Here is a 57,671-nt window from a genome sequence, read left to right on the forward strand (position 1 = left end):
TCGAATGGGAGGACGCCGGCATGGACCGCCTCACCGGCGCCCCCGAGGCCCTGACGGCCCTGAAGAAGTTCGACTTCGCCCCCTCCACCGCCTCCTTCGACGCCGCCTTCAGCAACCAGACCTGACGTCAGCCGCGGCGCGCGGAAGGCGGGCACGTCTGGACTCTACCGAAGCACGATGGCGAGGCCGTCGGGGTCGGTGACCCGCGCGCCGTCGTGCGTCCGCTCTGGGGCCAACCCCCGCTCGGCAAGGGTCGCGACGGCGGCGTCGAGGTCGGCGACCCGCAGCGCGAGGCGCGGGAACCGCGGGCCGGTGGCGGCCGGCGTCGTGAGCTGGAGGACGTCGTGGCCCAAGCGGAAGCGGCCCTCCCCCGCGGGCTGCATGCCTACGGTATCGGCGAAGAGACGTGCGGCGGCGTCGGGACCGCTGGCGGCGTAGGCGACGTGGTCGAGGGACTCCGCGAGGGCGCCGGGCGCCTCGGGGATGCGGAGGTCGAGGTCCCGCTGGAGGTGCTCGATGCGGGCGCCGTCGGGCATGAGGACGAAGGCAAGGCGGCCGAAGCCGGTGCCGGCGGGCTTGGGCGGGGTGGCGTCGAGGCAGCCGGCGGCGAGGAGGCGGGCGTAGTCGGCGTCGAGGTCGTCGCTGAGGAATGCGAGGTGGTCCGGGCCGAACGGGAGCGGCGTGAGCGCCTCGGGGTCGTGGATGAACTCGACCAGGCCGCCGGCAAGCTGGACGTAGGCGATCTGGACGGGCGTGCCGACGACTGTCTCGTGGAAGACGACGCGGGCGTCGAGCGCGGCGTAGAAGTCCAGGGAAGCGCGGATGTCGCGCACGAGGACGCCGAGGTGGTTGAGCTCGTGGATCACGCGGGCGCCTTCCGTCGGTGGGGCTGTTCGTCGGAGAGCCTACTGGCGATCCTGCTCGCGTAGTACCGAGTAGGCCCCGCGGGCCAAGCACGGATACCTCGCCCTCCGCGTAATAGGCTTCCCCCAGTGGGGAGCGCGGTGCCCACGGGATATCCGCCTCGACCACCTGCTGGAGAAGCCATGAAGCCTGCCCTGAGGGCGGCCAATACCCTGCTCGCAACCGCGGCGCTCGTCGCCGCCACCATGGTCGGACTCGCCTCTGGGGCCCAGGCCTCCCCGCAGGTCTACAACCCCTGCGGCTGGCTCAGCCTCGGGCAGGTGAAGTTCTCGGCCTACGGCGCCAACCGCGTCACCTTTGCCACGTCAACTGACAGAAGCTCGGACGTCGTCACGATCACCGGGTGCGTCCGCTCGGGCAGCGGCTACGTGCAAGAGTGGCAGGACTGGGGATACATCGGTCTGAATGGCTTCGCGGCCGGCAGCACGTGGGAAGACTCCTACCGGTCGCCGAGCGGGTCGTTCAGCATGACCGAAGCCCTCGGCCGCTCGAACCCCGGCACGGCGCTGGCCTACCACACGCTCAACCCCAACTCCCGCTGGGGCGGTGAGCGCGGGGCCACTTACAACCAGTACTTCGAGGGCGCGGGTGGGGAGTCCGACGAGAACCTCTGGTACTACATGAACCTGGGCTACTACGAGCAGGCAGCGGTCATCAACTACAACCGCTACCCGGACATGCCGACCGTCCAGGGCGCCTCGTTCGCGATCTTCTTCCACGCTGGCCGCGTCCCCTCGGCCGGGTGCGTGTCCACGAGCCTGTCTACCGTGACCCGCCTGCTCCAGACCAACCGCCCCGGGGACCGGATCATCATGGGTGCCGTCGACGACGTCTTCACCCCGTACATCTCCGACCCGTTCGGGGCGATCACGAACAAGTACGGTTCCACCGGCGGCACCTTCGGCCCACTGGGGAACCCGACCTCGAACGAGACGGGAGGGCTGGCCGAGGGCGGCTCGTACCAGTTCTTCAACGGCGGGGCCATCTACTGGTCCCCGGGCACCGGTCCGCACACGATCGGCGGCGGGATCCTCAGCGCGTGGCGGAGCACCGGAGCCGAGGGCGGGTACCTCGGCTACCCGACCACGGACGAGATCGGCGGCCTGAAAGACGGCGGGACCTACCAGATGTACCAGAACGGCGCGATCATCTGGTCCCCGGCCACGGGCGCGCGCATCTCCAACGGCGCGATCCGCAACGCCTGGGCCTCAACCGGGTACGAGAACGGCTACCTCGGCTACCCGACCACCGACGAGATCCGCGGCCTCAAGGACGGCGGGACCTACCAGATGTACCAGAACGGGGCGATCATCTGGTCCCCGGCCACGGGCGCGCACATCTCCAACGGAGCGGTCCGCAGCGCTTGGGCGGGAACCGGGTACGAGAACGGCTACCTCGGCTACCCGACCACCGACGAGATCCGCGGCCTCAAGGACGGCGGGACCTACCAGATGTACCAGGGCGGCGCGATCATCTGGTCCCCGGCCACGGGTGCGCACGTCTCGAATGGGGCCGTGCGGAACGTCTGGCTCGGCGCCGGAGGGGAGAACGGCTACCTCGGCTACCCGACCACGGACGAGATCCGCGGCCTCAAGGACGGCGGGACCTACCAGATGTACCAGGGCGGGGCCATCGTCTGGTCCCCCGCGACCGGGGCGCGCATCTCCAACGGCGCCGTCCGCAACGCCTGGGCGGCCACCGGCTACGAGAACGGCCCGCTGGGCTACCCGACCTCCAACGAGCAGCCCGTCTCCAGCCGCACGGTGCAGGACTACCAGGGCGGCTTCATCGGCTGGACCCCGCAGAACGGCGCCTTCACGGTCACCGGGGCGATCGCCGACTCCCTCCACGCCAACCGCGGCATGGGCGCACCGGTCGGGCCCGAGGTGAAGACCGCCGATGGCGCGTACCAGATGTTCACGAACGGCGCCATCATCTGGACCCCGGCTACCGGGGCGCACGTCTCCACTGGCGCCATCCGCAGCGTCTGGGCGGGCACCGGCTACGAGGGCGGCCCCCTGGGCTACCCGACCACGGACGAGTTCGCCGCCAGCGGCGGCTGGTACCAGACGTACCAGGGCGGGTCGATCTTCTGGTCGCCGGCCACGGGCGGCCGCGTCGTCGCGACGGACTTCGCGGCGAAGCTGACCTCGGGCGCACTGGCCACCCTGGGCTACCCCACGGCGAACGCGGTCACGAACCTCACCGGCGGCGGGTCGTCCCAAGCCTTCCAGAACGGGATCCTGGTCGAATCCCCGGCCACGGGCGTCCACCCGCTCACCGGCGCCATCCTCAAGGCGTGGACCGGGGCAGGCGCGCAGGACGGCGCACTCGGCTACGCGACGAGCGACCCGTACGCCGGGGCGAACGGCTCGACCGTGCAGGACTTCGAGCATGGGAGCATCCTCGTCGCCACGGACGGCACCGTGACCGTCACGCGCCAGCAGGACGCGTCCGCCGCGGCGCCCGCTCCGTCGACCGCTGCCCCGGCCACCACGGCAGCGGCACCGACTGCGGCTGCTGCCCCGGTGACCACAGAGGCAACCGCTGCCCCGGCCGGTCCGACTCCCGCTGCCACTCCGACTCCGACAGCGACGGCACCGACCGCCAGCCCTGCCACGGCCGCTGCTGCCGCCGCTCCGACACCCACCGCTGACCCGGCGGTGACGGCCGCGACAACGTCCGGATGGTAACCGGCAGACGGGAAGGGCCCGGGCCGCGCGAAGCGGTCCGGGCCGCCGGAATTGTCGGGTTCCCGCGGGTGCAACGCCCGCGCACCCGCGGGAACCCGACAATTCCGGCGGGAGGTGGCGGCCAGCTCCGGTCAGATCCAGCGGGGCGGGGCGGGCACCTCGGCGAGCTGTTCGCCGTCGCGCGCGGCGGTGAGGTCCTGCCCCGGCTCGGCGCCGCGGCCGGCGGCCCAGCGCACGACGGCGGGCAGCCGGCCCTCGATGACCGTCGCCCCGGGCCCGGGGTCGCCGAGGGTGAGCCCGTCGTCGTCCCCGTCCACGACCCGCAGGGCCAGGCCTGCCGTCTCGCCGCGCTTCTCCCAGGCTCCCCAGATGTCCCCGAGGAGGCGGCGCAGCACGTCGGCCGGGATGTCCGCGAAGCGGGCGCCGTTGTCGAGGTCGACGGCGTGCAGCCACACCTCGCGGATGCGCATCCACACGGTCTCGGACACGGGGACGAGCCTGCCCTGGGCGGTGCGGACCTCCTCGCCCCACTTCGCATCGGGCAGGTCGCGCCACTCGACCGAGAGGTGGATCGCCGAGTGGTCGAACAGGTTCACCAGCGCGATCGGCGGCAGCGTCGCACCGAACTCGATCTCCTCGTTGCGCGCCTGCGGCGAGGAGTACATGGGCGTCTCGACGCCGGTCGCGGCCCACTCGACGAGCCGGGCGATGGCCCGGGCGTTGTAGCCCACGTGGGCTATGACGTGCCGGCGCGACCACCCCGGCAGCAGCGAGGGCCCGTCCATCTCCGCATACGAGAGCTCCCCGAGCTTCCGGGCGAAGAACGCCGTGCCGCGCCGGGCCGTGAGCAGCCCGGCGCGGACCTCCGCGTCCTGGACGAGGTCGTGGCGGGCGACCACCTCAGGCGCCCGGTTCCGCGGCCGCGTTCTCGGGAAGCACGACGCCGGCCGGCAGCACCGCGGGGATGTCCGCCTGGGCGCGGGCCACGTTGCGCAGCTGCCCGATGCCCTCGACCGAGACCGTCACGGTCTGCCCGTCGGTCAGGTACACCTCCGGGGTGCGGGCGCGGCCGACGCCGCCGGTGGTGCCGGTGAGGATGAGGTCGCCCGGGTTGAGGGTGATGATCTCGGAGATGTAGGAGACGAGGTGCTCGGGGGTGAACACGAGGTCCCCGATCGAGCCGGTCTGCATCCGGTTCCCGTCCACGTCGGTGGTGATCGCCGCGTTCCGGTCCAGCTCCTCCGGGGTCACCATGACCGGCCCCACCGGGGTGGAGCGCTCCCACATCTTCCCCTGCAGCCACTCCTTCGTGCGGAACTGGTACGAGCGCATCGAGATGTCGTTCGCCGCCGTGTACCCGGCGATGTACTGCCCCGCCTCGGACTCGGGCACGCGCCGGGCCTGCCTGCCGATCACGACGACGAGCTCGGCCTCCCAGTCGATCGCGTGGTCGGCGGCGGGCAGCTCGATGTCGTCGTACGGGCCGGTGAGCGTCTCGGCGAACTTCGCGAACAGTGTCGGGTACTCCGGAAGGTCCCGGCCCATCTCCGTGATGTGCGAGGCGTAGTTCAGGCCCACGCACAGCACCTTCGACGGCGTGGGGACCACCGGCGCGAGGTCCGCGCCCTCGCTCGGGTGGCGCGCGCCGTCGGCCTTCGCCGCGATCTCCCGCCAGCCGGGCACGGCCAGCAGCGTGCCCAGGTCGGCGTACCCGGTCACCTCGACGTAGGCGTCCTCGTCCTGGCGGACGGCGACGGTGCGCCCTGTGCCGAGGCCGGGGGTGCGGAGGGTAGCGAGCTTCACTGATTCTTCTCCTTGGGAGTCTGGCCTTCGATGAAGGTGCGGTTGAAGTGCAGGCGCTCGAAGATCGGCGCATCGCCGAACGCGAACAGGTCGAACTGGGTCTCTGCCTCGATGGACCACGCGGCCCACGACGGCACCACGATCATGTCACCCTTGGACACGGCGGTCCGCTCGCCGTCGAGGACGAACGCGCCCTCGCCCTCGAAGACCTGGTAGACGCTCGAGCCGACCTCGCGGGTCGTGCGCGTGGCGACGCCCGGGCGCAGGCGGTGGAACTCGGCGCGGATGGTCGGCATGACGTCCCCGCCGGTGGTCGGGTTGACGAACCGGACAGCGGCGTGGCCCTGCCCGACGGTGGCCGGGTGGCCCTCGTCCTCGAGCGCGAGCTGCTCGGTCAGGGCCCGGTCGGTGTGCTCCCACCGGTACGCCCCGATCGGGGAGGACACCGTGTTCTCGAGCTGGGACAGCGGGCGCAGGCCCGGGTGGCACCACAGCCGCTCCGAGCGGGAGATCTCCGGGGTGGCCTCGTCCGTGACCCGCTCGGTGCCGAACTCGAAGAACCCGGCGTCCATGCCGTGCACGAACGGGATGTCGAGCCCGTCGATCCACGCCATCGGCTCGTCCCGCTCGTTGTGGTGGCCGTGGAAGTTCCAACCCGGGGTGAGCAGGAAGTCGCCCCGGGACATCCGCACCGGGTCCCCGTTCACCACGGTCCACACGCCCTCGCCCTCGACGACGAACCGGAACGCGTTCTGCGAGTGCCGGTGCTCCGGGGCCACCTCGTGCCCGCCGAGGTACTGGATGGCGGCCCAGAGGGTCGGGGTCGCGTACGGCAGGCCGCCCAGACCCGGGTTGGCGAGGGCGATGGCCCGGCGCTCCCCGCCGCGGCCCACGGGCACGAGCTCGCCGGCGCGCTCTGCCAGCGGCAGCAGGGTGTTCCACCGCCACACGTGGGGCACGGCCTTCGGCGAGGGCACCATGGGCATCAGCTCGTCCAGCTGCGTCCACAGAGGGATCATGTTCTCCTGCGCCATCGTGGCGTACATCGCCTCGAGCTCGGCGGCCTCCTCGGGCGTCGGCTCGGCGGCGACCATCACGTTCTTCGCTGTGCTGTGCGTCGCGGCGCTGTGCGACGCGACGCTGTCCTGCGTACGGGTGGTGTCCCCATCGATGCTCATCGTGGCCTCCTTGCCATGGTTCTTCCGATTCTCCGTCATTTCGGGTGCCGTTCAGCGCGACTCGGCCAGGGCGGCCTGCCGCGCGGCGATGTCCGCCCGGAGCTCCTTCTTGTTGATCTTGCCGACCTTGGTGGTCGGGAGCTCCTCGACGACCACAAGCCGCTCCGGGAGCTTGAACGCGGCGATGCCGTAGCTCCGCAGGGCCTCCTGGACCCGCTCGAGGGTCAGCTCGGCGCCCGGGCGGAGGGTCACGTAGAGGCAGAGCCGCTCGCCCAGGACCGGGTCCGGCATCGCGACGGCAGCGACCATCGTGACCTCCTCGAGCCGGTAGACGAGGCTCTCGATCTCCTCCGCGGAGATCTTCTCCCCGCCGCGGTTGATCATGTCCTTGTCGCGGCCCTGGACCACGAGGTTCCCGTCGGGGCGGCGTTCGACGACGTCGCCGCTCGCGTACCAGCCGCCGTCGGCGAAGGCGCGCTCGTTGGCCTCCGGCGCCCGGTAGTAGCCGCGCGGGGTGTAGGGCCCGCGGGTGAGGATGGCCCCGGCCTCGCCGTCGGGCAGGTCGTTGCCGAGCTCGTCGACGATCCGGACCTCGTCCGCCTCGCTGACCGGCCGGCCCTGGGTGGTGCACACGACGTCGTCGGGGTCGTCGAGGCGGGTCATGTTGATCAGGCCCTCCGCCATGCCGAAGACCTGCTGCAGCTGGGCGCCGAGGACCGGCCTGACCTTCCGCGCGAGCTCGTCCGGCATCCGCGACCCGCCCACCTGCAGCACCGCCAGGCTCGCCAGCTGCGTGCCGCCGGCCTCCTGCTGGTACTCGATCCACCGCTGCGCCACGGCCGGGACCGCCGCCGCCATCGTGACCCGCTCGGCCTCGACGGTGGCGAACACGCGCGCGGGCGAGGGCGAGGGGAGCATGACGGCGGTGCCCCCGGCGAAGAACGCCCCGAGGATGCCGGGGCAGGCGAGCGGGAAGTTGTGGCTGGCCGGGAGGGTGCCGAGGTAGACCGTCTCCTCCGTCAGGCCCGCGGCCTCCGAGCAGACCCGGACGTTGTACGCGTAGTCATTGTGCGTGCGCGTGATGAGCTTCGGCAGCCCGGTGGTCCCGCCGGAGAGCAGGAAGCACGCGGGGCTGGCCGGGTCCGGGGCGGCGGCGTCGAGGCGCGCACGCGCGCCGGCGGGACCGTGGCCCGGGGCCAGCAGCGGCTCCAGCGGCGTCCCCGCCGGCCCAGCCTCCCCGCTGACGAGCGTCCATTCCACGCTGGGCACGGCCTCGGCGACCTCGGCGGCGAGCTCGCGGTGGTCGAACTCCTTGATGAGGTCCGGCACCACGAGGGCCCGGACCTCGGCGAGGTCGGCGAGGAACGCCAGCTCGTAGCGGCGGTGCGCGGGCAGCGCCATGACCGGGATGATCCCGGCACGGAAGCACGCGAGCGTGAAGACCGCGAACTGCCAGCCGTTGGGGAGCTGGACCAGGACGCGGTCGTCGGGGCGGAGCCCGAGCGCGAGGAGGCGCTCCGCCCCGGCGTCCATGCGGTCGGCGAGCTCCCGGTACGTCATCCGCACGTCGCCGTCGACCAGGGCGGTCTTCTCCGGCAGCCGGTCGGCGGTGTCGTGGACGTAGGCGCCGAGCGCACGGTCCTCCCAATAGCCCTTGGCCCGGAACTCGGCGGCGAGCTCGGCGGGCCAGGGAACGGTTCCCTCGCGGGTGGGGTGCGTCATGCGTCCTCCTCGACGGTGAGCGGGGTGTCGGCGGCCTCGATGACCACGGCGTCGAGGGCCACGAGCCCCTTCGGGGTGACCCGCAGGGGGTTGATCTCTGCTTCTGCGATGCGGGGGTTGGCCAGGAGCGCCCCGCCGAGTGCACGCACGGCGTCGGCCAGCGCGCCGGCGTCGAGCTCGGGGCTGCCGCGGAAGCCGTGCAGGAGCTCGCGGGCGGCGAGCTCGTCCGGCATCGCGAGGGCGGAGCGGCGCGAGACCGGGAGGGAGCGGACCGCGACGTCGGCGTAGACCTCGGTGGCGAGCCCGCCCAGGCCGAGCACCACGACGGGCCCGAAGACCGGGTCCCGCCGGGCCCCGAGCACGAGGTCGACCCCGGGGTCGGCCATGCGCTCGAGCAGGAACGCGGACGCTCCGATGGCTTCGAGGGCGTCGAGGGCCGCGTCGAGGCGGGCGGCGGAGTCGATGCCGAGGTGCACGCCGCCGATCTCGGTCTTGTGGAGCACGCCCGCGTCGAGCAGCTTCACGGCGACAGCACCTCCGGAGCGGGTGAGCTCGGCGAACGCGGCGTGTGCCTCGGCGCGGGTGGCGGCCCGGCGGCGCTCGGGGGTGCGGATGCCGAGCGCGTCCAGGAGGCCCTTGGCGCGGTCCTCGTCCCAGGGCCCGGACAGCGGGCCGGCGCCGTCGGAGGGCCGGCGCGGGGCGGCGCCGTCGTCCTCCCCCTGGCGCAGGTGCTGGGTGCGGGCGTCGGCGGCGAGGGCCGCGAGGCCCCGGGCGAGCGCGGAGGGGCCCGCGAGCACCGGGACGCCGAGGCCTGCGGCGGCCTCGCGGGCGCGCCGTACGTCGGCCTTGGGCCCGTCGACGCCGATGACGGCCGGCACGCCGTCCAGGCCCGCGTCCCGGACGGCCGCGGCGAGGTCCAGGACGGGCTCGGTGATCGCGTAGATGCCGAGCAGGTCCACGGCTGGGTCGTCCGCGACGGCGCGCAGCACCCGGTCGTACCCGGGCCCGGGCCGGCCGGTGTCCACGGGGTTGGCCTGGAAGGTCAGGGGCGGCAGGACCTCCGCGATGGCCCGCTGTGACGCGTCGCCGAGGCGCGGCAGGGGCACTCCGGCGCCGTGGAGGTGGTCGGCGATGATGAGGCCCGGTCCGGCCTGCGCGGTGACTAGGCCGACGGCGGCCGCCTCCCGGGGTGCCGGGCGTCGCCCGGAGAGGGCGGTCACCGCGTCGACGAGTTCGGTCTCGTCGTCGACGACGACGGCCCCCGCCTGCCGCAGGACCGCGCGGGTGGTGCGCCAGGACGTCGCGAGGGCGCCGGTGTGGGACTGGGCGAACTCGGAGACGTCGTTGCGGCCGACCACGAGGGCGACGACCGGCTTGCGCGCGGAGAGCCGGCGGACGGCGTCGAGCAGGCGGGGCCCGTCGGCAACGGTCTCGAGGTGGAGCGCGACGGCGGCGGTCGCCTCGTCCTCGGCGAGGTACTCCAGGACGTCCGGGGCGGTGACGCCGAGCCCGGCGCCGATGCCGACCCCGAGGCTCACGCCCACGCCGGCCCGCTCGAGGTGGAAGGCGAGCACGTGGTTCACTCCTCCGCTCGCGGCGACGACGCCCACCGACCCGGCGCGCAGGCCCGCCACGCCGGGGACGAAGCTCGCGCGCAGGTCCCTGCGGGGCACGAAGAAGCCGGAGGTGTTGGGGCCGAGCACGCGGATGCCGGTCTCGGCAGCGACGGCCCGGACGGCCGCCTCGTGCTCGAGGCCCGCTCCCCCGGCCTCGGCGAACCCGCCGGCGCAGACGAGCGCCGCGGAGACGCCGTGCGCCGCGGCCTCGCGGAGGGCGTCGGCGGTGGCCGCCGCGGGGACGCACAGCACGGCGAGGTCGACCGGTTCGGGGCTGGCCGCGACGGCCTCGGCGATGCTGGCGAAGACGCCGGGGGTGCCGGCGGCGCGGCTGTTGACGTGGAGCACGGGGCCGCCGAACGCGGCGAGGGACTCGGCCATCGCGGCGCCGAGCTTGCCAGGGGTCGAGGACGCGCCGACGAGCACGATGCCCCGGGGTTCGAACAGCTACCGTCGCGCCACCGGTCGGGAGTTCGACTCCATCCATTCCGTCATCGCGGTACTCGTGAGAAGTTCCACCCCCGGCGTGGTGCCGTTTCGACGGCGTGTTTGGCAACGGGCCCTGGGAGCCTTCGAGGGTGCCAATGTTCATAGGGTTCGATACCGCCCCTCGACGTTCAATCGGCTTGAGTTAGTCCCCGGCAGTCGTTGGCGACCCGAATGTCGCCCCCAAACCGAAGACGTGTCGGCGCACTGGTGCCCCCGTTCAAATCTGGGGCGCAGACAACGGCGGCCAGGGCTTCTGCGAGGTGCTGACGATGGCCGCTTCAACTGGCGAGGCAGACCACACCAAACGCATCAACGGGCACTGTGGTGAGCAGCAGCCGCCTCCTTCCTGCCCTGCGAAAGAACCAGACGGGTCGCTCCTATTGACCTCCACGCCATGCCGTCAGAGCAAGGGTGCGAAAATGGTCTCCATGCCCATGGACCAGTTCGGGCTTTTCGACGAGCCCTCGTCGGCGCGAGATGAAGTTCGCGTCGAACCTAAGATCACCGACGAACAGGTCCAGAAGCTCCGCGAGGCCTTCGCCTCGGCTGGCATTTCCTCAATGGACGAGCGCAAGGCCATCATCGAGTCGTGCACCGTCCGTCCCGTGGCCACCATCCGCGAGGTCTACGCCCACGAGACGCCACGGATCCTTCGCCGCATCGAGGAGCATCGGAACTACACCGGCCCGTCGACCGGCTGCGCGTGGGATACCCGCGAAGAAGACACCTGGATCGACCGGATGTGAGCCCGCCTGCCAAGAGAAGGGAGCCCTGAGTATGGCTCGCGTGCGCTCTATCGCGCCCGGATCGCAGCGGGTGGTCTCCCACCCGACCCTCGTCGACTGCTTCTGGCAGACGCTGGACACGCCCGACGGCGAGACGCTCCTGCACCTGTCCACCTTCGGCTCGGACAGCCGCCAGTCGAAACCCAAGAGCAGCCAGTCCCTCCAGCTCGACCGCACCCAAGCTGAGCAGCTGCTCGGCGTCCTGTCGGCCGCCTTTCCCGGGCTTGTCGCCCAGACGGACTCCGAGGAGGAGGCCGCGCCGACCAGAGAGCCGCAACCGGACGACGACGCCCACGCACCTCGGGACGAGAACCTCGTCAAGGCGTTGGAAGCCTCCGCCACATTCGCCGCCCAATGGACCGTGGCGGGCCGCATCCCGTTGAGCCCCGCGGAGGTCGCCGCATTCATCGGAACCCTCGCCGCGGCGCCGGGCGCGAGGCTGCCCCTGCAAAGCGTTGCCGCAGCGATGGGTGTCCGCCCTACTAGGCTCCAAGGCGCCCTCGCCACCCTCGAGAAGGTCATGAACGTGGAGGGTTATCCGGTGCTGGAAGCCGTTGACGCCCACCTCCGCTTGGACGTGTCCCTCCTCCGAGAACAGTTCGCACTGAACGCAGTCGAATCGACCGGTCTGAGAGCCCGAAACAGTTGATAATGTGAAGTTCACGCACGCGAGGCAAAATGGGGAGGTGGCGTGTCCGACGAGCGGTGGGTCGAGGTCTCCAAGTCCCAGTTCACTCACGAAGCCGAGGGCTTGAATTACCTCCGCTCCAAACTCCCCATGCACTCCCCGTACCGCGCCTGGACCAACTTCGAGTTCCGCGACAGCCGGGGCCGCTGGCACGAAGTGGACGCGCTCGTCCTGACCCAGAGCCGCCTCCACCTCATCGAGCTCAAGTACTACTCCGGCCGCCTCCGGGGCAACGACCACACTTGGCTCCGCGACGGCCATCGCGCCGAGGAGTCGCCGCTGCTGCTGGCGAGGCGTAAGGCGCAGTACTTCTCCTCCAAGCTCAAGGACGAGTTCTACGCCTGGGCGAAGGAGAACAAGACCAACGTCCCGCCCGCGCGGGAGGTCATCCCCTTCATCCAGGAATCCGTCTTCCTCCACCACCCGAACCTGGTGTGCGAGCTCTCCGAGAGCTCGTCGATCAACCTGTTCGGCCTCGACGAAACCGAGAAAACCTCCAACCTCCCGGGCATCTCGGACCTCCTCCTCGAAGAGCCCTACGCCAACAACGCGATCGGCGGCAACAAGGAGCAGATCCTCGCCGCCCTCATGAAGCGCATCGGCCTCGTCCCGCGCCGCGAGCGCGAGGCTGGCTCGTGGATCATCGAGGAGGGCGCCCTCGATCAGGGCAACGGCTGGCAGGACTGGCGCGGCTACCACAAGGTCGCCAAGGATGACTTGGTCCGCATCCGCTTCCTCGTCACGTCCCCGAACGCGCCGCAGTCCGAGCAGAACACGCAGCACAAGATCGCGGAGAACGAGCACCGAGTCCTGCGCCAGCTCAACCATGACGGCATCCTCAAGACCCGCGACCTCGTCGAGAGCGATCTCGGCGTCGGCCTCGTCTACGACTTCTCGGATACCACCCAGCGCCTCGACCTGTGGCTCGCCGGCCAGACCAAGGGCACATCCCTCGATCAGCAGCTCACCCTCGTCCACCAGCTCGGCGAGGCCCTCGACTACGCGCACGGCCACCGGGTGGTCCACCGCGGCCTCTCCCCCAAGGCCGTGTGGATCGACGAGTCCCCCGAGGGCCCGAAGGCCAAGATCGGTGACTGGCAGACCGCTGGCCGCACCCAGGCGGAGACCGCGCACGACGGCGTCACGAGCCTCGCGCTGAAGGAGGTCGACTCGCCGGAGCAGGCTTGGCTCACCGAGGCCTTCGCCGCGCCCGAGGGCCGGTGGGCCCCGAACGCTGACCGCATCCGCCTCGACGTGTTCGGCCTCGGCGCCCTCACCTACTTCCTGCTCACGGGCAAGAGCCCCGCCAGCTCGGCCATCGGCCTGAAGGAGCGGCTGCGCCTCGAGGGCGGCCTCGACCTCAGTGTGGACCTCCCACAGGTCCCCTCCGCGATCCGGGCCGCAGTCCTCGCGGCCACGAACCCGTCGCCCACGGACCGCACCGCGACCGTCCAGAAGTTCCTCCAGGAGCTCGACGCATTCGAGGCCACCTCCACCACGGTGCCCGAAGAGACGGTGGACCCGCTCGACGCGAAGCCCGGCGCCGTCCTCGGCGGCGGCCGCTTCGAGGTAGTCCGCCGCCTCGGGCGAGGCTCGACGGCGCTCGGCCTCCTCGTGCGCGATGCGGAGGCGGATGGCGCCGAGCGTGTCCTCAAGGTCGCCCTCGATGAGCGCGCCGCCAAGCGGCTCGAGGGCGAGGCGGAGGTCCTCGCGAAGCTCAAGGGCAACCGCCTCGTGAGCATGGCAAAGGAGACTCAGCCCCTCGACGTCGACGGCCGCACAGCCCTCCTCCTTGAGAGCGCGGGCGGGGAAACGCTCAGCGACACCCTGCGCGGCCGTCGCCTGACGATCGACTATCTCGAGCGTTACGGCACCGACCTCCTCGAGGCCCTCATCCAGCTCGACGCGGCGGGCGTGGACCACCGCGACATCAAGCCGTCCAACCTCGGCGTCAAGGACCAGCGCAACGGCAAGCACCTGGTCCTCTTCGACTTCTCCCTCTCGCGCGCGTCCGCGACCTCGCTCGAGGCCGGCACGCCTCCGTACCTCGACCCGTTCCTCGGGGCGCTGGGCAAGCGCCAGCACTTCGATTCGGCAGCGGAGCGGTACTCGGCCGCCGTGGTGCTGTACGAGATGGCCACAGGGAAGACTCCCTTCTACGGCGACCCCTACGCTGACCCAGCAGCCGTCAAGGATGAGGTCCACCTCGACCCCGCCGACTTCGACGAGGCCATCCGCGCTGCGCTCGTGCCCTTCTTCCGCAAGGCTCTTGCCCGTGAGGCATCCGCGCGTCACGACACCGCCGCACAGATGCTTGAGATCTGGCGCGCGGCGTTCACGCAGACGGTCACCACGGCGTCGGACGACGCCGAGCGGCTGGCTTCAGCGGCGACGCTCACCACCCCGCTGGCCGACGCCGGATTCTCGGCTCGCGCCCTGTCCGCCGTCGAGCACCTGAGCGTCACGACGGTGGGTGACCTGCTCGCCGTCGACCCCGTCCGCCTCAACGCACTCTCCGGCTCCGCCGACGCGACGCGCCGCGAGGTGAAGTCCCGCGCGAGCGCCTGGCGGAAGAAGTTCGGGGCGAAGGCGAAGCAGCAGGCGCAGGCGGGCAAGCTGCCCTCGGTCCGTGCCATCGCGGAGACCCTCGTGGCCGAGTGCGGCTCGAGGAGGGGCTCGAACGGTTACGAGCTCGCGCGGCTCATCTTCGGATTCGCCGGGAACGCTGACGCACTCGGCACTCAGGGAGCCCTCGGCGCCACCCTCGCCAAGCCCATCGGCACCGCGCGCGTGGGTCAGCTCCTCGACAAGATGCAGGAGGCCTGGGCCGAGTCCGAGGCCGCCATCGATCTCCTCCGCAGCCTCGAGAATCAGCTCGCAGATCGGCTCGATGCGCTAGGCGGCGTCGCCACGGTCGACGAACTGACCGATGCGATCCTTGAGCGGACCACGCCCGAGGGCGACCGTACCGAGCGCCGCGTGGCGGAGGGCCTCCTGCGCGTTGTCGCCGTCGACCGCGCCCGCGCCCTGAAGCGCGCCGAGGACGATTCGAACCAGACGGAGCAGCGCCGCCGCAACAGCCGCATCGCCCTGATCGCGCGGTCCACTACCCTGCTGGACCTGGCAGAGGCCTTGGGCGCGCAGGCGGATCGGCTGCTCTCGGAGGCGTCCGGCGCCTCGCCGCTCGTCCCAGCGGACCGCGTGTCCTCACGCCTGACGGCGGCCGTCTCCGAATTCACCGGAACCTTAGAAGCTTCCCCGGCCCAGCTCGCAGCCCTCACCGACCGCTCCCGCCTGGCCCGCCTCGCCGCCGGCACTTCGCAGCACGCGGCAGCGACCGGCTCGGCCGAGCTGCACCGCCACGACCTCTCCCAGAAGCAGGCCCTCGCCATCATCCTCAGGGGCCTCGTGGGAACCCAGCGACTCACGCGGCACGAGATCCAGACGCGCTTCAAGGTCCGCTTCCCCGCGCTGCCGCTCGTGCCGAGCGACTCCCGGCTGGACGCTCTGATCGGGGACGCGAATCTCGATCTGCGCTTCGACCACGCTCTCGAGGCGTACACGTCCCTCACGGTGGAGTCCGGCACCACGGGGTTCCCAACCCAGACCCTCACGCGGACGCAGGCGGACAGCGCTCCGGTGGCCTCAGCCGGCGCGATCGAGCAGCGGCTCAGGGACAGCGCAGAACGCCGCTCATTCCTCGCCCTCGGGGTGCGGGCGTCCCTGGCAGGCAGCCTGGTCCGCATCCTCGAAGGCCGCTTCAACGCCAGGACCGTTGACGTCACCGGTCTGCTCATCGACTCCATGCAGGATCTCGCCGAGTCCAAGCAGGTCCCGCCGTGGGATTCGCTCGTCAAGGCGGACGCGCAACCTAAGGATTCGCGCGCGGGCCGGGGCCTCGCGGTTGTCGTTGAGCGTGCACTCCCAGCGGTGGAGGCGGCTATCCAGTCGGGTGCGGACGACGGCGGCACTCGCCGACCCGTGCTGCTCACCGAAGCGTCGCCTCTGGCACGGTACGGGCACGCGGACGTGCTCAAGCGGCTCAGCGACCTGAGCGTCTCCCGCGGGCAGGCCGTGTGGCTAGTCCTGCCGCAGATGGACCGCAACCAGGGCGCGCTGCTGGACGGTGTTCCGATGGTCACCTCGCCCAACCAGTTCCTCAAGCTAGATCGCGAGTGGGTCGAGAACCTCGTCCCCACCCTCACTGAACCCGAAGGAGTCACCTCATGACCGCTGGCCCGGAGCTCACTGCGGAGTTGCGGAAGCTGGTCCTGGAGGTCGAGGACGACCTGCGCGAGCGCCTCGCCGGCGACGCCGCGAACGATGCGCGGTGGCGCCGCGAGCACGCCGACGCCCTCAAGGCTGAGCGGACCTCCTCGGCGTGGGAGGCATGGCGCGACGACCGGATCACCCAGTCGGCCGTGGCATGGGTGTTGACGACTGTGTTCGTGCGCTTCTGCGAGGACAACGCCCTCGTCTCGGGAGTCTGGATCACCGGCCCCGGGCCCAAGCGTCAGGAGGCCCTCGATGCCGAGCTGGACTACTTCCGCCGCAATCCCGAGCACACCCACCGCGACTGGACGCTCCAAGCCGTCGAGCACCTCAAGGCGCTTCCCGCCACGCGCGGACTGGTGGAGTCCCACTCGCCCCTGTGGCAGGTCCAGCCCTCCGGTGCCATGGCCAAGAAGGTGCTGGACTACTGGCGCGAAACCGCGCCCGACGGAAGCCGCCTACGCGACCTGACCGACCTCCAGCTGTCCACTAGGTTCCTCGGCGACCTGTATCAGGACCTCTCGGAGTACGCGAAGAAGACCTATGCGCTCCTGCAGACACCTGAGTTCGTCGAGGAGTTCATCCTCGACGAGACCCTCACCCCGGCACTCAAGGAACGAGCCCTCGAGGGTTTCAAGATCATCGACCCGACCTGCGGGTCGGGTCACTTCCTCCTCGGCGCCTTCCACCGCATGCTCGACGCCTGGGCCACGCATGCCCCCGCCATGGAATCCCGGATGCGGATCCAGAAGGCCCTCGACTCCATCAACGGTGTCGACATCAACCCCTTCGCCGTCGCGATCTCCAAGTTCCGGCTGACGGCCGCAGCGCTCAGCGCCGAAGGCCTCACCTCCCTAGAACAAGCGCCAGGCTACGACTACCACCTCGCCGCCGGCGATTCCCTCCTCCACGGACAGAACCAACGCGAATTCAGGTTCGACGGGTTCGACGCCGACGCCCACCTGAGCGGCTTCGCCTATGCCACAGAAGACCTCGACCTCCTCAAGAAGATCCTGCGGCCTGGGCAGTACGACGTCGTTGTCGGGAACCCGCCGTACATCACGGTTAAGGACAAGACCCTCAACGCCGCGTACCGGAAGATCTACGCGACCTGCAAGGGAACCTACGCCCTCACCGTTCCGTTCATGGAGCGGTTCTTCGGGCTCGCCAAGCACGGCGGCGACGGGCAGCCTGCTGGGTGGACTGGGCAGATCACCTCGAACTCCTTCATGAAGCGCGAGTTCGGCTCCAAGATCATCGAGGACTTCCTCTCAAGGCAGGACCTCCGCCTCGTCGCCGACACCTCTGGCGCCTACATCCCTGGCCACGGCACCCCGACGGTCATTATCACCGGCCGGCACCAGCGTCCCGTCGGTTCCGCTGTCCGGGCCGTCCTCGGCGTGCGAGGCGAGCCGGGGCGACCCAACGACCCCGAGAAGGGTCTCGTGTGGCAGGCCATCGTCAACAATGTGAACAACCCTGGACACGAGGATTCGTGGATTAGTGTTGTCGACCTAGATCGAACACTATTGAACAAGCACCCGTGGTCATTGTCAGGTGGCGGTGCGAGCAATTTGTTGGAGCAACTAGATCGCCAGGCGAAGAGGCAAGTTCGTGATGGCGTCATTCGGATTGGCTTTTATGGGGACTCCCATGCAGACGAGGCCTTCTTTATTCCGGCTGATTATGCCGAGAGGGTTGGCCTACCGCCGGCCCACGCACCATTGGCAACACGCGGAGAACTAGTACGTGACTGGACTGCACAGTTTTCTGAAGCTGCTTTTCTACCGTATGACGAGAACTTCGAGATTGACGAAGTAGCCGCGCTCGGTTCAGCTATCTCAGCATTTTGGCCATTAAAAACGACACTGTGGGCCCGAAGACTTTTCAGTGGAGCGACCTACAAGGAAGAAGGAAGATCTTGGCTCGCCTGGCATCAATTACCACGTGACGCCGGGTGTTCTCCTATGGCCATCACCTTCGCGTTCGTGGCGACGCACAACCACTTTGTGCTGGATCGCGGAGGGAAGGTGTTCAATCGTTCAGCGCCGGTGATCAAGCTGCCCGAGGGTGCAACCGAGGATGAGCATCTGGCGCTGCTGGGCGTCCTCAACTCGTCGACGGCCTGCTTTTGGCTCAAGCAAAACAGCCACAACAAGGGTAATGGCGGCATTGGTGGCGGCATCGGCGATGAGGACTGGGAGCCACGGTACGAGTTCACCGGAACCACGCTTCAAGACTTTCCACTTCCTCATTCTCTTCCCCTCGGTCGCGCGCAGATTCTGGATGCACTCGCCCTGAATCGCATGGAAGCGTCGCCGGACGACCAAGCTCGGGCGGGCGCGCCAACAGCAGAAGCAATTGTGCGTGCACGCAAAGATTACGCCACGCTATCCGCACAGATGATCGCCCAACAGGAAGAGCTGGATTGGGAGGTCTACCGACTTTACGGCCTGACTGACGAGACCCTCACGTATTCCGGCTCCATCCCGGAAATTGCGCTGGGTGAAAGAGCGTTCGAGATTGCCTTGGCACGAAAGCTCGCAGCGGGCGAAGAGGACACGGCGTGGTTCGAGCGGCACGGCTCGACTCCGATCACCGAAATCCCAGCGCGTTGGCCGGAGGACTATCGGGCGCTGGTTCAGCGGCGTCTGGACCTGATCGAGTCGAATCCGAACATTCGCCTTCTGGAGAAGCCTGAGTACAAGCGCCGCTGGGCGACGGAGCCGTGGGAGAAGCAGCAGGAGCGTGCGCTGCGTGGCTGGCTCCTCGACCGTCTCGAGGACCGGAAGTACTGGTTCGACAACCACGGTCGTCCGACGCCGAAGAGCATCGGCCAACTCGCGGACACCATAGCCCGGGACGCTGAGCTCGTCTCGGTACTCGAGCTGTGGGCCGAGACGAAGGACGTGAACGTCGTCAAGGCGCTCACTGCTCTGCTGTCCGACGAGGCGGTCCCCTACCTCGCAGCGCATCGCCTCAAGGACTCGGGGCTGCGCACACGGGAAGCCTGGGTTCGCACATGGGAACTCCAGCGCGACGAGGACGAAGGCAAGGACGTCGGCAAGATTCCCGTACCGCCCAAGTACGCCACGGCCGACTTCCGCAAGACCTCCTACTGGCAGGCCCGCGGCAAGCTCGACGTCCCCAAGGAACGCTTTGTCCTCTACCCCGACGCGGGTCGGTCCACGGACCCGACGCTCCTGCTGGGGTGGGCCGGGTGGAACCACGCCGAACAGTTCCTGGCCCTCGCCACCATCCAGGACCAGCGACAATCCGAAGGGGAAGGCGCAGAGAAGCTCGTGCCGCTCGTCGCCGGAATGAACGAGCTCCTGTTCTGGGTCCAGCAATGGCACCAGGACGTCGACCCGCTCTACGGCACCAGCATGGCCGCCTTCTGCGCCGAGCAGCTCGACCAGCGCATGGCGGCACTCGGGGTTGCCGCCGACCAGCTCACCGCATGGCGCCCGGCACCCACCGGCCGCGGCCGCAAACCCAAGACCACCGCAGTGAAGGAGGACTCATGAGCATGCTCCTGCGTGACGTCTTCACCATCCCCGAGCGCGCAGGGGTCGAGGACTACGTCCTCCGCCTCACCGACAGCGTAGAAGGTGAGGGCGCCCACCGGGCGCTCGAGAACTACGTGGTGACGCCGGCACTCGCCGAGTCGTTCGACGCCGGCCTGAGCCTCGTGGCCGACGCCCTCAACACCCGGATCAACCGCGGAGCGTTCCTCACCGGATCGTTCGGCTCCGGCAAGTCGCACTATATGGCGGTGCTCCACGCACTGCTCCGCCACGTGCCCGAGGCCAGGGCCATCGCGGAGCTGCAGCCCGTCGTCGCCCGCCACGACGCGGCACTCGAGGCCAAGAAGATCCTGCCGCTCGCGTTCCACTTCCTCGACGGCACCTCGATGGAGCAGGTCCTCTTCTCCGGCTACATCCGCCAGGTCCAGGCCCTCCACCCCGGCGCGCCGCTCCCCGCGTTCTTCCCCTCGGACTCCTTGCTCGCGGATGCAGAACGACTCCGCGCCTCCATGGGCACCGAAGCATTCCTCCAAGGGCTCGGTGGCGACGCGGCCGATGACGAATGGGCGATGGTCCTCGGCTCCGGCTCATGGAGCGAGGAGCGGTACCACGCCGCGCGCGCGGCCGCACCCCAGAGCGCCGAACGTCAGGCCCTCGTCAGCGTGCTCGTGGAGAAGTACTTCACCTCATACTCGAACATGTCCGACTACGTGGACCTCGACACCGGCCTCGCCGCCATGTCGAACCACGCGCGGGCGCTCGGGTACGACGCCGTGGTGCTCTTCCTCGACGAGCTCGTCCTGTGGCTCGCGTTCGGGATGAATGACAAGGAGTTCTTCCGCAAGGAATCACAGAAGCTCACCAAGCTCGTCGAGGGCTCCTACGGCAGCCTGCCCACGCCGCTCATCTCCTTCATCGCCCGCCAGATGGACCTGCGCAAATGGCTCGCCGACTCCGGCGCGAGCGGCGCGCAGCAGGAAGCCCTCGAGAGCGCCTTCCGGCATCAGGAAGGACGCTTCGCCAAGATCGAGCTCGGCGACGACAACCTCCCGTACGTCGCCAGCCGGCGCCTCCTCAAGCCCAAGGACGACGCGGCACGGCTCGCGGTCGACGACGCGTTCTCGCGGCTCGACCGGGCGCCTCAGGTGTGGGACGTGCTGCTCGACGGCTTCAACGCCGACGACCGGCACCGCGGCGCCGACGAGAAGGCCTTCCGCATGACCTACCCGTTCGCGCCGGCCCTGATCTCCACGCTGCGCACCCTTGCAGGCGTGATGCAGCGCGACCGCACCGCTCTCAAGGTCATGCAGCAGATGCTCGTGGACCGACGGAACACCCTCACGATCGACGACGTGATCCCGGTGGGCGACTGCTACGACTACGTGGTGCACAGCCAGGGCGGCGCGGTGCTCGACGCGCAGGTAGCGGCGCTGTTCCGCTCCGCGATCCAGCTCTACACCGAGAAGCTGCGTCCCACGATCCTGCGCGCCAACAACCTCACCGAGACCGACGTCGCGAACGACGCCACCCGGCCCCGGTACTTCGACGTGGACGACAGGCTCGCCAAGACGCTTTTGCTTTCCGCCGTCGCCCCGGGGGTGCCCGCGCTCAAGGCGCTCACTGCCGCGCGGCTCGCGTCCCTCAACCACGGCTCGATCGTCACGCCGCTCCCCGGCGGCGAGGCCTCGGTGGTGCTCGCCAAGGTCAAGGAATGGTCAAAGTCCGTTCCCGAAATCCACGTGGCGGCCGACGGCCTGAACCCGGTGATCAGCGTCCAGCTCTCCGACGTGGACTACGAGTCCATCGTGGACAAGGCCAAGGGCGAGGACAACCCGGGCCGCCAGCGCGAAGCCATCAAGGACCTCATCTCCGAAAGCTTCGGCATGGAGCTCGGGGCGCAGGACATGTACGGGGCGTACCGGCACACGATCGTGTGGCGTGGGTCGAAGCGCGACGTCGAGCTCATGTTCGGTAACGTCCGCGACGCCGGATGGCTCAGTGATGACCACTTCCGCGCGGGCCCCGGCGCGTGGCGGTTCGTGATCGACCACCCGTTCGACGAAGAGCAGCACACCGCGCAGGAGGACGTCCGCCGGGTTGAGGGCCTCATCGCCCGCAACGGCTTCACCGAGCACACCGTCGTGTGGCTGCCCAAGTTCCTCTCGGACGAGCGGCGCCGCGACCTGCGCCGCTTCGTGATCCTCGACTGGCTCCTCACGAGCGACGAGCGCTGGACCTCGCACGCCAACCACCTCAGCGAGGTGGACCGGCTCCAGGCCAAGAACATCCTCGAGGCACAGCACCGCACCCTCAAGGAAACACTCACCAACGCGATGCAACAGGCCTACGGCGCGGCCGCTCCCACCTCGGGCACGCTGCTGGATGATTCCGGGCACGAGAAGGTGCTCTACTCGCTCGACCCGACGTTCGAGCCCGCTCCCCCGGTGGGCGCGACCCTCGGCGACGCGTTTCGGCGTCTGGCGGCCCAAGCCTTCGACGCGACCTACCCGGGCCATCCGAAGTTCGAGCCGGCTGATGCCGAGGTCCGGACCGCGGAGCTCAAGAAGGTAGCAGAGTTCCTCGAGCGCACCGTCGCGACGTCCGAGCGGCGCCTCGAGATCGATTCCACCGCCCGTGCGCTCCTGACCCGGGTCGCGAACCCGCTCGGAGTCGGCAAGGCCGCAGAGCAGTTCTTCCTCTTCGGCGACGACTACTTCGGATCCTGGGGCCGGGACATCGTGCAGGGCCTCGCCAAGCTCGGCAAGGAGGAGACCGGCGCCGTCACCGTGTCCGACCTGCGCGCCGCGATCGACGCCGTCGAGCCGCCGCGCGGCCTCCGCCCCGAAGTATCCGACCTTGTGATCCTCGGCTGGGGGCTCCTGCGGCAGCGGGCGTGGTTCAGCCACGGCGGCCCCATTCCGACGCCGGCCCCGGGTTCGCTGCAGTCCGCCATGGAGCTGCGGCCGCAGCCGATGCCGACCACCGAGGACTGGGCCAAAGCCCGCGACAAAGCCCAGCGCGTTTTGGGCATCGCGAGCACCTCGTTCATGACGCCGACCTCGGTCGCGAAACTGGCGGAGGAGGTCCGCGCCTTCGCAGGGCAGAATTCGGCTCATGCGAATGCACTGGTCGGCGCGCTCGACGACGTCGCCTCGCGCTTGGCGTTCGACGGCGGCGCGCGCCGGGTGCTCGCGCGCCAGCTCGCGGAGCTGCTCGACACCCTCCGTCAGCTGGGCGGCGTCCCACTCATCGAACGGCTTGCCCGCGCCCAGTTCGACGGGACACCCGAGGAGGCGGCCCGCTCGCTCACCACCTCGCAGCAGCTAGCCCAGGCCGTCAGGGGCTTCCAATGGGATCGGCTGCGGGTCCTGTCGGACGCGGTGCGCGGTGGCGATCCTCGTGCCGACAGCGCGCAGCGGGTCATCGAGACGCTGGCCCAGGCCTTCGCACGGCACGAGTATGAGACTGCAGGCGTCGCCGCACTCAACGCAGCGATGAACGGGATCTTCGACTGGCTGGCAGGAAATCCCGTCCCGAACCCGCCTGTCTTTCCGCCGCCGGGACCCAAGCCGCCCGTCCCGCCGACTGATCCGAACGATGTGGAACTCGTCCTTCCACCTTCCAAGTCACGCGTCGTCCGGTTCACCGACTCCACGAGACCGGAGCTGATTCTCGACGAGCTTCAGAAATTCATACGGGGCCAGGATGGGAAGAAGATCCAGGTGATTTGGGAGGTCGTGGAGTGACTCTCGAGGCGGCGGTCGCCGGCGAGGTGACGAACGCCGTCGTGCGCTCCCTCATCGAGAAGGCGCGGTCCAAGAACCAAGGCAAGGTCATCGGGATCCGGGCCACGCCGGACCCAGGCGCCAGGCGTGAGTTCGAAGACCACGGTGAGCGCGTCGACGTCCTGCCCTGCGTCTCCGCGCTGGCAGTGCGCGCTGCGCTGCAGCGGCACACGCATGACTCGTGGCTCGTGATCCTCACGGACCGCAGCGAGGACGATCTCGGCGCCGGAATCCTCGCGCACTTCGTGGGGAACCACCTGCGCAACCCGGACCCGTGGGAGGGTGTGCGCGACCGGTTCCAGGCGACGGTGCTGGACCGGGTCCTCGTACGCGACTACCGACGACCCGAGATCGCGCAGGGCCTCCTTCGGGTCTCCCCGCCCGACGGATGGCCCCCTGCCCCCGCCGGCGTCCTGACTGCCGACCATGCCTTCGGTTCGGTGGCTCGCGAACGCCTGGGGATCGCCGCGTCAACGGTGGACGCGCTCTCGGTGCTGCGCTGGGCAGCTGAGGGCGGCGCGACCGCAAGCATCGCCGCCCTACGTGCCGACGCCGGCAACGAACTCGCCGACGCCGTGCTCGCGTGGATCGCCGGGGCGTGCGGAATTGCGGAGGCGCCCATCCGCCAGCTGCTCGTCACCGGGGCGGGAGCCGACGCGCTGCCGCTCGGCATCGCACTCGAAGCGCTCACGCGCCCCGAGCTCGACTCGCGTCCTGCCGAACGTGTCGAGGCCGAGATGGCCTTGGCACGGCTCGAACACCGCTGGAAGAACAGCTCTCCTGCCGTGACCCGCGATTCGCTGGCCGCACTCGCACAGGCGGCAGGCACCGTGGCACGCGGGCTGCTCTCCGAATCGCGGACGTGGCACGAGGGCCGGCGTGTGGTCGACGCAGCCGATGCGGTGCTCCGCGAGCTCCAGGCCGAAAGGCTCGGCGCCGGTTCCGACCTTCTGCCGTCGAGTCTTGACGCGCAGCTGTCGGCGGTTTCCGCGGCCCTCCTCCGTGTTCCCGGCTCCGATGCGCTTCCGGCCGTCGAGGACGCGTGGTCCGCGCTCGAGGGCCACCTGCTGTTCGACCCTCCGCGGGACGACGGGCGCGATCCACGGGTGGACCCGCTCCGCGCGGCCGTGAGGCTGGCCAGATGGCTCGCGGAGCCCGACGAGCCGGTGTTCGGCCTTGCGTTGCTGGCGCTGCGACAGGCCTGGGTGGACTCCTGGGTCGACTCGGCCTTCAACGATGCCGACGGCGGCGTGGTCGGGTCGACCCTCGGCGAACGGATCGAGCACGTCCTCCGGCTCGTCGAGGAACGCCGGCGTTCTCATGACCGCCAGTTCGCGACCGCCCTCGCCACGGCGACGCGCTCCGACGAGGGCAAGGCCGCCGGGTTCGTCGCGGCGGGAGCGGACAGGGTGTGGTTCCTTGAGCACGTGATCTCGAAGGTGGTGCTTCCGCTCGCGTCATCGGATCCGGTGCTGCTTGTGGTCCTCGACGGCATGAGCACCGGCACTGCGGCCGAGCTCGTCCAGACCATCGTTTCCGGGCACGAGGGCTGGAACGAGGTCATCCCCAAGGACGCCGAGCGCAGGATGGCCGCACTCGCCGTCCTGCCGACCCTCACCGAGCACTCGCGGACCTCCCTCCTGTGCGGGCGGCTGATGTCCGGGGGCCAGAAGCAGGAGCAGGACGGCTTCACCGAGCTCACACGTGGCACGGGCGTGCTACATCACAAGAAGCCGCTCGATTCGTCCCGTCCCGGCTTCGCCCTGAGCGACGAGGTCCGTGACAGCATCACGGGCGTCGACGCGAACCATCTGCTGCGCACCCGGCTCGTGGCCTGTGTGCTGAACACGATCGACGACGCGCTGGACCGCAGCGACCCTGCCGGCACCTCGTGGAACGTGGACGCCGTCAAGCACCTGCGGCCCCTACTGGCGGCTGCGCTCCTGGCCGGCAGGACGGTGGTGCTCACCGCAGACCACGGCCACGTGGCCGAGCGGCGGCGCGGTGTCCAGCGCCCCTACAAGGACACCTCGAGCAACAGGTCGCGCTCTACTGCCGAGCCTGCGGGCGATGACGAAGTGCTCGTCGAGGGGCGCCGCGTGCTGGACCACGGCGGCCGGGCAGTGCTTGCGGTCGACGAGACCCTCCGATACGGACCGCTCAAGGCCGGTTACCACGGCGGCGGCTCCCCCGCCGAAGCCGTGGTGCCCGTGGCCGTCTTGGTGCCCTCGACGCGTGCCGAGGCACCCGCTGGATGGAAGTTCGCAGCGCCTCAGGAGCCGCCGTGGTGGAGCGCCTCGCCCTCCCTGCAGGTGGTCACCGCCGGCCCCGCGGCACCCAAGAAGGCGAGCGACGCCCCGACGCTCTTCGACGAGATGGTGACCAACGAGCCTGCCAGCGGCGGGCTCGGCGACGCCGTCGTCCGTTCAAAGGTCTACAAGGATCAGGCGAAGCTCGCCGGACGCGTGAGCGTGGAAGATGCCACCGTGGCACTTTTCATCGACCGCGTAGCCGCGACTCAGGCGGGCCGACTCGCCCAGGCGCAGGCCGCCGTCGTCCTCGGGGTGCCGCTGGCGCGGATGCGCGGCGCGATCGCGCAGATCCAGAAGCTGCTGAACGTCGAGGGGTATGCGGTCCTCCGCACCGATGGCGGCGAGCTACTCCTCGACGTGGCGCTGCTGCGCGAGCAGTTCCAGGTGGAGGCGTGATGGCCGAGGTCTCGCCGCGGCGGCGCCGGGAGGTCATCGACGCGCTGCGGCGGGGCACGGTGCCTTCCAACGGGCTCGACCTCCTCGCCGTCGGCCTCGACCGGTTCGAGCGGGCCATGGACGAGGAGCTCGACTCGGTGGCTGGCGGCGGGTCCGTGGTGAAGGCCGTGCGCGGCGAGTACGGCACCGGCAAGACGTTCTTTACGCGGTTCCTCGCCGAACGCGCGCTGCGGCGGGGATTCGCCTCAGCGGAGGTGCAGATCTCCGAGACTGAGACGCCGCTGCACAAACTCGAGACCGTGTACCGGCGGATCACCGAGTCGCTGCGGACTGCATCCGTGCAGCCGAGCGCATTCCGGTCGGTGCTGGACTCGTGGCTGTTCACGTTGGAGGAGGACGCGCTCGCGGCGGACCCGTCCATGGGCGATTCGGCGTTGGACACGGCCACGTCCGAGCTTCTCGAGCGGCGGCTCGCGGATGTGAGCGCCAAGACGCCGGCTTTCGCCCAGGCGCTGCGGGGGTACCGGGCGGCTTCCGCGTCCGAGGACGCTGTCTCCGCGGACGGGCTCGCGGCGTGGCTCGGAGGGCAGCCGCACGTGGGCGCGGCCGCGAAGCGGGCTTCCGGGGTGCGCGGCGACCTGGACCATTTCGGGGCGATGGGATTCCTGCAGGGGCTCCTGGTGATCCTGCGCGACGCGGGGCATCCGGGGCTCGTGGTGGTGCTCGACGAGGTCGAGACGCTCCAGCGCATGCGCTCCGATGTGCGGGACAAGGCACTGAACGCGATCCGGCAGCTCATGGACGAGGTGGATTCGGGCCGGTTCCCGGGGCTGTACCTCGTGCTGACCGGGACGCCGGCGTTCTTCGACGGGCCCTCCGGGGTGCCGCGGCTGCCTCCGCTTGCGCAGCGGCTCGCGACCGACTTCCAGACGGAGTCCCGGTTCGACAACCCCCGGGCAGTTCAGATCAGGCTCAGCGGGTTCGACCGGGACTCGCTCGTGTCCCTCGGGATCCGCGTGCGGAACCTCTACGCCTCGGGCTCGGAGGCTGACGGGCGCGTGCTGTCCCTGGTCTCGGACTCCTACGTGGCGGACCTGGCGGCGGCCGTGGCCGGCGGCCTCGGCGGCAAGGTGGGCGTGGCGCCGCGCATCTTCCTCAAGAAGCTCGTCGGGGATGTCCTGGACCGGGTGGACCAGTTCCCCGACTTTGACCCGCGGCAGCACTACGCGCTCACCCTTTCGCGAGAGGAGCTCTCGCCCGAGGAGCGGGCGGCGTCCTCCGGCGCCGTGGGGCCGGCGGCCTCGCCGGACGACGTCGACCTGGAGCTCTAGGTGTCCGGCTTCGACCAGCTCAGCCCGGTGGTGCAGCACCACATTGTAAATTCGCTGGGCTGGTCGGCGCTGCGGCCCCTACAGGAGGAGGCTGTCGGGCCGATCCTTGCCGGCAACGACGCGCTGCTGCTCGCGCCGACGGCCGGCGGCAAGACCGAGGCGGCGCTGTTTCCCGTGCTGACCCGGATGGCCTCCGAGGAGTGGGCCGGGACGTCGGTGCTGTATGTGTGTCCCCTGCGGGCACTGCTGAACAATCTGGAGCCACGCGCGGCCGGCTACGCGTCGTGGCTCGGCCGGACCGCGGCAGTGCGGCACGGAGACACCGGCGCGGGCGCGCGAAAGCGGCAGGTGCTGAATCGGCCCGACGTGCTGCTCACGACCCCCGAGTCCCTCGAGTCGATGCTCGTCTCGAGACTGTCCAACCCGCATGAGCTCTTCGGCGACGTGCGCGCCGTCGTGATCGATGAGGTTCACGCGTTCGCCGGCGACGACCGCGGGTGGCACCTGCTCGCCGTCCTCGAACGGATCGCGCACATTGCTGGGCGGCCGCTGCAGAGGGTGGGGCTCTCGGCAACGGTGGGGAACGCGCCGGAGCTGCTCGGATGGCTGCAGGGCGGGAACCGTGCCGCCGGTGTCGCGGCTTCGGTGGTGGCGCCCGACGGCGGCGCTGCCGCCGCGGTCGGCATGCAGCTGGACTTCGTGGGGTCGGAGAGCAATGCGGCGAAGGTGATCTCAGCGTTGCACCGCGGTGAAAAGCGCCTCGTGTTCGCGGATTCGCGGCGGACGGTCGAGACGTTGGCGCTGAATCTTCGGGAACGCGACGTCGAAACCTTCGTCTCGCACTCCTCACTATCGGTGGATGTACGGCGTCAGGCCGAGGAAGCCTTCTCAACCGCGCGCGACTGCGTGATCGTCTCGACCTCCACCCTGGAACTCGGGATCGATGTCGGTGATCTAGACCGTGTGCTGCAGATCGGCTCGCCCTACACGGTGGCGTCGGTGTTGCAGCGGCTCGGGCGCACCGGACGACGGGCTGGGACATCGCGGAACATGCTGTTCCTCGAGGTGACCGACGAGCAGTTTCTCATTGCCCTCGGATTGCTCCTGTTGTGGTCCGAGGGCTACGTGGAGCCAATTGTTCCTCCGCCGCTGCCGCTGCACATTGCAGCGCAGCAGCTGCTGGGGCTGGCGTTGCAGGAGCGGCGGATTCCGCGTGCGGCCTGGCGGGAGTGGCTCTCGGGTATTGATCTCGCCTCTGCCGAGCAGTGGGTCGAGATCGAGGAGCATCTGGTGGCGACCGGGCACCTCGACGTCGATGGAGACATGCTCTTCGTTGGCCCCGAGGCGGAGCGCCGATATGGCGGAGTACATTATCGCGATCTGATGGCGGTGTTCACCGCGGATCCGCAGTTTTCCGTGTTCCACGGGCGCGAGGAGATCGGTTCGCTCGACCCGATGGTGTTCATGCGTAAGGTTGACGGGCCGCGGCTCGTGACCCTTGGGGGGCGTGGCTGGAAGGTCAACCACGTGGACTGGAAGCGGCGGAAAGCGTTCGTCGAGCCCTCGTCAGTGGCAAATCCCTCGAAGTGGTCAGGCACGTCCCAGCCAATGTCATACGAGCTCTGCCAGGCGATTCAACGGGTGCTCCTCGGGACCCCACTCTCCGGCGTACAACTGAGCGCGCGGGCCGAGGCCGCACTTGACCGCCTCCGCGACGAGTACGCAGGCCGCGTGTCTGACGGGCAATTGCTCCTGGTGGGCGACGGCAACCGCGTACAGTGGTGGAACTGGGCCGGCGCGAAGATGAACGCGACCTACATCGCTGCCCTCGAGACCGTGGCACCTGAGCTTCTAGACGACTCCCGGCAACCGCACAACTGGCGGGTGAATCTGAGGGGGGACGCCACGGCGTTGGCCGTCATTGCCGCGCTCCGCAAGGCGAACGCCGTGGCGGTCGACGCACGGTCTGTCGAGCCAGCAGCCGTACGCCAGCTGAAGTTCGCAGAGATGCTGCCGGCCGAGCTTGCTGCGACTGTTGCGTGGCGCCGGACGGTTGAGATAACCGGACTGACCAGCGTTCAAGGCCCGAGCCCGCGTGCCTCATCCAACTAGTTCCGCGACGCGCGACCGGAAGAGGCTCAATATGGTGGTCTAAAGCGCCGGAGCGCGCCGAGAAGCGTCTGACCTGCTTGGTATGTTGCAGAGGTGAGCGACAATTCCAGCATGGCCGATGTGCTCGGGGAGCTCCGCGTGTTCGTGGCGGAGCGCGAATGGGGGCAGTTCCACACTCCGGAGAACCTAGCGAAGAGCGTGTCGATTGAGGCTGCCGAGCTTTTGGAGTGCTTCCAGTGGGGCAAGCCCGCTGATGCTGACGCCGTGCGCGCCGAACTGGCCGATGTGCTGACGTACTGCCTGCTTCTCGCCGACCGGATAGGTGCGGATCCCTTGGCGATCGTGGCGGAGAAACTGGAGGTCACCCGGGCCAAATACCCCGTTGAGCTGTCCCGCGGGCGGAGCACCAAGCATGACCAGCTTTAGGATCGAACGCCTTCAGCTGGACACCGAATCGGTCAAGGTGTGGGCCGAAGGCGATCCGCGCCACCGCAACTGGCCCGTGGTCTACACGCTCAACAATGCTCGTAGCATTTATGTGGGCGAATCGCTGAACGCTGCAACGCGCATGAATCAGCACATCGCCAACAAGCGCGGGCACCTCCAGGCCGTGCGCGTGGTGGTAGACGATCGGTTCAACAAGTCGGTGTGCTTGGACCTCGAGTCCTACCTGATCCGCCTGTTCGCGGGCGACGGCCGGTACACGGTGGAGAACCGGAACGAAGGCATCACCAACGCCGACTACTACGCCCGAGCCGAGTACGAGAAGACCTTCAACGAGATTTTCGAGTCCCTCCGGAAGGAGGGGATGTTCGACCAGACGATCCCGCAAATCGAGAACAGCGACCTATTCAAGCTCTCGCCGTTCAAAGCACTCACGCAGGAACAGGCCGGGGCAGTCAACGACATTCTCGAGGGGCTGTTCGACGATCTGGAGCACCAGCGCTCGAACACGATCGTGGTGCAGGGCGACCCGGGCACTGGCAAGACGATCGTCGCGATCTACCTAATGAAGCTGCTCAGCGATATCCGCGCACACAGCCAGGACGAGGTGGTGGAAAGCGACTCGATCTTTGCCGAGTACTTCCTCGAGGGATACCCAGAGCTGCTGAGAGACTTCCGTGTGGGGCTCGTGGTGCCCCAGCAGTCGCTGCGTAAGTCGATCCAGCGGGTCTTCGCCAAGACGCCTGGGTTGGCCGCCGCCATGGTCCTCACCCCGTTCGACGTGGGCTTCAGCGAACAGCTGTACGATCTGCTGATCGTGGACGAAGCGCACAGGCTGTCCCAGCGCGCCAACCAGTCCTCGGGTGTGCGGAATCGGGACTTCCAGGTAATCAATGAAAGGCTCTTCGGAGCCGATGACCCCTTGCTCACTCAGCTGGACTGGATCATAAAGCAGAGCAGGCATCAGATCTTCCTCATTGACGCCGCTCAGAGCGTGCGTCCGGGTGATCTGCCGCCGCAGCGCGTTGAACGCCTGCTGGCAGAAGCAAAAGAGGACCACCGTCTGTACCCGCTCGCCACCCAGATGCGAGTTGCCGCTGGGGAGGACTATGTGGGCTATGTGCGGAGAATGCTCAGCACCGCTCCCCCGCTCCCGATGGCCTTCGGCGAGTACGACTTTCGGATGTTCGACCGCCTTGGTGACATGCTCGCCCTCGTGCGCGAAAAGGAGAACCAACATAGGCTAGCCCGTGTGGTCGCAGGATTCGCGTGGCCGTGGGTGAGCAAGAACAGCAAGTCCGCCTACGACATTCATTTGGACGGCGAGAAGCTGCGCTGGAATTCGACTGCAGTGGACTGGATCAACTCACCGAAGTCGGTCGATGAGGTGGGGTCGATCCACACCGTGCAGGGGTACGACCTCAACTACGCGGGCGTGATCATTGGGCCGGAGCTAAAATACGACGCCGCGGCCGAGCGCTTGATGTTCGACCGGTCGTGCTACCACGACAAGAAGGGCATGGAGAACAACAAGACGCTCGGGATCACCTACTCAGACGAACAGCTGCTCGAGTACGTGGTGAACGTGTACGGCGTGCTCCTCACTCGCGGCATGCGCGGCACATACGTGTACGTGTGCGACCGGGCCCTGCGGGAGCACCTGCGGCCGTATTTCGAGGCTTAGGCGGCCTGCGGTTGACGTGGGTTTCCTCCAAGCCTTCCAAGCCACCAAGCATCATGGTTGAAGCAATGGGCACGAGGCCGCTCAAGAATGCGCACAAGCCGGGCATTCGTGTGGTTACTTCAACAAACGCCCGAACAGCTCAGAAACAAGCGGAATGATCCGGCGGTCATGACGCATGTAGAGCTGCATCAGGTCCATGGAATCGCATTGGAGACCCCACCGAAGATGCCCGAAGTTGTCGATCTGAGCGACTTCTTCATCATCCCGTCTGAGGGACCACGCCGTGTCTTCCCACTCTCTCAGCCGCGGAGAATTGGCGTCACCCGCGAAAGACCTTGCGGGAAACCCGCAGACTTCCCACTGAGCGGCATCGCCCAATGTCAGCTCGAGGACCGCTGCCAAGACGCGGTAACCCAGTGCTCGAGGGCTCGTCGGCGGCGAAGAAGCCGGAAAGTTGAGCCCATTTGCTCGCTCCAGGTCCATCGCAATGCTGCGGGCGCTCGGCATTGAGAAGGCTTCACTCCACTCGATCTGGTGCTCACCGCCGTTTCCGGCAGTGAAGCCCAACCCCCAGCGACGCGCCTGATAGTGGCGAGTCGCGCCGTCCGTCATCATCAAGGCATGCGCATGTGATGCCGACCCGCCATATCCAGTAAGTCCGACAAACAATGAATTGTCACGACGGGCGAGCTCGCTGAGGACCCGCCACGAGAGCGCGTTAACGTGGCGCCACATGATCGTGCCAGGTTCCGCTGAAATACTTAGAGAGGTCACCCACGAATACTCGCAGATGCACGGGTCACTTGCGCCGCCAGGTCCGGCTCGGCCGCCCTCGGGTCCCGTCAGTCATCTCCCCGGTAGCCCCAAGCCGAGGCTCCATGTAGCGCCGGAAAGTATCGCGCATAGGTTCCTCCCCCAGCACCGCTGCGTGCAGCGCCCGCAGCTGCGCGAGGGTGAACGGCTCATCGAGGAGCGCACCCGGGTCAGGCTCCGCCTGGTACTCGGCACGCACCGACTTCACCGCAGCGGCCACGATCTCGCCCTGCTCGTATGGAAGTCTCGCGAGAACCGAGCCATCGTCCGCCGGAGCCAGTCGCACGCCGTCGTGCGCCAACGACTCCCCCAGGACGGCGACCGGCACGACGTCCACGTGCGCCGCCGAGAGCACCCAGCCGCGAGGGTCGCGCGCCGGGTGGTCGAAGACCCGCAGCTGTCGAGGCGACCGCCCAACCACACCTGCCTTGTCACGCAGTGACCTCAGCACCGCGTCCGCCAAGGTCTCCCCCTCGTGGAGGAACGTTCCAGGCAGGGCGAGCTTTGGTTTCGACTCCGCTTCGCTCCGCTCAACCACCGCCGTTTCGCCCCGCTCGACCACCGTGGATTCACTGCCCTGAGCCAGCGGGACCAGAAGGACCTTCAGCTCGTTGTCCTCGACCGTCAGCACCGCCGTGTCCACCGCGACGCTCGGCCGCGGGTAGTCCTCCAGTCGCTTGCCGTGCTCGTCGCGCCACACCATGCGGACAAGAATAATCTCACTCTTGCGAAAAGTGCCAGCCGCCCCTACAGTCGGACTTAGCGCAGATCAGCGCAAAAGCTTCGGCCCCTGAGGAGGCGCCATGCAGTTCCCCGAGCTCCACATCGGCATCGGCCGGCCGTTCGGCCCGTTCACGATCTTCCCGGTCTGGTCCGACACTCCGGGCAACCTCGGCCTCACCACCGGCGCCCACGCCCAGCTCCAGGTCACCGAGCTCGCCACCGGCCCGCAGGTCACCCGCCTCACGGTCGCCAACACGGGCGCCAAGCCGGCCCTCCTGATCGAGGGCGAGCTCCTCGAAGGCGGCCACCAGCACCGGGTCGCCGCCGAGAGCCGCGTCGTCGCCCCCGGCGAGCGCGCCGACGTCCCCGCCTTCTGCGTCGAGCAGGGCCGCTGGGGCGGCCCGACCATGGCGCACGGCCGGCGGGCGCGCCGCGCTCCCCTGCACGTGCGGGCCGAGCTCGCGGGCCTGGGCGGGCTCGCCGCCTCCACCGGCGACGGCCATCGCCCCCTCCGCCCTGCCGACCAGGGCCGCGTGTGGCAGCGCGTCGGCCGGTTCGCCGCCGGGGCCAGCGCCACGGGCTCGCTCGTCGAGGCGTACGACGGTTTCGACTCCGCCGCCAGCCGTTTCGACTCCGCTTCGCTCCGCTCAACCCCCGGAGTGTTCGAGGGGCAGCGCGGCGTCGTCGTCGGTCTGGGCGGGCGCGCGCTCACGCTCGAGCTGTTCGGCACCTCTACCCTGTTTGCCCGGCATTGGGAGCAGTTCGCCGATGCGCTCCGCTTCGAGGCCGCGCACGCCCAGCTCCTCGGCGCCCAGCCCACGCCCGGTCAGGCCGCCCGCGACTTCGTGGCCGGGCTCGCCACGGACCCACGCCGCCTCTTCGCTGCACCGACCACCGCCCACGGCGCGGTCGCGAGCACCCCGGTGCGCGCCGCCGTCGGGCGCTACGCCTACAGCGGCCTGGCAGCGCAGCGCGCCGAGGGACCCGCGCAGTTCGCCCACCTCTCCGTCTGGGACGCGACACACCCGCTCGCCGCTCTCTGACCAGCCGCGCCGCCTGACCAACCTCGCTAGACCCGCACCCGAAGGAGTCCCCATGGACCTCACCCCGCTCCAGAACGACCGCGCCGCCGGCACCCTCGTCGCGATGGCCGCCGGCGACGCCCTCGGCGCCGGCTACGAGTTCGGCCCCGCCCTGCCGGACGGCACGCCCGTGGCGATGACCGGCGGCGGCCCGTTCGGCTTCGCCCCCGCCGAGTGGACCGACGACACCTCCATGGCCATCCCGCTCGCCGAGGCCCTCCTCGACCAGGCCGGCGCCGTCGCCGCCGGGCAGCCCGTGGAGTGGACCTCCGCGGCCCGCGCCTGGTCGGCCTGGGCGCGGGAGGCGAAGGACGTCGGGGCGCAGACCTCCGCGGTCATCGCCGCCGCCCAGACGTTGGTTGAGCGGAGCGCAGCGGAGTCGAAACCCACCGCTGCCGACTTCACCGCCGCCGCGGCGGACTTCCTCGCCCGCACCGGCCGCGGGGCCGGGAACGGATCGCTCATGCGGACCGCACCCGTCGCGCTGGCGTTCATCGGGCGGCCGGCGGAGGAGCTCGCGCGGGCGGCAGCGTCGGCGTCGGCCCTCACGCACGCCGACCCCGACGCCGTGGACGCGTGCGTGCTGTGGTGCGCCGCGATCCGGCACGCCGTCCTGACCAGGGAGCTCGACGTGCGAGTGGGGCTGCCGCTGGTTGATCCCGAGCGGCGGTCACTGTGGGAGGAGCGGATCGCGGTGGCGGAGGCGTCGCGCCCCCGAGACTTCCGGAACAACGGCTGGGTGGTCGAGGCGTTCCAGGGGGCGTGGAGCGCGATCGCCACGACGCGGTCGGCAGACGGGCCCGCGCACCTGCGGGCGGCGCTGGAGGACGCCGTACGCGGCGGGAACGACACCGACACCGTCGCGGCGATAGCCGGCGGGCTGCTCGGGGCGGCGTACGGGATCTCGGCGGTGCCGTTCGAGTGGCGCCGGCGGCTGCACGGCTGGCCGGGCATGACCGCGTTGGACCTGCAGCGGCTCGGCATGGAGCTGGCCCGCGGGGAGGGGCGAAGGCCTGACGCGTGGCCTGCGGCGACGCACTTCGACCACACGCCGTACGTGCCGTTGTCGGCGACTGACGTGGTCGAGCACCCGGCCGACCCGGGCGTGCTGCTCGGCGCAGCCCCGGCGCTGCAGCGGGAGGACTACGACGCCGTCGTGAGCCTATGCCGCGTTGGCACCGAGGATGCCCGCGTCCCGGCAGCCGACCACGCCAGGTTCTGGATCATCGACTCCGCGTGGCCCGAGTACAACGCCCACCTCGAGTTCGTGCTCCGCGACGCCGCCGACGCCGTCGCCACCTTCCGCGCGGAGGGCAAGCGTGTGCTCCTGCACTGCGTGCGGATGGAGTCGCGGACGCCGACCGTCGCGGCGCTGTACGGGGCAAAGGTGCGGGGCGTTTCCGGGCTCGAGGCGCTCGAAGAGGTGCGGTCCGTGCTGCCGGCGGCGTCGCCGAACCGGGCGTTCATGGAGGTGCTCCGGCGCGCGTAGGCGTTGGGGCCCAGAAATGTCGGAAGGAGGAGATAGGAGTATGGCTATGAGCACCGCTACCGATCTGAGCACCGCCCCTGAGCTGACAGTGCAGCAGCGCAACCAGCAGATGGTCGAGCGCTACGCTGCCGGCGAGACCCTCGAGTCCATCGGTTCGAGCTTCGGGGTCACCCGCGAACGCGTTCGCCAGATCGTCTCGAAGCTGGGCGGAACGAGCGCCGAGGAGTCCCGCAAGAATCGTCTTGCAGCGCGCGAGTCCGCCAGCGCGGCCGCCCGGGCCGCCTTCCTGCTCGAGTATGGGCAACTGGCGCGGCGGATCGCGGCCACCGGTGCTCCACGGGCGATTGCCGTAGAGCGAATCCGCGCCCTCTACCCCTCGGTCGACGCAGGTGTGGCCGAGGAAGCGCTCCGCGAATCGGACATCGTCTTCGACAAGCTCGAAGGCGAGAACATCTTCTCCGACGAGGTCGTCGCCGCCGGGGTCTGGTACCTGCTGGGATCGGATCTGGGCCTCGGCCCGGATCTGGACGGCGCGGCGGCGGAACTTCCGCTTGAGGTCATCACGGACCTGAAGGACGTGCTTGCGGCGGCGTCCGTGGAACCGGACGACATTGCCACAATCCTCGGCGTGATCGCGGCCGCGCAGGAGCACGTGGCCCAGCATCCGGAGGCCACCATCACGGGCCAACGGTATGGGGCGCTGCGAGACGAGCTCATCCCGGTCCTCGGCCTGGAGTCACGGAAGGGTGCGACGCCTTGGCCTCCAACGCGGCAGACCATCCAGAAGCGCTTTGGCGGCTGGAACGACGGGCTCGCGGCCATCGGCCTCGGCACGAGTGCGCGCGGGCGTTCCAAGGGCCTCCTGAAGTTCACCGAGGACGACTACCGGGAAGCAATGAACGACTTCGTCGCCGACCCCGACCGGAAGAGGACCGTGGAGAGCTACCACGAGTGGGTCGTTATGGAAGGAGATGTGGGCCGGACGCGCCCCTCGGTCGCTTCGATCCGCAACGTATTCGGCAGCTGGGGCGATGCGGTGCGGGCTGGTCTCGCGGCCGGCCGCCCCGGCCTGTGAGACCAGGAGGAGCAATGCCATCTGGAGACGAACTCGAGGTCCTCGTCGACCTGCGCCGGATTCATCGCCAGTGGGTAGCCAGTCTGGGGACGGACGGCCTTCGCAAGGCTGCCAATCGCTCGCGCTACCGGGATTCGTGGGCTGATCCGGATTGGGCGGCGGCCACGCCGGACATGGAAGACGCATTTGGGGAGCGCGTCGCGGGCCTGCAGGCCACTCTGGATGCGTTGCTGACGGATTTCACCTTGGGGGTCTCGGCTTGTCGCATTAACGAGGACACCGAGCCAAGGCCGCCGGGCTACGGTCCGACCCGGCTTGAAGTCGAGCGAAATGCGAAACGACGCATCGATGGCTTGAGTTTCTTCATCACGGCACGAGGAAAAATGGCTGAGGCGCTCTTTCTTGAGCACGAGCCCAGCCATCAATTCTTCGTCAGAGACGAGCAGCAGTGGACGCGCTTGCCGGAAGGGCTCGCACATGTTGTACGACACATCGGCCTCGTGGAAGTCACCGTCGACGCCGTAACTGTCTGGGACGCGGACTACTCAGGGGGATATGCCTACCTCGGTGAATTCGCGCCCCTTCGGCTGCATCCCGCTGACACAACACGATGGTGGTGAACATGTCCACGGACCTTAGTCGTCGTGATACGAAAGCACCATGACATCCGGCCACGTCTTCGTCCTGCGCGCGAATTTGCTGCATCTCAATGCCGACGCTTGGATGCTGCCCACCGACTACCTGCTGAGCATCCGCGACTCGTGGATCGGCGACGATACTGAGCTCCGGGCCCGAGCGAAGAACGCGAAGCCCGAAGATTTTGGCACCAGCGGCGCCTTGGCGTTTGCGGTCCCGCCCCGAAGCCACCAAGACCCGCTGCCTGTAGCGACAGCCGTTCCCTCGGACAACCGCTGGACTACGGCGGTCATCAATGAGCGGGTTCATGCGTTTGCCGACGTCGCGCTCCGGGAGGTCGGACCGTCCAAGGGTTACCGCCCGCGTCCTCTTCTTGCCCTCCCCTTCCTCGGGAGCGCGGGTGGATCGGCTCAGGACCTGACCGCCCAAATGACCGCGCTGCTCAACGCGACCCGTGAGGTGGCGAGCAGGCAGCAGGTCGACGTAGCCGTCGTCGTGCGCGATCATGCGGCCTACACCCTCGCGCAGAGGCTGCGCCGATCCGACACAAGCAGCTGGTGGCGCGGACTGGGGGACGAGCTGCGAGCCAAGGCCGAAGATCTCGGAGTCAAGGCCCGGGCTGGACGGGTTGTGCCGTTCCTCGGCGCCGGGGTGAGCATGAGCGCCGGGGCGCCCTCGTGGAAGGAACTGCTCACGGAGCTCGCCCAGCGCTTGGGGCTGTCCACCACGCAGACCGAGCAGCTGGAAGATCTGAGCCTCCTCGACCAGGCGAGCCTGCTCGAGACGCTTTACACGGAGCAGGCCATCGAGCCGGGCTTCCGGAAGAGCATCGCCGACCGGGTCAACCTGCCTCGCTACGGCCTCGCGCCGGCACTCTTGGCGTCGCTGCCCTCCGAGGGTGCGATCACCCTGAACTACGACAACCTCTTTGAACGCGCCTGCGAGGATGCAAAGGCGCCGCGCTTCGTGATCCCCCGCCAGACCGGCACCGGGCGTTGGCTGCTCAAGCTGCACGGCGACGCCGCAGATCCGCGCACGATCGTCCTGACCCGGGATGACTACCTCGGCTTCAACGCCAACCGCGAAGCCCTCTCCTCGCTGGTCAAGGCGCACCTCATGACGCACCACCTGTTGTTCGTGGGCTTCGGCTTGGGCGACGACCACTTCCACGAGATCGTCCACGCAGTCCGACGCGCCCTGCCCGAGGGCGCGCGGGACGTCATGGGCACTGCGCTCATGGTGGGGACGAACAGCCTGCAGGCGAAGGCGTGGGAGGGCCGCCTCGCTGTGGTGTCGATGGCGGATGAGGAAGCGGGGGATGTCGACCTCGGCGAGGCTGCCCACCGCCTCGAATTATTCCTAGACGCGATGATGGCGCACGCGACTCAGGAGCACACCTACCTGCTGGCGGACAAGTACGGCGCGAGCCTCGAAGCGCGGGACCAGAAGCTACGGGCCGACCTGCTGGACCTCGTCGCGGAGCACGACGGTCACGGCGGCCCGGTATGGGAGCGCGTGCGCGAGGCTCTCGAAGGACTGGGACTCTCGCCGAAGGCCTGAGAAAGCCAGGAATAGTCGTCACCCAGATGTCCTCCGCGAAATGGCGGCAGGTCAGGCTTTCATCATCTTCGAGGTCACCAGTTGTCAGAATCTCAAGTTTGTGAACGGCAGCGCGCCGTGCTCGTCATAGAAGTCCTGCAACAGGCCCTTTCAAATGCATCCACCTCGCTTTTCCAGAGGAAGCCAGGCCAAAACGTTCGAAAAAGGCACAGCGGGTTGCCAGATGCACTGTCCCTCCCCAGCGTCCAACACCGCCTCCTCGTCCAAACCGCAACAACTCGTGGGTCCGCTTGCGCAAGCCACGGTCAGGGGAATTCTGTGCCGCCTTACCGAAATAGAGCACATCCGCGTTGTCGACCCGCCGCGACGCGAGAATATCTAGCCTGGCCGAGGGGTCTTTTGCCCTTAAACCTTCCACCTGCACTGTTCTCGACCGGAGTTTAATCGCCCGAGGCCAACGCCTGTAAACCGCGGGAGGCGTGGGCGCACCGGAAAAGTCAATGTCGGCCTGTGGAACAAAGTCCCAGAAACCCCGACCTAGGAGGTCTTCGATAATCCCGACCCTCACCGTCTTCCTCATTTTGCACTCCTTCGTGCATCCATTGCCATACGAACGGCCATAGATACACGGCAATGCGGCCAGAAGAGAAGTTGGAGCCCCAGCTTGCGAGCACGTCGGTCAGGTCGTCGATACGAAATATCCCCCGGCCTCCCGGAAACCGGCACTACACTTCGCGGTATGAGAGAACCGTCTGAGTACGAGCTTGAGGCATGGCGCAACGTTCAGAATTTCACGGGGCGCCCCATGTCGAGGGCCGTTAGCAGTGCCAGTGAAAAGGCTGCTGCCGGCGCGGCCGCGTTCGGTAGGCGTGCGACCGAGTTCCTTAAGGACCGCCCACGAGCTCAGGCCATCGTGTCCCGGGGACAGTCGGTCGCGGCCAAAGGCACCCAGGCGGTCGGTGACGGTGCCCGCAAGATAGCAGACGCTGTTCCAGAAGGGCTCACCGACTGGGGCGGCGATGCTCTTCAGTCCATCCGGCAGACCGTCGGACGTGTCTCGCGAGCGGGGCTCTCAGCGGCGCGGGTGGTCCGGCAGCATCAGAAACGTGGCCATGAGGTGGCGTCGCTATCCGACCTGCGGCGCTTGGACCTTGAACTTATTGATTCCGTGCGCGGGCGTGGGGCGAGCTGGTACTACCCAGCTGCCGCGGCCGTCTCGGGAGCTGGCGCCGGACTGTTGATCTCGGGCGGAGAACTGGCCGTCCCTGTTAGTGGAGGTGTCGCGGCCGCCCCTTCGGCGGCAGCAGTCATGGGGGCGATGACGGGTGACGCCGCCCTGGTTCTTGGGCTGGCATCTCGCTCAGTCGGCCATGTCTCACTGCTCTATGGCTATGATCCAGATGAACCAGCGGAGAAGCTGTTCGTGATGACGGTCGTCAACGCCGGGACGGCCGCCTCCGCGGGCGCTAAGACCGCCGCGATGGCTGACATCTCCCGGCTCACGCAAGCCCTGGTCCGAGGCAAGTCCTGGGCAACATTGGAGAAGTCGATTGTCGCGCAGGTGTCAAAGCAGTTCGCGAAGGCCTTCGGTGTCCGCTTCACCAAGCAGTCGCTCGGCAAAGTCGTGCCCGTTGCCGGCATAGCGCTCGGCGGCGCGTTCAACTGGGCCACCCTCGAGCGCATCGTCGACGCTGCGGACGTGGCTTACCGACGGCGTTTCCTCCTCGAAAAGTACCCGCGGCTCGCTATGGAAGAGGAGACCGTCGACGTGGTTGAAGATGCGGAGTGCGAGGACATGGACCAGTCTGACGAAGAGATCAGCGTTCTGGACGAACTCACAGAGGCAGGCGGCCCGGAACTGAAGTGACGCCCAGCGAATACCCGTTACGGCACAATGGATGAATCCACTCGTGGTTGGTCGCATGGACCGAATAAGTTCGTTTGCGAGGCTGGAGTTCCGTCGATCGATGGCGCATTAGCTCCCGGATAGGCGAGCACCTCGGCCTCGCCCGGCCGCCCTGGCGATGCCCTGTCCTACGAGGGTTCAGGACCACGGATAGGCCGCCGCCAGCCTTCTTGATCTCGGTCTTGACAAGATGCGAGACCGGGACGAGCCGGGGGTGGCCGAGAATTGTCCGCGCATCCTGGCGCAGTATCGCTCCAAGCAGACTTGAGCCTTCGAGATCCGCCCGACACCGATGGACGCGACCTGTCCCGATCTCTACCTCTTCCAGCTGATGATCACGCGTTTGCCGGCCGTCCTAATATGAGGGTGACGCCGAATTTCCCCAACGCCCCCCGCGTACGCGAGGACAGCGGCCCATAGAGCTGTCGTGAACAGTTTGTCTATTAGGGAGTGCCACCAGACAAACCAGCCCGTTAGTGCGAGGGTCACCTCGAAGCCCTCCATGACAAGGGACACGACTAGGAGTGCGAGTGCGGCGATCGCCAAGGTCAGCTGAAGTGGTCGGGACGCGATATATGCGGCACGTCCGAACCTGCCCAGCACATGGATCCTGCCGGTCCGACTCTCCGTTCCGTCCTTCGAGAGCTCGCGGGCCGGGTGGGCTTCCATCGTGCATAGCAGCAACTCGCGAGAGTCGGCATTCGACTGCTTGTAGGGGCTGTTCGCTGCGTGGATGTTCAGCGCGACCAAAGCACGTTCCGTCGCTTCCTCGAGGCGGTCGATATCCTCTGACCGAACACGAAGGTCCACCCGGCTCTTTTGCACCGTAATGATGCCCCAGCACTCCTCGATCCCATCGTGAAGTGGAATAATCTGACTTGGACTAAGCGCCGTCAAGGGAAGACCGTGCTTCACCTGGGAAAGGAGTACGAGCGTATTGGCGGCCAGCAGCACCCTGTTACCATCGCGGGCGTCCTCACCGATCAGACGTTCAACGACTGCCAGAGCCTCTTCATGACGCAGCCCCTCGGCTCGATTCCCCTTCGTTGCTTGGTCGATCAGGGACGCCAGCAATCCATCCTCAAGTGGATGCTCGGGATACCACACAGATGATGCCACAAGGTCCCGAACGAATCGCACCGATTCAGCCGTTGACGGAGCCGACTGAGGCTTGCCATCAATGGGACGTACTTCAACGACAAGTTGGACAAGAGTTCGCAATTCTTCTCCTTCTTCTGCGCCCGATCTAGATATACCACGAGGGACGAGATGCGTGGGGAAACCAAAATGCAAGCCACTGCACCCTCATCCCGGCGGAACACTCATCTCGCGGGCCGGAAACGCGGAAGCGCCATGGGCCTCCACCCCTCGCCGCGCGGTGTCGTCCCCGCTGATAAATCCGACATTCTGCATATCAATCCGCCTCAAACGGATATTGGACCCCACCCAGCCCCACCCATAGCCTCACAGAGCAGACCAAGCCGGGGGATGCCGTCGTCCTCCGTGCACGCACCAGTGAGGAGTCGACGATGACTACGCGGACCCTGAGCGTCCAGGACGCCATGGACACAACGCCGATGGGCGCGAGGCGGTGGGCCGTGGTGGCCTTCTGCTTCGTGATCGCGCTGCTGGACGGGTTCGACACGCAGTCGATCGCGTTCATCGGCACCGCGATCGCCGACGAGTTCAAGCTCAGCGCCACCGACATGACCTGGGTGATCACAGCGAGCACCGTCGGCATGGCGCTCGGCGCGATGACGCTCGGAACTTTCGGCGACCGGATCGGCCGCAAGCGCACGATCCTCCTGGCGCTGGCCGTGTTCGGCGCCTTCTCGCTCGCCGGCGCGTTCGCGACCGCCGCGTGGCAGGTCGTGGTGCTGCGTTTCCTCATCGGCCTCGGCATGGGCGGCGCCACCCCGGCCCTCCTCGCCCTCACCGCCGAGTACAGCCCGCGCAAGCGCCGCGGCACCCTCATGACCCTCGTGCTCCTCGGCCTCCCGGGCGGGGCGATGATCGGCGGCCTAGTCGCCGCGGCCTGGCTGCCCGCCGTCGGCTGGCGCGGGATCTTCCTCATCGGCGGGGCGCTGCCGGTCGTCCTCCTTCTCGGCGCCCTCGCCGTCCTGCCCGAGTCCCCCGCCTACCTCGTCGCAAAGGGCACCGAGGACGCCCTCTCCCGCGCCCGCACCCTCATCACCCGCGCGACCGGCCAGACCATCGCCGGCGGCACCGTCCTCACCGTCGAGGACGCCGGCGAGAAGCGCGGCTCCGTCGCGGCCCTCTTCTCCCCCGCCTACCGCACCGTCACCGTCGCCGTCTGGGCCACGTACCTGTTCAACTGGATCGCCTGGTTCCTCCTCCTGCTCTGGATGCCGACCGCGCTCAAGACCCTCGGCCTCGACGCCGGCACCGCCGCCCTCGGCACCGTCACCGTCAACGCCGCGTTCATCGTCTTCGCCATCCCGCTCTCCGCGGTCCTGCCCCGCGTCAACGCCCGCACCCTCCTGCTGGGCATGTTCGGCGCGGGCATCCTCATCGCCCTCGGCCTCGGCGCCGCGGGCACCCAGTGGGGCCTCGTGTTCACGCTCATAGGCCTCGCCGGCTTCGGCATCGGCGGCCAGCAGCTCGCCCTCAACTATCTCATCGCCAACGCCTACCCCACCCAGCTGCGCGCGACCGCGACCGGCTGGGGCATCGGCGTCGGCCGCCTCGGCTCGATCGTCGGCTCCGCGCTCGGCGGCGTGCTCCTCACCGGCCTGGGCCCGTCGGGCTACTTCGCCGCCCTCGCGGTGCCGCTCGTGGTCGCCGCGCTCGCGACGCTCCTGGTGAAGCCCGCCCGCGCGGAGGCCCCCGACGGCGAGCTCGAGGCGGTCGCCACGGGCTACTGACCCGGCGCCTCGGTGAGGTGAGCGGACGACGGCGGGTGCGCACCCGCCGTCGTCCGCTTGCCTCAGTGACGCGCCGAAGGCAGGACTCCCGCCAGCACCGGCACCCGTTCCCGCACCGCACGCACCTCGGCAACGTCCAGGACCTGTACCAGTAGCCCGGGCTCATGCCCGAGCCGGCCGCGCACCCGCCCCAGCGGGTCGATAGCGCAGGACCGGCCGAGGCCGAGCGGGTCGGCCCCGCGAGGCGGCACCCAGGCCTGGTCGCACGCGACGAGCCACGCCTGCGCATCGGTGGCCCGTGCACGCGTGAGCAGGTCCCACTGCTCGGCCTTCCCCGGCCCGTCCCCCCAGGAGGCAGGCACGCAGACAAGTTCGGCTCCCGCCCTGCCGAGCGCGGTGAATTGGTCCGCGAACCGCAGGTCGAAGCAGGTGGCGAGTCCGACCGTCACTCCCCCGAGCCGGAAGGTCACGAGGTCGCTCCCGGGCGCCACGGTATCGGACTCGCGCGATCCGAACGCGTCGAACAGGTGGATCTTCCGGTAGGCGGCCTCGGCCCCCCGGCCGGTGGCGAGGAGCGTGTTGTGGACCCGACCGTCGCCGCTGGGCTCGAACATCCCGAGCACGACGGCAACCCCGCTGGCCTCGGCGATCTCGCGCACCCGGTCGGCGAACGGCCCATCAAGCGGCTCGGCGGCGCGAGCGAGGACCTCCCCGAAGGGGACCATGGCGGCCTCGGGGAACACCACCAGGTCGGCGCCCGCATCCGCGGCACGCACGGTGAGCTTCGCGACCGCGTCCAGATTGGCGGTCTTGTCGGTGCCGGCAGCAAACTGTGCCGCGGCGACAGTCAGGTTGTTCGATGGAATCATTGAGTCCTCCACGGTATATACGTTGTATGCGAACTTCTTCTGGACGGGACAAGGCGTACGGGCATCTCCGCCGACTGCTCCTGGGCGACGCCGCTCTCGCGGGGACGTTCATCAACGAGCAGGAAGTGGCCTCCGAGCTGGGCATCTCCCGCACCCCGGTGCGCGAGGCGCTTCTGCTGCTGTCCGCGGAGAACCTCGTGCAGCTCGTCCCCAATCGGGGCGCTCTCGTACCGCCGCTCACCCCGGAGCTGATCAGCAATATCCTCGAGGTCCGAACCGTCCTCGAGGCCTGGGCCGTCCGAGAGGCAGTCGCGCGGGGGGTCGAGAAGGAGACAGCGGCTGCGATGCGCGAGTGCCTCGACGAGCAGAAGCGCCTCATCAACGGCGGCACGTTCGCCGAGTTCATTGCCGCCGACCGCGACTTCCACACCCGGCTCATCCGCGCGATGCACAACCCCGTGCTCGAGCAGCTGTACGAGTCGGTCCGAGCCCGCCACGTGGTCATCGGCGTCTCGGCCCTCGAGCGCAGCTCGCACCGCCGCGAGGAGGTGCTGGCCGAGCACACCACGATTGTCGACGCCCTCGAGTCGGGCGACGTGGAGCGTGCTGAGAAGGCAGTGGCGCACCACCTCGATGCGACCCGCCGCATGCTGGTGATCTAGCGGAAGGCATAGCGCACGACGGCGGCGCGCGGCCGCCGTCGTGTGCCGCTTGCCTCAGCGGGCGGCGGAGCTGTCCGCAGGGACGGAAGGTACAACGTCGACGTCGTCGACCACCTTGCGGCCCATCGCGAGGCCAACCACGGTGACGATGGCCGCGAACAGCACGTACCCGGCGATCGTGTAGCCGTTGGGCGCCATCGCGATCAGCACAGCGAAGACGCTGGGGGCGAAGCCGCCGCCGATGATCCCCGCGAAGGTGTAGGCCAGCGAGGACCCGGTGTAGCGGAGCCGTGCGTGGAACTGCTCGGCGATGTGCGCCGCCTGCGGCGCGTACATGAACGAGTGGCACACGAGGCCCAGGACCACGCCGACCAGGCCGAGCCCGAACGAACGGGTCTGGGTCATGGCGATGAAGATGAACGTCCATGCGCCACCGGCCAGGGCCGCGATGCCGTAGAGCCACTTGCGGTTGACCCGGTCGGAGAGCCAGCCTGCGAACGGCATAGTGACGACCTGGAGCGCGCCAGCCACCATGGTGCAGGTGAGGGCCTCCGAGTCGCTGAGCTTGTTGGGCCCGGTCTTGAGCCAGACGAGCACGAACACTGCGAAGAACGCGTACAGCACGTCGGGACCGACGCGGCAGAGGATCGCTCCGGTGAGCGCGCGCCCCTGGGTGCGGAACACCTCGGTGACGGGAGCCTTGGCGGCCTCTCCCCGCTCGAGCAGCCGCTGGAACACCGGCGTCTCCTCAAGAGTGTGGCGGATCCACAGGCCGAACCCGACCAGAACGATCGAGAACCCGAAGGCGAGCCGCCAGCCCCAGGACTGGAAGTCCGCAGCAGGCATGCTCGCGGTCATGATGATGAGCACGAGGTTGGCCAGGACCGAGCCGAGCGGCACGCCGACCTGGGCGGCCGAAGCCCAGAGCCCCCGCTCGCCTGGCTTGCTGAACTCGCTCGAGAGCAGGACGGCGCCGCCCCACTCGCCGCCCACGCCAACGCCCTGAAGGAAGCGCAGGAGCACGAGCAGCGCGGGCCCCCATAGGCCTGCCTGGGCATAGGTGGGCAGGAAGGCGATGCCGAAGGTCGCCGCACCGATGAGCACGAGCGTCCACACGAGCACGCGCTTGCGGCCGATCCGGTCGCCCAGCCGGCCGAAGACGATTCCGCCGATGGGGCGCGAGATGTACCCAGCCGCGTACGTGAGGAAGGCCTTGATGGTGGCCATCGCCGGGTCGTCGTCGGGGAAGAAGAGCTTGTTGAAGACAACCGCCGTCGCGGCGCCGTAGAGGGCGAAGTCGTACCATTCGAGCGCCGTGCCGCTGAGGCTGGCGGTGAAGGCCTTGTAGAGGGTGCGCCGCTCGACCGGGGCCGATGGGGTCTGCGCGTGACTGCTCATATGACGCTTGTCTCCTTTCAGGGTTAGCCCCATACTCGTTGTATACACGATGTCTACGCAACCCCTTGGGAGAAAATGATGGCACTAATCCGTCTTGACGTTGTCGGAAGCGGTCCCCGGGAAATCCCGATCAGCTATGTCCTCAACGGCGGCTACGCCGGGCGCGACACCGCCCAGGTCCAGCACCACGTCGACGAGCTGGCCGAGCTCGGGGTGCCTGCGCCGACCACGATCCCGACCCTGTACCCGCTCTCGGCGACCCAGGCCACCCAGGCGGGGAGCACGCAGGTGCAGCACGGCCGGACGTCCGGGGAGGCAGAGTGGGCGCTAATCGTCGGCGACGGCCCTGACGATCTCCTCGTGACCGCGGCGTGCGACCACACCGACCGCGACCTCGAGGTGCATTCCGTCGCGTGGAGCAAGCAGGCGGGCCCTGACGTCCTGGGCGACGTCGCGTGGCGGCTCTCCGATGTCGAGGACGCTCTTGACGGCTTCTCCCTGCGCGCGTGGGTGACGCACGACGGCGCCGAGACGCTCATCCAGGACGGCTCGCCCTCGCAGCTGCTCCCGCCGCGCTACTGGGCGGATCGGCTCGATGAAGCCGGGCTGCTCCGGCCCGGCACGGTGGTAATGAGCGGGACCATCCCCATGGTCCCCGGCGTGGACCAGTTCGCGGACGGGTGGCGCGTGGAACTCGCGGACGGCGAAGGGAACGTCAGCCGGGTCGCGTACGAGGTGGAGATGCTTCCGGCAGCCTGGGAATAGAGGCTTCAACAGGGAGCGGCCGGACGACAGGCCACTGACCCCGGCACCTCGGCCAGGTGAGCGGACGACGGCGGGTGCGCACCCGCCGTCGTCCGCTCACCTGCATCGTTTGGTCAGCGCGGCAACGCTACGCGTGCCAGCGCACGGCACTCACGACGGACTCGGCCAGCCGCTCGACCATGCGCTCGACGGTTTCGAGATGGCCGAAGCGGCGGAAGACCTCGAGCTGTCGCGCCACCACCTCCCCGATGTCCGCGCCGGCCACCGCGCCGTCATTCTCGGCTGACCTCTCCGGTTCGCCGTATTCGGTTCTTTGCGGGAGTGCTTCCCGGGCGGCGACAAGCCGTTGCCAGAGACGCGATAGCCTGCCACAGGACTGTGGGGAAGGAATGCGCGTGGTGGACTTTTTGAGCGGCTTCAACGGCGAGGCCCTGACGAATCTGGCGTGGGGTGCTGCGATCGTTGCCGCGGTGCTGCTGGCTCTCTGGCGGTACTGGCGCGTCGATCTGGCAGCCTTCGGCGCTGTTCTCGTCTTCGGGTTCGCGAATGCCGTGGCCGCCGTCTACGTCCTGTTCCATCTCGGCGAGGGACGCTGGGGCGGCGACACCCATGAGCGCCTTGTCGCTCCCTCGCTGGCCGGCATTCCCATGGTTGGCCAGTTCCTGGAACCCATCGACGGCCTCCTCAGCGGGCTGGCCGACGGGGTGAACGAATTCAACAATGTGCAGGCTGCGCTTCCGGTGGCTGGGGGTTTCCTCGCCTCCGCCGGCTGGGCGTTCGCCCTCGCCGTACCGCTGAGCCTCATCGCGATGGTGGTGAGCTTCTTCGCGGCCCGACAGCGCCAGCGGGCGTTCAGGCGGGTGACCCAGCAGGTCCACGAACTCACTGCCGAAGTTGCCGAGCTCAAGCGTTTGGTCGGTGATCCGGTCCGGGTGTAGCCCCGGGGCATGATCGCGTCGGGAAGGGACGGCCCCCACGATGTGGCCGGCGGCGCCCCTCACAATAAAGTTTGCGAGCGTCTGCGGAGGCTGGCTTAGGCCGCCGCGAGTCTCGATAGGGACATTCGGGCACGGCGGACAAATCCAAACTAATGGTTGCCGTCTCCTCGAGCGGCAGCCGACGCCTCTGAAGCTTAGGACCTTCTCCTCTACCGCGGGAGGACTCTATTCCCAAGTTGCAAGATCTTGCATCATGTGCAAGAAGGCCAGCATGCAACTTCGGCTCGGCGCTTACGAGGAGGCTGAATCTAGCGCGTCAAAGACGTGTATTATCTGGTTACGGGCGATGACGCCCGTGACGCTATTGGGGGAAGCGATCATGCTTGTATCTCGGCTGGCCTATGCGCCGCCTTCTGCAGCCTGCGTTCTATGCCTTTCCCCCTCTATGTGCGTCAATCCACGCACCCACCCCGCACGCTCCACTCGCACGTCGGTGAGGTGTCCTATGAAAGGACTCTCATGAGCCATCCGAATCTCGCGCCCTACCCTCCAAGCCCCGGCTATGGCGGCCCCCTCAAGAGCAGCAAGTCATTCCTTGTGACCTGGCTGCTATCGCTCCTCCTGGGCGTCTTCGGCGTTGACCGGTTCTATCTGGGAAAGGTCGGGACCGGCATCCTGAAGCTGGTTACGTTCGGCGGCTTTGGCATCTGGGCCCTTGTCGACCTGATTCTCGTGCTCGCAAACAAGACGCGGGACAAGCAGGGGATGCCTCTTGAGGGCTATGACAGGCACAAGAAGGTGGCGCTGATCGTCACAGCGGTCTTCATCCTGCTCGGAATTATCCTCAATGCGACTCGAGCTGCCGCGACGCCGTCAACCTCGCCCAGCGCTTCTACGTCAAAGGCGACGACTGCGACCACCGCTGCTGCTGCCACACCGACACCTTCCAAGGATCCGGCGGTGGCGGCTGCTGAAGCCCAGGCCTCGGCCAAGGCCAAGGCGGACGCGGACGCTGCCGCCAAGGCCAAGGCAGATGCCGATGCGGCGGCCAAGGCGAAGGCCGACGCAGATGCGGCAGCGAAGGCAGCCGCTGACGCTGCCGCCAAGGCTGGCACAATCAGTCAGCAGAATGCGCTGCGGAAGGCCAAGAGCTATCTCGACTACAGCGCGTTCTCGCGTACCGGACTGATCGGTCAGCTGGAGTTCGAGAAGTACTCGACCGCCGACGCGACGTGGGCGGTGGACCATGTGACTGTCGACTGGAACGAGCAGGCCGCGAAGAAGGCGAAGGACTACCTCAAGTTCACCTCGTTCTCCCATTCCGGACTCGTCGACCAGCTGATCTTCGAGGGCTTCACGCCAGAGCAGGCTGAGTACGGGGCAACCAAGACCGGTCTTTAGACTCATCTCACAATTCTGATGCTCCGGCTCGTCTGAGCCGGAGCATCAGATGTGAAATCGGCTATGCCGTCTCAACAAGGCCGACCCGACCATCACTATGGGGGAAATTGTGATGAGGCGAATCAATCATCATCACGGTCGGCATTTACAGTTCCGGGTCATACCACAGGTGACACGCTGGAAGATCGCGAACATGGTCTACGCCAACTGACGCCACACTATTGACCCCTTCCGATCAAGGACATTTGGTGAAGAAGTTCATTTGCGCTGCCCTGATGATGCTGACGCTCTCGGGGTGCGGCGGCGCCACGGCCGCTGCTCCCGCGGTCACCGAAACCGTGACGGTCCCTGGACCCACCGTAACGGTGACGGTTACCGCTGCTCCCGCGCCCACCCCAGCCCCGTCGACAAGTCCGGCGAAGGCGGCAACATCGACCACACCGGCGAAACCGGCGACGGCTGTCATACCCTCCGACATCGTCGGAATGAACGCTGAAGCTCTGGACGACGACCTCAAGGCCTTGGGCTTCACGAAGGTCGTCTACAACTCGGACACCGGCAAGACCGTGCTCCTGCTGAGCAACTGGACAGTCACCGGGATCGACAATCCCGGCACCACCCAATCCACCGACAGGGCCGTTGTCGTGCACGTCACCAAGTAATGGGGCATCCGGTGCCCTGACTATCGCCGGCGCACTTATGTCCTGGCTGCTTGGATCCGTTCTGGCATTCAGCATCCCCGCCCGCCAACAGCTACCACAACAGAGGACCGTGCTGTCGCCGCTGCTGCCTTCGAACTCATCACCGGCGCGCTCAGCGAGAACCCCGACCGGCTCGGAAGGCAGCTCCCAGAACTGTTCTTCCCCCCGTTTCCGCGGAACGGCAAACGGACGACGGCGGGTGGGCACCCGCCGTCGTCCGTCCCCCCAACCTTCAGAAACCGACGTTGGCGCGGCCCTTGAGCTGCAGGATCTCGCGGGCCTCGTCCGGGGTCGCGACCTCGAGGTTGAGCGCCTCGAGGATCACCCGCGCGCGCGAGACCTGCTCGGCGTTGGACTTCGCGAGCTGGCCCGGGCCGATCCACAGCGAGTCCTCGAGGCCCACGCGGACGTGGGAGCCCATGGCCGCCCCCATCGTGGCCAGAGGCATCTGGTTCCGGCCGGCGCCGAGGATCGACCACTCGTAGTCGGCGCCCAGGAGCCGGTCCGCGGTGCGCCGCATGTGCATGAGGTCCTCGGGATGCGCGCCGATGCCGCCGAGCAGCCCGAAGACCGACTGCACGAACAGCGGTCCCCTGGCCAAGCCGCGCGCGTGGAAGTGGGCCAGGTTGTTCAGGTGGGAGATGTCGTAGCACTCGAACTCGAAGCGCGTCCCGTTGGCGTTGCCGATCCCCAGGATCGTCTCGATGTCCGCGAACGTGTTCTTGAACACCAGGTCCCGGGACTTCTCGAGCGACTCGCGCTCCCACTCGTGCTCGAACTCGGCGAACCGGTCCAGCATCGGGTACAGGCCGAAGTTCATCGACCCCATGTTCAGGCTGGCGAGCTCCGGCTTGAACGCAGCCACCGGCCGCATCCGCTCCTCGACCGTCATGTGCGGCGATCCGCCCGTGGTGATGTTGATGACCACGTCGCTGTTCGCGGTGACCTTCTCCAGGATCGGCTCGAAGTGCCGCGGATCCTGGGACGGCCGCCCATCCTTCGGGTCACGCGCGTGGAGATGCACGACGGCGGCGCCCGCCTCGGCCGCTCCGATCGCCGCCTCCGCGATCTCCTCCGGGCTGACGGGAAGGTGCGGCGACATCGAGGGCGTGTGGATCGCGCCCGTGACGGCCGACGTGATGATGACCTTGCGCTTGAGCGACATGTCCAGTGCCTCCTAGTAGAGCTTCTCGGTGTTGCCGTCAACGGCCATGGCCTGGCCGTTGACGTTCTTGGCCAGCGGGCCGGCGAGGAACACGGCCATGTTGGCGATGTCCTCGGCGTCCACGAGCCGATTCAGGGACGACTGGCCGTGGTAGAGGTCCGAGACCTCCTGCACCGGGCGGCCCAGCATCGCCGCCTTGGCATCGATGACCGCGCTGATGCGGGGACCGTTCACCGCTCCCGGGCAGATGGCGTTGACGCGGATGCCTTCGGCCCCGAGCTCGATCGCGAGGGTCTTGGTCAGGCCCACCACGGCCCACTTGGACGCCGAGTAGGGGCTGCGGCCGGCCATCCCGAGCCGTCCGGCGGCGGAGGAGAGGTTGACAATCGTAGGCTCGTCCGCCTGCCGGAGCAGGGGCAGCGCGTGCTTGACGGCGTAGAACTGGCCGTGGACATTGACGTCGAACGTCTTCCTCCAAGCGTCGCCGTCGAGCTGATCGATGGGGCCGGTGGGGCCGGCAATCCCGGCGTTGTTGACGAGGACGTCCAGTCCGCCGAGCGCGGCGTCGACCTCCTCCATGAGCTCCGCGACCTGAGCCTCAACCGAGACGTCGCTGACTCGTGCAGAGAACCCGGAGCTGCTCGCCCGATCGACGGCGTCCGGGTCGACGTCCGTCACGAAGACGGATGCTCCGAGGTCCTTGAACCGGGAGGCGATGGCCAGGCCGATGCCGGCTGCGCCGGCGGTGACGAGGACCTTGCGGCCGGAATAGTCGAGACCGTTGCGCATGGCTTCTGCTCCTCTAGTGGGCTGCCGGGGCGGATGCGGAGGAATCTTCGGTGCCCCGCTTGAGGAAGCGCGTCAGGACGGCGCCGATCGCGCACAGCGCGACGATGAACCAGAGGCCGGAGAGCTTCGATCCGGTGAGGTCCTCCGTGATCCCCATGACGTAGGGGCCGAGGAATCCGCCGAACAGGCCGATCGTGTTCACGAACGCGAGGCCTCCGGCCAGCGCCGCCCCCGTGAGCCGAGTGGCGGGGTAGGTGAAGAGGATCGGCTGGAGGGCGAAGAAGTTGAACGCCGCGAGGCAGAATCCGATCATGCCCAGCACCGGGCCGCCGACGGCCCCGAGCACGAAGCCGGCGACAATGCCGATCATCGTCGCGGTCGCGATGGCGCGCGACCGCGAGCCGTTCGTCGCCAGTCGCGGCAGCACCAGTGCGCCGACGGCCGAGAAGATCCAGGGAACCGACGTGAGGAGGCCGATCTGGAACGGGCTGAGCTTGCCGTACGAGCCGATGATGGACGGGAGGAAGAAGCTGAGCGCGTACACCGCGATCTGGTGCGTGAAGTAGATCCCGACCACCAGGAGGATCTGCTTGTCCTTGAGGACGTGGCGCAGCTTCGAGTTGCCCGCGGCCGCCGCGCCCTGGCGCTCCTCCGCGGCGATCCGGGCCTCGAGGTCCTCGGCCTCGTCGCGTGTCAGGAACGTGGCCTCGGTCGGCCTGTTGGGCAGGAACTTCCAGACCGCGATCGCCAGCAGGCAGGAGGGCACGCCCTCGACGATGAACATCCACTGCCAGCCGTGCAGGCCGCCGACGCCGTCAAGCATGAGCAGGAGGCCGCCCAGCGGCGCACCGACGATGTTCGCAAGGGAGACTCCGAGCAGGAACAGGCCGTTCGCCTTGGCCCGGTCCTTGACCACAAACCACTGGGTCAGGAAGTACATCACCCCGGGGAACAGCCCGGCCTCGGCGATGCCGAGCAGCATCCGCAGGATGTAGAAGGACCACTCGCCGTTCACAAGCGCCATGGCGGCCGAGATCACGCCCCACGTCACCATGATGCGCATGATCCAGAACCGGGCGCCCACCTTGTGCATGATGAGGTTCGAGGGGATCTCGGACAGCGCATACGTCAGGAAGAAGAGCCCCGCACCGATGCCGTAGGCAGCCGCGCTGATGCCCAGGTCGATCGCGAGGCGGTCCTTGGCCATCCCGATGTTGGTGCGGTCAAGGAACGCCAGCACGTAGGCGCCAATGAGCAGCGGCATGACGCGCCGGAAGATGAGCTTGTTGACTGCCTCTTTCGACCGTTGAGCGGTCGTCTGAACCGATGAGGACATGGCTGTGCCTTTTCTGTACGGATAGGACGGCCCGACGGTGGGCCGCAACTGGATGATGCGGGGCTTGGAGCTAAGGGGCGGCGACCGGCTCAGCCGGGCAGCCGCAGGAAGTGCCGATATGGAGCTGGTGCTCGCAGATTTCGTGGACGAAGCTCGTCCGCTTGGACGTGATCTGGTCAAGGAGCAGCGCGAAGGCCTTGGTCGCCATCTGCTGGACGGGCTGCACGATGGTCGTCATCCCGATGAGGCGGGACCGGCTGTGCGGGAGCCCGTCGCTCCCGACGACGAGGAGGTCGTCGGGAATGCGCAGGCCCAGGGACAGCGCGTATTCCATGACGCCGATCGCGATCTCGTCCGATCCGCAGACGATGGCCTCCGGCCGGTCAGGCGAGCGGAGGAGCCGCTGCGCGGCTGCGATCCCGCCTTGGGCGTTCAGGCGCGTGCTCACCTTGCGCGACCCTGAGATCGTGACACCCGCCTGTGCCGCGGTGCGGACGAAGGCGACCTCCCGCGCAAGCGAAGCGGTCGAGAACCGCGGTCCGATCACCGTTGCGATCTCAGTGCGCCCATGCCCGAGGACATGCGCCATGAGCTGGGCGGCGGCAGCGTCGTCGTCGATCCCCACGAAGTCCCCGGGGACCTGCTCGGAGCGGCGCGAGAGGTAGACGTACGGGATCCGGCGCTGCCTGAGGGTCTGCAACGACCGGGCGTCACGCCGCAATGCAGCGGCGATGATCACCCCGTCGACATTGCGGGCGGCGAGGGTCGCCGCAATCTGGGACAGCGAGTCCGCGTCGTCCTGGGTGGTGGCGACGAACACGTCGAAGCCTTCCGCCGCAGTCGCCGTGATGATGTTCTGCGCCCAGCCCGTGTACATCGGGTTCACGATGTTCGGAACGATGAGCCCGACGACGCGGGTGAGCTGCGGATCCGGAGTCTGCCTGCGGCCGGACGCCCGGTAGCCGAGCTCGTTGGCGATCCCGAGAACGTGCCGACGCGTCTCGGCCGAGACGCCTCCGCGTCCGTTCATGATGTAGCTGACGGTCGCCGGGGACACTCCCGCCGCCCGCGCTACGGCCGCAGCAGAGACCCTCGTCGGTCGTTCGGCGGCTGCTGCGGTCATGCGGAACCTCCTTCCCGTGAGATCTGAGTGAGGGGCCTCTCGCCCTCTGTGTGACCTCCATTACAGAAGACGGCGTAACGTTAAGCAACGTTAAGTAGTGGAGCTGACTGGTGCTGAACGCTCGGGCGGATCCCGCAGCTGGCTGGTCTCGGAGGGGGTCTTCTCCCCCGATAGCCAGTCGCAGCGCTTAGCCTTGACTGCGTGGCATCACCCTTCGACGACCCCGAGTTCGCTGCACGACTGGCCCAGATGGGCGTCGTCCACACACCGGGCATGGCCGACCGCCTGATGGACGATCTCGCGCCGCTGCTCGCAGCGGAAGGGATCGACCTCAACAACCTCGACGCCGACACCGACCTCGACGAGGTCAATGCAGCGCTCGACCGCGCGACCGAGCGCCACAACCTCGCGCTGTTCACGCCCATCGGCGCGCAGCGTGTCGGGGCCTTGGAGGTCCTGCGGCTGTTCGCCGAGTCATTCGCGGAGGGCGGTGAGGACGAGGCCGCAGCCGTGCTCGCGGGCGTCGAAAGCGACCCGGCCGGCGATGCGCCGGCGATCTCGCACCTCATCGGGGTCAGTCTCGGGCTTCTCGACAGCTGGCATACCGACCCGGGACTGCATGCCGCGCTTGCGGCCACCCGGGTGCCGCGGTGGCGCCGTGCTGCACGCGCGGCGGCCACCGATGTCCTCGCCCTCGCCCGCAAGGGGCGCGCGTTCGACTCGCTGAAGAGCCTGCACCGGCACGGCGGGCTGGCGCTGTTCGAGGGATCCGCGCTCCTTGTCGCGGCATCCCTCAGCGCGCGCGCCGCGAGTGAGGGAGTCTCGGTGCGCGACCTCGCGGGGCGGGTGCTCATGGACGCCAGCCCGGGCCGATCCGCGCCCGCGGTCCTTCCGGGGTCGTCCCTCCACGCCCCGGGAAGCAGCTTCATGCGCCCACAGGGGGCAAGCGGTACGAGAGGGCAGCGCCCAGCTGCTACCCGGCAGGGCGGGGCCCGTAGCGCGCGGTCCGCGGACCGCGCGCTGCTGCGAGGCTTCGGCGCATGGCTGGAGAGTTCGCCCTCGATCGCCGCTCCCACGGTGGACGACGAGCTGAAGATGATGGAGATGCTGGTGGGCATCGCGCGAGGCGAGGGCCTGGACCTGCACCGGGCCACCGACGTCGAGCCGCTGATCGACCTGCTCTGGGACCCCGACCTGGAGAATCCGGAGGCACTCGGGGCCGCCCTCGAGACGCTCCACGACTACGTGCACTTCCGCCTCGACGAAGGCCGCGACCTGGACGGATGGGAGGAGGCACACGGGGCCGTCGAGGATGCCCTCGACGACGCTGGCGCCTCGGGCCCGCTGGGTGCGATGGTGGAGGACGCGGAGAAGGTCAGCCCGGAGACGCGCCGCCGCGCTCTCGCGCAGACGACGCTCATCGCCGCAGTGAAGGACCTGCTCGAATGGGTGGGCCCCGGCAGGCCGGTGACGCAGACCGGCGGTGTGCGCCGTGGGGACATCAGGCAGGTCGCGAAGATGCTGGGCATCCGGGCTGTCGGGGTCGCGAAGCGCGTGGGCGACCACCGCGACGAGGGCGCGCCCGTGCAGGCGCTGTCGATGGCCGACGTCCCCCTGCTCGCCCAGTGGTGGGAGGCGCTCTCGACCGCGCAGGTCATCCGGACCAACTCGTCCAGCGTCCGACCGGGCCCAGCAGCCGCCGAGTGGAGCGCCGAGGCACTCCCGCCGCTCGACCTGGCCGAGAGGGTGGCCGAGATCTTCGTGGCGGCGACGCTTGCCGCCCCCATGAAGACCGGTTTCGGCTCAATCATTGTCAGGGAGTCCCTGCCCCCGCTGATGCACGCTCTGGCCCCCGAGGACGTCGACGTCCCAGACGTGGCCGGATTCGGCCACGGGCCTGTGTGGACGCTGCGGAACCTCGAGCGGGCGGGGGTCGTCACGTTCGGCGCCTCGGATTCCCTCAAGATCCCCGACGGGACCCGGGCCGCCGTTGCCCGCGGCCTCCTCCTCGCCGTCGCGCACCTCGCCGGAACCGAGGACGGGTAGGACCCCGCCAGGGGGCGCGGTCAGGCGGACCGGACGGCCGCTACGAGGTCGGCGGGCGACCCGCGCCAGGGCGCGCCGTGGCCGGGGAGAACTCAGGATGCCGGAATCCCGCTGAGCCGATCGAGGGAGGCCAACGCCTCATCCGGGTTGTCCGTGAAAGGAGCCGGCTGCGCGGCCTCGCGTCCGGTAAGCACGTGGCGCGTGGTGAGCGCGTCGCCGACGAATACCGCATCCGCCACCGGGATATGCACAGCAATGCTCCCGGGCGAGTGCCCCGGCATCCCGAGGATGACCGGGCTGCCGGGAAGGTCGAGCACATCTCCGTCCGCGATCTCGGCGACATCCTGCACGTACCTGGTGCGCAGCCCGTTCTTCCGCAGCCCGTAGGCGAAGAAGCCGAGCGTGGGTCCGAGCCGCGCGGGCCCCATCGGCGTCTTGGGCTTCTCGCCGGTGCGCGCGCGTTGGGCGTCGCGGGAGTGGATGAAGACGGGCACGCCGACTTCCTGTCGCAGACGCTCGGCGAAGCCGATGTGGTCGCTGTCGCCGTG

At 68.5% G+C, this 57,671-nt stretch carries 41 protein-coding genes and 1 pseudogene (1 of these 42 running past the window's edge); 25 read left to right on the plus strand and 17 right to left on the minus strand.

Annotation, left to right across the window (positions count from 1 at the left end; all coding sequences use genetic code 11):
* Positions 1-125: pseudogene (locus ACQ5BE_RS14550) on the plus strand (sugar phosphate isomerase/epimerase); the annotation flags it as partial.
* A 39-nt stretch (positions 126-164) separates the two neighbouring features.
* Here the strand turns inward: ACQ5BE_RS14550 and ACQ5BE_RS14555 are convergent.
* Positions 165-866 (minus strand): VOC family protein, encoded by a 702-nt coding sequence (locus ACQ5BE_RS14555; RefSeq protein WP_430297709.1) that lies wholly within the window; start codon positions 864-866, stop codon positions 165-167.
* Between the two features lie 180 nt (positions 867-1,046).
* On the opposite strand from ACQ5BE_RS14555, the gene ACQ5BE_RS14560 reads away from it, so the two are divergent.
* Complete coding sequence (locus ACQ5BE_RS14560) at positions 1,047-3,617, plus strand: hypothetical protein (protein ID WP_430297710.1); 2,571 nt, start codon at positions 1,047-1,049, stop codon at positions 3,615-3,617.
* A 131-nt stretch (positions 3,618-3,748) separates the two neighbouring features.
* Here ACQ5BE_RS14560 and ACQ5BE_RS14565 read toward each other — a convergent pair whose 3' ends face one another.
* The 5 genes from ACQ5BE_RS14565 to ACQ5BE_RS14585 form a co-directional block, all read right to left on the minus strand.
* Positions 3,749-4,516 (minus strand): maleylpyruvate isomerase family mycothiol-dependent enzyme, encoded by a 768-nt coding sequence (locus ACQ5BE_RS14565; protein WP_430297712.1) that lies wholly within the window; start codon positions 4,514-4,516, stop codon positions 3,749-3,751.
* A 1-nt stretch (position 4,517) separates the two neighbouring features.
* Complete coding sequence (locus tag ACQ5BE_RS14570; protein WP_430297713.1) at positions 4,518-5,420, minus strand: fumarylacetoacetate hydrolase family protein; 903 nt, start codon at positions 5,418-5,420, stop codon at positions 4,518-4,520.
* The gene (locus tag ACQ5BE_RS14575) at positions 5,417-6,514 is read right to left on the minus strand and encodes a cupin domain-containing protein (protein ID WP_430297860.1); all 1,098 of its coding nucleotides are present in this window, start codon (positions 6,512-6,514) and stop codon (positions 5,417-5,419) included. The genes ACQ5BE_RS14570 and ACQ5BE_RS14575 overlap by 4 nt, the downstream gene beginning before the upstream one ends.
* Before the next feature lie 135 nt (positions 6,515-6,649).
* Positions 6,650-8,320, minus strand: coding sequence for a (2,3-dihydroxybenzoyl)adenylate synthase (locus ACQ5BE_RS14580; RefSeq protein ID WP_430297715.1), 1,671 nt, complete (start codon positions 8,318-8,320; stop codon positions 6,650-6,652).
* Positions 8,317-10,362 carry an acetate--CoA ligase family protein gene (locus ACQ5BE_RS14585; protein ID WP_430297717.1) on the minus strand — a complete coding sequence of 682 codons (2,046 nt, stop codon included), beginning with the start codon at positions 10,360-10,362 and terminating at the stop codon, positions 8,317-8,319. The genes ACQ5BE_RS14580 and ACQ5BE_RS14585 overlap by 4 nt, the downstream gene beginning before the upstream one ends.
* Positions 10,363-10,853: 491 nt before the next feature.
* Between ACQ5BE_RS14585 and ACQ5BE_RS14590 the strand changes: the two genes are divergently transcribed.
* From ACQ5BE_RS14590 to ACQ5BE_RS14635, 10 genes are all read left to right on the plus strand, one after another.
* Positions 10,854-11,171: a hypothetical protein gene (locus ACQ5BE_RS14590; protein ID WP_430297718.1), complete on the plus strand. Its 318-nt coding sequence runs from the start codon at positions 10,854-10,856 to the stop codon at positions 11,169-11,171.
* Between the two features lie 40 nt (positions 11,172-11,211).
* The gene (locus ACQ5BE_RS14595) at positions 11,212-11,859 is read left to right on the plus strand and encodes a hypothetical protein (RefSeq protein WP_430297720.1); all 648 of its coding nucleotides are present in this window, start codon (positions 11,212-11,214) and stop codon (positions 11,857-11,859) included.
* Between the two features lie 42 nt (positions 11,860-11,901).
* Positions 11,902-16,128, plus strand: coding sequence for a BREX system serine/threonine kinase PglW (gene pglW / locus ACQ5BE_RS14600; protein ID WP_430297721.1), 4,227 nt, complete (start codon positions 11,902-11,904; stop codon positions 16,126-16,128).
* Positions 16,125-19,697, plus strand: a complete 3,573-nt coding sequence (gene pglX / locus ACQ5BE_RS14605; RefSeq protein ID WP_430297723.1) for a BREX-2 system adenine-specific DNA-methyltransferase PglX — start codon at positions 16,125-16,127, stop codon at positions 19,695-19,697. Before pglW ends, pglX begins: the two co-directional genes overlap by 4 nt.
* Positions 19,694-23,443, plus strand: a complete 3,750-nt coding sequence (locus ACQ5BE_RS14610; protein WP_430297724.1) for a DUF6079 family protein — start codon at positions 19,694-19,696, stop codon at positions 23,441-23,443. The genes pglX and ACQ5BE_RS14610 overlap by 4 nt, the downstream gene beginning before the upstream one ends.
* The gene (pglZ, locus tag ACQ5BE_RS14615; protein WP_430297726.1) at positions 23,440-26,190 is read left to right on the plus strand and encodes a BREX-2 system phosphatase PglZ; all 2,751 of its coding nucleotides are present in this window, start codon (positions 23,440-23,442) and stop codon (positions 26,188-26,190) included. The genes ACQ5BE_RS14610 and pglZ overlap by 4 nt, the downstream gene beginning before the upstream one ends.
* Entirely contained in the window at positions 26,190-27,521 is a 1,332-nt protein-coding gene (gene brxD / locus ACQ5BE_RS14620) for a BREX system ATP-binding protein BrxD (RefSeq protein WP_430297727.1), read from the plus strand. Before pglZ ends, brxD begins: the two co-directional genes overlap by 1 nt.
* On the plus strand, positions 27,522-29,633 hold the full coding sequence (locus tag ACQ5BE_RS14625) for a DEAD/DEAH box helicase (RefSeq protein WP_430297729.1): 2,112 nt from the start codon (positions 27,522-27,524) through the stop codon (positions 29,631-29,633). It abuts the gene before it with no gap.
* 111 nt (positions 29,634-29,744) lie between these two features.
* Entirely contained in the window at positions 29,745-30,059 is a 315-nt protein-coding gene (locus ACQ5BE_RS14630; RefSeq protein ID WP_430297861.1) for a nucleotide pyrophosphohydrolase, read from the plus strand.
* Entirely contained in the window at positions 30,046-31,761 is a 1,716-nt protein-coding gene (locus ACQ5BE_RS14635; RefSeq protein WP_430297730.1) for a DNA/RNA helicase domain-containing protein, read from the plus strand. The genes ACQ5BE_RS14630 and ACQ5BE_RS14635 overlap by 14 nt, the downstream gene beginning before the upstream one ends.
* Positions 31,762-31,875: 114 nt before the next feature.
* Here the strand turns inward: ACQ5BE_RS14635 and ACQ5BE_RS14640 are convergent, their stop codons facing one another.
* Entirely contained in the window at positions 31,876-32,535 is a 660-nt protein-coding gene (locus ACQ5BE_RS14640; RefSeq protein WP_430297732.1) for a hypothetical protein, read from the minus strand.
* Positions 32,536-32,560: 25 nt separating this feature from the next.
* The gene (locus ACQ5BE_RS14645; protein WP_430297734.1) at positions 32,561-33,277 is read right to left on the minus strand and encodes an NUDIX hydrolase; all 717 of its coding nucleotides are present in this window, start codon (positions 33,275-33,277) and stop codon (positions 32,561-32,563) included.
* Positions 33,278-33,377: 100 nt separating this feature from the next.
* On the opposite strand from ACQ5BE_RS14645, the gene ACQ5BE_RS14650 reads away from it, so the two are divergent.
* The 6 genes from ACQ5BE_RS14650 (at position 33,378) to ACQ5BE_RS14675 (ending at position 41,006) form a co-directional block, all read left to right on the plus strand.
* On the plus strand, positions 33,378-34,340 hold the full coding sequence (locus ACQ5BE_RS14650; RefSeq protein ID WP_430297736.1) for an ARPP-1 family domain-containing protein: 963 nt from the start codon (positions 33,378-33,380) through the stop codon (positions 34,338-34,340).
* A gap of 52 nt (positions 34,341-34,392) precedes the next feature.
* Complete coding sequence (locus ACQ5BE_RS14655; protein ID WP_430297737.1) at positions 34,393-35,868, plus strand: ADP-ribosylglycohydrolase family protein; 1,476 nt, start codon at positions 34,393-34,395, stop codon at positions 35,866-35,868.
* 46 nt (positions 35,869-35,914) lie between these two features.
* Positions 35,915-36,943 (plus strand): sigma factor-like helix-turn-helix DNA-binding protein, encoded by a 1,029-nt coding sequence (locus tag ACQ5BE_RS14660; RefSeq protein WP_430297739.1) that lies wholly within the window; start codon positions 35,915-35,917, stop codon positions 36,941-36,943.
* A gap of 14 nt (positions 36,944-36,957) precedes the next feature.
* Positions 36,958-37,563, plus strand: a complete 606-nt coding sequence (locus tag ACQ5BE_RS14665; protein WP_430297741.1) for a hypothetical protein — start codon at positions 36,958-36,960, stop codon at positions 37,561-37,563.
* A gap of 40 nt (positions 37,564-37,603) precedes the next feature.
* On the plus strand, positions 37,604-39,139 hold the full coding sequence (locus tag ACQ5BE_RS14670) for an SIR2 family protein (RefSeq protein ID WP_430297742.1): 1,536 nt from the start codon (positions 37,604-37,606) through the stop codon (positions 39,137-39,139).
* A 739-nt stretch (positions 39,140-39,878) separates the two neighbouring features.
* Complete coding sequence (locus ACQ5BE_RS14675; protein ID WP_430297744.1) at positions 39,879-41,006, plus strand: EcsC family protein; 1,128 nt, start codon at positions 39,879-39,881, stop codon at positions 41,004-41,006.
* 354 nt (positions 41,007-41,360) lie between these two features.
* On the opposite strand, the gene ACQ5BE_RS14680 is transcribed toward ACQ5BE_RS14675, so the two are convergent.
* Entirely contained in the window at positions 41,361-42,266 is a 906-nt protein-coding gene (locus ACQ5BE_RS14680) for a hypothetical protein (protein ID WP_430297746.1), read from the minus strand.
* A gap of 308 nt (positions 42,267-42,574) precedes the next feature.
* Here ACQ5BE_RS14680 and ACQ5BE_RS14685 point away from each other — a divergent pair, with 308 nt between their 5' ends.
* Positions 42,575-43,930 carry an MFS transporter gene (locus tag ACQ5BE_RS14685; RefSeq protein WP_430297748.1) on the plus strand — a complete coding sequence of 452 codons (1,356 nt, stop codon included), beginning with the start codon at positions 42,575-42,577 and terminating at the stop codon, positions 43,928-43,930.
* A 62-nt stretch (positions 43,931-43,992) separates the two neighbouring features.
* Here ACQ5BE_RS14685 and ACQ5BE_RS14690 read toward each other — a convergent pair whose 3' ends face one another.
* Positions 43,993-44,799 carry a carbon-nitrogen hydrolase family protein gene (locus tag ACQ5BE_RS14690; protein WP_430297749.1) on the minus strand — a complete coding sequence of 269 codons (807 nt, stop codon included), beginning with the start codon at positions 44,797-44,799 and terminating at the stop codon, positions 43,993-43,995.
* Between the two features lie 26 nt (positions 44,800-44,825).
* Here ACQ5BE_RS14690 and ACQ5BE_RS14695 point away from each other — a divergent pair, with 26 nt between their 5' ends.
* Positions 44,826-45,461 carry a GntR family transcriptional regulator gene (locus tag ACQ5BE_RS14695; protein ID WP_344299402.1) on the plus strand — a complete coding sequence of 212 codons (636 nt, stop codon included), beginning with the start codon at positions 44,826-44,828 and terminating at the stop codon, positions 45,459-45,461.
* A gap of 54 nt (positions 45,462-45,515) precedes the next feature.
* Here ACQ5BE_RS14695 and ACQ5BE_RS14700 read toward each other — a convergent pair whose 3' ends face one another.
* A complete protein-coding gene (locus ACQ5BE_RS14700) occupies positions 45,516-46,859 on the minus strand; it encodes an MFS transporter (RefSeq protein WP_344299400.1) in 1,344 nt (447 codons plus the stop codon).
* Between the two features lie 78 nt (positions 46,860-46,937).
* Between ACQ5BE_RS14700 and ACQ5BE_RS14705 the strand changes: the two genes are divergently transcribed.
* Positions 46,938-47,624 (plus strand): DUF2848 domain-containing protein, encoded by a 687-nt coding sequence (locus tag ACQ5BE_RS14705; protein WP_430297752.1) that lies wholly within the window; start codon positions 46,938-46,940, stop codon positions 47,622-47,624.
* 127 nt (positions 47,625-47,751) lie between these two features.
* Here the strand turns inward: ACQ5BE_RS14705 and ACQ5BE_RS14710 are convergent, their stop codons facing one another.
* The gene (locus ACQ5BE_RS14710; protein ID WP_430297753.1) at positions 47,752-47,889 is read right to left on the minus strand and encodes a hypothetical protein; all 138 of its coding nucleotides are present in this window, start codon (positions 47,887-47,889) and stop codon (positions 47,752-47,754) included.
* Between the two features lie 133 nt (positions 47,890-48,022).
* On the opposite strand from ACQ5BE_RS14710, the gene ACQ5BE_RS14715 reads away from it, so the two are divergent.
* The 3 genes from ACQ5BE_RS14715 to ACQ5BE_RS14725 all read left to right on the plus strand — a co-directional run bounded on the left by ACQ5BE_RS14715 (position 48,023) and on the right by ACQ5BE_RS14725 (position 50,625).
* Positions 48,023-48,562 (plus strand): hypothetical protein, encoded by a 540-nt coding sequence (locus tag ACQ5BE_RS14715; protein ID WP_430297755.1) that lies wholly within the window; start codon positions 48,023-48,025, stop codon positions 48,560-48,562.
* A gap of 519 nt (positions 48,563-49,081) precedes the next feature.
* Entirely contained in the window at positions 49,082-49,963 is an 882-nt protein-coding gene (locus tag ACQ5BE_RS14720; RefSeq protein WP_430297756.1) for an Ltp family lipoprotein, read from the plus strand.
* A gap of 248 nt (positions 49,964-50,211) precedes the next feature.
* Positions 50,212-50,625, plus strand: coding sequence for a hypothetical protein (locus ACQ5BE_RS14725; RefSeq protein ID WP_430297757.1), 414 nt, complete (start codon positions 50,212-50,214; stop codon positions 50,623-50,625).
* Between the two features lie 271 nt (positions 50,626-50,896).
* Here ACQ5BE_RS14725 and ACQ5BE_RS14730 read toward each other — a convergent pair whose 3' ends face one another.
* From ACQ5BE_RS14730 to ACQ5BE_RS14745, 4 genes are all read right to left on the minus strand, one after another.
* Positions 50,897-51,829 carry a 3-keto-5-aminohexanoate cleavage protein gene (locus ACQ5BE_RS14730; protein ID WP_430297758.1) on the minus strand — a complete coding sequence of 311 codons (933 nt, stop codon included), beginning with the start codon at positions 51,827-51,829 and terminating at the stop codon, positions 50,897-50,899.
* A gap of 12 nt (positions 51,830-51,841) precedes the next feature.
* Positions 51,842-52,618, minus strand: a complete 777-nt coding sequence (locus ACQ5BE_RS14735) for an SDR family oxidoreductase (RefSeq protein WP_430297759.1) — start codon at positions 52,616-52,618, stop codon at positions 51,842-51,844.
* A gap of 13 nt (positions 52,619-52,631) precedes the next feature.
* Positions 52,632-53,954 carry an MFS transporter gene (locus ACQ5BE_RS14740; protein WP_430297760.1) on the minus strand — a complete coding sequence of 441 codons (1,323 nt, stop codon included), beginning with the start codon at positions 53,952-53,954 and terminating at the stop codon, positions 52,632-52,634.
* Between the two features lie 70 nt (positions 53,955-54,024).
* A complete protein-coding gene (locus ACQ5BE_RS14745) occupies positions 54,025-55,077 on the minus strand; it encodes a LacI family DNA-binding transcriptional regulator (protein ID WP_430297761.1) in 1,053 nt (350 codons plus the stop codon).
* Between the two features lie 201 nt (positions 55,078-55,278).
* Between ACQ5BE_RS14745 and ACQ5BE_RS14750 the strand changes: the two genes are divergently transcribed.
* Positions 55,279-57,123 (plus strand): hypothetical protein, encoded by a 1,845-nt coding sequence (locus ACQ5BE_RS14750; protein ID WP_430297762.1) that lies wholly within the window; start codon positions 55,279-55,281, stop codon positions 57,121-57,123.
* A gap of 92 nt (positions 57,124-57,215) precedes the next feature.
* Here the strand turns inward: ACQ5BE_RS14750 and ACQ5BE_RS14755 are convergent, their stop codons facing one another.
* A protein-coding gene (locus ACQ5BE_RS14755; protein ID WP_430297763.1) for an MBL fold metallo-hydrolase crosses the window boundary here: on the minus strand, positions 57,216-57,671 show its 3' portion. The gene runs 180 nt beyond the window's last position; only the last 456 of its 636 coding nucleotides appear in the window; its start codon lies beyond the right edge, outside the window — the gene reads right to left on this strand; the stop codon is at positions 57,216-57,218.

Origin of the sequence: Sinomonas sp. B1-1, assembly GCF_050474465.1 — a bacterium.
Lineage (GTDB): Bacteria > Actinomycetota > Actinomycetes > Actinomycetales > Micrococcaceae > Sinomonas > Sinomonas flava.

What these genes read in the sequence shown, in the direction of transcription:
- ACQ5BE_RS14560 (WP_430297710.1), top strand. Translation starts at nt 1,047, where the DNA reads ATGAAGCCTGCCCTGAGGGCGGCCAATACCCTGCTCGCAACCGCGGCG.
- ACQ5BE_RS14575 (WP_430297860.1), bottom strand. Translation starts at nt 6,514, where the DNA reads ATGGTCGCCGCCGAGCCGACGCCCGAGGAGGCCGCCGAGCTCGAGGCG.
- ACQ5BE_RS14580 (WP_430297715.1), bottom strand. Translation starts at nt 8,320, where the DNA reads ATGACGCACCCCACCCGCGAGGGAACCGTTCCCTGGCCCGCCGAGCTC.
- ACQ5BE_RS14590 (WP_430297718.1), top strand. Translation starts at nt 10,854, where the DNA reads ATGCCCATGGACCAGTTCGGGCTTTTCGACGAGCCCTCGTCGGCGCGA.
- pglX (WP_430297723.1), top strand. Translation starts at nt 16,125, where the DNA reads ATGACCGCTGGCCCGGAGCTCACTGCGGAGTTGCGGAAGCTGGTCCTG.
- ACQ5BE_RS14610 (WP_430297724.1), top strand. Translation starts at nt 19,694, where the DNA reads ATGAGCATGCTCCTGCGTGACGTCTTCACCATCCCCGAGCGCGCAGGG.
- brxD (WP_430297727.1), top strand. Translation starts at nt 26,190, where the DNA reads ATGGCCGAGGTCTCGCCGCGGCGGCGCCGGGAGGTCATCGACGCGCTG.
- ACQ5BE_RS14630 (WP_430297861.1), top strand. Translation starts at nt 29,745, where the DNA reads ATGGCCGATGTGCTCGGGGAGCTCCGCGTGTTCGTGGCGGAGCGCGAA.
- ACQ5BE_RS14635 (WP_430297730.1), top strand. Translation starts at nt 30,046, where the DNA reads ATGACCAGCTTTAGGATCGAACGCCTTCAGCTGGACACCGAATCGGTC.
- ACQ5BE_RS14645 (WP_430297734.1), bottom strand. Translation starts at nt 33,277, where the DNA reads ATGGTGTGGCGCGACGAGCACGGCAAGCGACTGGAGGACTACCCGCGG.
- ACQ5BE_RS14650 (WP_430297736.1), top strand. Translation starts at nt 33,378, where the DNA reads ATGCAGTTCCCCGAGCTCCACATCGGCATCGGCCGGCCGTTCGGCCCG.
- ACQ5BE_RS14655 (WP_430297737.1), top strand. Translation starts at nt 34,393, where the DNA reads ATGGACCTCACCCCGCTCCAGAACGACCGCGCCGCCGGCACCCTCGTC.
- ACQ5BE_RS14660 (WP_430297739.1), top strand. Translation starts at nt 35,915, where the DNA reads ATGAGCACCGCTACCGATCTGAGCACCGCCCCTGAGCTGACAGTGCAG.
- ACQ5BE_RS14665 (WP_430297741.1), top strand. Translation starts at nt 36,958, where the DNA reads ATGCCATCTGGAGACGAACTCGAGGTCCTCGTCGACCTGCGCCGGATT.
- ACQ5BE_RS14670 (WP_430297742.1), top strand. Translation starts at nt 37,604, where the DNA reads ATGACATCCGGCCACGTCTTCGTCCTGCGCGCGAATTTGCTGCATCTC.
- ACQ5BE_RS14675 (WP_430297744.1), top strand. Translation starts at nt 39,879, where the DNA reads ATGAGAGAACCGTCTGAGTACGAGCTTGAGGCATGGCGCAACGTTCAG.
- ACQ5BE_RS14685 (WP_430297748.1), top strand. Translation starts at nt 42,575, where the DNA reads ATGACTACGCGGACCCTGAGCGTCCAGGACGCCATGGACACAACGCCG.
- ACQ5BE_RS14690 (WP_430297749.1), bottom strand. Translation starts at nt 44,799, where the DNA reads ATGATTCCATCGAACAACCTGACTGTCGCCGCGGCACAGTTTGCTGCC.
- ACQ5BE_RS14695 (WP_344299402.1), top strand. Translation starts at nt 44,826, where the DNA reads ATGCGAACTTCTTCTGGACGGGACAAGGCGTACGGGCATCTCCGCCGA.
- ACQ5BE_RS14700 (WP_344299400.1), bottom strand. Translation starts at nt 46,859, where the DNA reads ATGAGCAGTCACGCGCAGACCCCATCGGCCCCGGTCGAGCGGCGCACC.
- ACQ5BE_RS14705 (WP_430297752.1), top strand. Translation starts at nt 46,938, where the DNA reads ATGGCACTAATCCGTCTTGACGTTGTCGGAAGCGGTCCCCGGGAAATC.
- ACQ5BE_RS14720 (WP_430297756.1), top strand. Translation starts at nt 49,082, where the DNA reads ATGAGCCATCCGAATCTCGCGCCCTACCCTCCAAGCCCCGGCTATGGC.
- ACQ5BE_RS14730 (WP_430297758.1), bottom strand. Translation starts at nt 51,829, where the DNA reads ATGTCGCTCAAGCGCAAGGTCATCATCACGTCGGCCGTCACGGGCGCG.
- ACQ5BE_RS14735 (WP_430297759.1), bottom strand. Translation starts at nt 52,618, where the DNA reads ATGCGCAACGGTCTCGACTATTCCGGCCGCAAGGTCCTCGTCACCGCC.
- ACQ5BE_RS14740 (WP_430297760.1), bottom strand. Translation starts at nt 53,954, where the DNA reads ATGTCCTCATCGGTTCAGACGACCGCTCAACGGTCGAAAGAGGCAGTC.
- ACQ5BE_RS14745 (WP_430297761.1), bottom strand. Translation starts at nt 55,077, where the DNA reads ATGACCGCAGCAGCCGCCGAACGACCGACGAGGGTCTCTGCTGCGGCC.